This window comes from Pseudomonas sp. KCJK9058, assembly GCF_046230975.1.
In the GTDB taxonomy this organism is placed as follows: domain Bacteria; phylum Pseudomonadota; class Gammaproteobacteria; order Pseudomonadales; family Pseudomonadaceae; genus Aquipseudomonas; species Aquipseudomonas alloputida.
The window spans coordinates 55491-111369 of record NZ_JBJJLR010000005.1; the positions used below are offsets into that span (position 1 = coordinate 55491).

Here is a 55879-nt window from a genome sequence, read left to right on the forward strand (position 1 = left end):
ACCATCGAGCGCGGCAGCATGGCAATCATCGGTGCCGATTGCAGCAACTGCAGGAACATGGGCATGGAGATGGTCTCCACGCAGTCGGCAGGCGTGGCGATTCCGGCCACTCGGAACGCCTGCTCCAGGCGGTTGCGGATCGGCGTACCCACCGGGTACAGCACCCACGGCCAATCGCCTAGCGCCTCAAGCGGTGTGTTGTCGAGCCGGTTGAGCGGGTGCTCGCTGTTCACCACCAGGCTGAAGGGTTCAGGCTCCAGCGGCTGGAAGTCGAACAGCTGACCGAAGCGTTCCTCGGTGAAGCGGCCAATCATGATGTCCAGCTTGTTCTGCTCGAGCATGGTCAGCAGGTGATCGCTGGAATGCTCCACCACTTCAATCGACAGTAACGGGCTTCGCGCCTTGATGGCGGCGATGGCCTGCGGCAATACCAATGCGGTCGCGGCAAAGATCCCGCCAACCCGAATGAAACCGTGCCCGCCGTTGCGCAGGCGGTTGACCTGGTCGACGAACTGTTGCGACTCGGCCAGGGCACCCTGGGCGTACCGCACCACGTATTCACCCAACTCGGTGGGTGGCATGCTGCGAGGCAGGCGCTCGAACAGGGCAAAGCCGAACTGCTCCTCCAGGTCACGCAGCATTTTGCTGAGCGCCGGCTGGCTGAGGTTCATGCGCGTGGCGGTGGCGTGCATGTTGCGCGTGCGCGCCAGCGTGTCGATCAACACCAGGTGCTTGTAGCGGATCCAGTTGCAAAAACTGGAATGGGTCATGTCCGGCGGCATAGACGCAGGGCCTCATGCAGGTGAAAGTTATTGTGCCCGCAGGTAGCGCAGCAAGGTATCAAGGGCAACCGAGTTGGGCCGCGAGCGCAGGGTCAGCACGCCGAGGTTGGCCATCGCCAGTGGCAACTCCACCGGCAGGATGGCGACCATCCCATAGCGGGCATAATGCTGGGCCACGTCATTGGGCACCACCGCAATCATTTCGGACGCTTCGAGCATGGCAGTGGTCGCCAGGATCGAAGCGGTTTCGACGATATCCAGCGACTGCACCATGCCACCGGCCTGCAATGCGCTTTCGACGCGACGGCGCATCGGGCTGCCGATGGGGTGCAAGATCCACGTCAAGCTCACCAGGTCGGCCAGCTGCAGCCCTGTGGCTGTCGCCAAGGGATGACCTGCGCGAGCAATTACGCGCATCTGCTCACCGCCGTCGAACAGCTCGATATTCAGTTCCTGGCTGTCGCTCTGATCCGGCAGGCGCCCCACCACCATATCGAAATCACCGCGTAGCAAGGCCGGCAGCAAGGTGTCGCTGGTGCCCACCTCCAGCGAGATACGCACCTTGGGCTGGTCGCGCTTGTAGGCCAGCACCGCCTTGGTCAGCACGCCCGGTACCGGGCCCATGACGCTGCCCACCCGCACCAGGCCCAACGCCCCGCGCGCCAGTTCGGCGATTTGCGCCTGGGCATGATCGAACTCATGCAATGCGTTTTGCGCATAGCGAATCATCACCTCACCATACAGCGTCGCTTGCATCCCCCGGGGCAGGCGCTCGAACAAACGTACCCCCAAGCGCTCCTCAAGCTGCTGTAGCAACAGGCTGGCGGCCGGTTGCGTGGTGTGCATCGCGGCGGCGGCGCGGCGCAAGTTGCCGAATTCGCCCAGGGCATTGAGCAACGTGATCTGACGGCTGGAAATCTTCAAGGCACCGAGGCCGGCAGGCGCCTGGGCCTTGTCAGGTGGCAAGCGAGACATATCGAATCCGGTATCACTGATTAAGATTTGGCGATTATGCCTGTATCGCTCGACAACCTACAGTCAGCTCTCCCTGTGCCTGAACACAACAAGAGTCGACCATGAGCATACGCATTACCCACCTGAGCGTTCGCGATATCCGTTTCCCCACTTCGCTGTCGCTGGATGGCTCCGACGCCATGAACAGTGCCCCCGACTATTCGGCGGCCTACGTGGTGCTGCACACCGACGCTGCAGCCCTCGAAGGCCACGGCCTGACCTTCACCATTGGCCGTGGCAACGAGATATGCGCGGCAGCGGTGCAGTCGCTGGCCCCCTTGATCGTCGGCCTTACGCTCGAAGAAATCAGCGCCGACATGGGCGCTTTCTGGCATCGCTTTACCGTCAGCGACAGCCAGTTGCGCTGGCTGGGCCCGGAAAAGGGCGTGATCCACCTGGCCACCGCCGCCATCATCAACGCGGTGTGGGACCTGTGGGCCAAGCACGAGGGCAAGCCCGTGTGGAAACTGCTGGCCGACATGACGCCAGAGCAGCTGGTGCGCTGCCTGGACTTCAGCTACGTCACCGACGTGCTCACCCCCGAAGAGGCCATCGCCCTGCTGCGCCGCCAGGCGCCGGGCAAAGCCCAGCGCGAGGCACACATGCTGCGTGAAGGCTACCCCGGGTACACCACTGCCCCGGGCTGGCTGGGCTACAGCGAAGAGAAAATGCGCAAACTGGCCCGCGAGGCCGTGGCAGACGGCTGGACCCACATCAAACAGAAGATCGGGGCCGACCTGGAAGAAGACATCCGCCGCGCCAGCATCCTGCGTGACGAAATCGGCTGGGAACGCACCCTGATGATGGATGCCAACCAAGTGTGGGGCGTCGAAGAGTCGGTGGCCAACATGCGCCGCCTGGCCGCCTTCGAACCGCTTTGGATCGAAGAACCGACCAGCCCCGATGACATTCTCGGCCACGCCACCATTCGCCAGCGCATTGCGCCAATCGGTGTCGCCACCGGTGAGCACTGCCACAACCGGGTGATGTTCAAGCAGATGTTCCAGGCCGGTGCACTGGACTTCTGCCAGCTGGACGCAGCCCGCCTGGGCGGCCTTAACGAGGTCCTGATCGTGCTGCTGATGGCCGCCAAGTACGACGTGCCGGTCTGCCCGCACGGCGGTGGCGTCGGGCTGTGCGAGTATGTGCAGAACATCGCGCTTTTCGACTACATCGCGGTTTCTGCCTCGCTGCACAACCGGGTGCTGGAGTATGTCGACCACCTGCACGAGCACTTCATCGACCCGGTGGTGATCCATCGCGGGCGCTACATGCCGCCACAACGCCCTGGCTACAGCATCGAGATGCACGCTGAGACCCTGGAACGTTATCAGTACCCCAACGGCGCCGTGTGGCTCGACATCAACCGTTCCTGACCCACAGACCTGAGTGTGCCGCTGCTGCGCGGCACACCACCAGCACTTTTCACGGGGAAAAAAACAATGACAACCCTCACCCGCGCAGCGGCTTGCGCCCCTGCCACCACCCATGAGCAGCGCTTGAACGGCCTGCTGCTACGCAAATTGATGCCACTGCTCATCATCGTCTACGTGATGAGTTTTCTTGACCGCACCAACATCGCCCTGGCGAAAGCCAGCATGGGCATCGACCTGGGCCTTTCGGCAGCCGCCTATGGCCTGGGCGCGGGCTTGTTCTTCCTCACCTATGCCTTGGCCGAAGTGCCCAGCAACCTGATCATGCACCGGGTGGGCGCGCGCTTCTGGATCACCCGTATCATGATTACCTGGGGTTTGCTCTCGGCAGGCATGGCCTTCGTTCAGGGTGAAACCTCGTTCTACATCATGCGCCTGTTGCTGGGGGTAGCCGAAGCTGGCCTGTTCCCCGGGGTAATGCTGTACCTGACCTACTGGTTCGACCGCGAACAACGCGCCCGTGCCACGGGGTACTTCCTGCTGGGTGTGTGCCTGGCCAACATCCTTAGCGGCCCGCTGGGCGGTGCCCTGCTGGAGCTGGACGGTGTACTGGGCTGGCATGGCTGGCAATGGCTGTTCGTGCTCGAAGGCCTGCCCGCCGTAGCCCTGGCCTATGTGGTGTGGAAGAAGCTGCCGGACGGTCCAACCTCGGCGCCTTGGCTGACGGCTGCCGACGCCCAGGACATCGAGCGCCGCCTGGCCGCAGAGCAGGCGGCCGCACCGCAGCAGAGCAAGCTGGGTCAGATGTTCCGCGACCGGCAGATCTGGCTGGCGATCGTGGTCTACTTCGTGCACCAGATCACCATCTACACGGTGATTTTCTTCCTGCCGGGCATTATCGGCACCTACGCTGCGCTTTCGCCCTTCCAGGTCGGCCTGCTTACAGCGGTGCCGTGGATTGCAGCAGCCATTGGCGCAGCGACCTTCCCACGCCTGGCCACCTCGCCACGCCGCTGCCGCACGCTGCTGTTCTTTGGCCTGCTGACCATGGCGGCCGGATTGCTGCTGGCATCGCTGGCCAACTCGTTCATCGGCCTGCTCGGGTTTTCCCTGACCGCGCTGATGCTGTTCGTGGTGCAGTCGATCATCTTCGTCTTTCCCTCCAGCCGACTGAGCGGCAGTGCGTTGGCGGCGGGCCTGGCCTTTGTCACCACTTGCGGTCTGTTTGGCGGTTTCGTCGGGCCGTCGGTGATGGGCTTGATCGAGCAGACCACCGGCAGCACCCGCAACGGGTTGTGGATCATTGCCGCGTTGCTGGTATGTGCGGCGCTGGTCAGTACCCGTTTGCGTCAGGGGCAAGAGCAACCCTGAGGCGTACTCAATTTACGCCGCCTGCAGGTGGCTCTTTGTGCTGCGGAGCCTTGAGGTTTTCAGGCCGTCATTTCACTTGTCGGCCCTCTCGCAGCACTTGGCAGCACCTGCAAGCGTCTTGATTTCAACTTGTGATGCGGGTGTTTCGCCCGCAGCGCACCTCAAGCGCCTGCGCCAGTCGCCTTACCGCCAGTTGCAGTTCATCCGGGCGTCCACCCAGCCAGATCAGAGCAAGGTGTTGAGGGTAATGCCCCGGCAGGCCGAACTGCTCGCCCGGTAGTGCGTGCAGTGCAGAACCTGCCAACGCTGCGGCAATACCGTCCCACGCCAGCGGCTGGCAAAAGCTCACCCACAGCATTTGCCCACCTTGCGGCATCTCGAAGACCACCCGTTGGCCGAATTGCGACTGCAGTACATGCGCCAGGTATTGCGTACGCCTTTGCAAGTCTGTGCGTTGCTGTACCAGCTGCGTTTCGATTTCCCCCTTGCCGAGCATGTGAGCAAGCGCCTGCAAACGTAGCGGCGCAAGCCGAAACGCCCGTTCAGCGAATGCCTTGGCCAACACGGTGTCACGGCTCAGTAAATAGGCATACGGCGCCTCTGCCCCCACTGCGGCCTCGAACGTGCCCATCACCAGAAGCCAGCGCGGGTCGATCCAGTCACGCAGGCGTGTGCTCGGCGGCCCGTCGTAACAGAGCTCGCTGTCCAGGTCGTTTTCCAGCAGCCATACAGGGTGCTGGCCAAGCAAAAGACCAAGCTGCTGCTGGTAATACGGTGAAACCAGCCGACCTTGTGGCATGCCCAGGCAAGACGGCATGACCAGCAGGCTTACCGGCTCGCTACCCAGCAGCTTGGCCAACGCGTGCAGCTCGGGGTTGCCACGGGCATCCAGTGGTGTTTCCAGTACGCGCATGCCGGCACGCGCCAGGGCGCGCAACACTTGCCAGCAACAGGGCGAATGCACCAATGCGGTACCACCTTGCAGGGCCAGCGCCGCAAGCAGCGTCTCCAGCACCGCCAGCACATCGGGAGCTAGCTGGACATCATCGGCATGCCAGTACTGATTAGAGCAGCGGGTGTATCGCTCAGCCACAGCATTGCGCAAACGGGCGCTACCCAGCGCTTCCCAGGACGCAACGCTGCGATCACGCTGACGGGCCAAACGCCGTTCGTGACCAAGCAGCATGCGCTCCAACAGTGGCTGCGTCGGCAAGGGAGGCTGCCGGGCCACGGCCACGGCCTGATCTTTGCCACCGCTCTGTACGTAATAGCCCGACCTCGGCAGGCAGTGTACACGGCCCTCCTCTTCCAGCAGGCTGTAGGCACTTTGTACCGTGGCCAACGACACCCGCAGCCGCCGGGACAGCTCACGCAATGATGGCAACCGGCATGTGCCAACGCCTGCAGCTTGTTCGATCAACGCTTCCAGGTAGCGATACACCTTGCGATACGCGAACTCGCCTGGGGCCGCTCGCCCCATCAAGGCAGCCCCGCAACACCACGCCGCCGCCCCAACGCCAGCTGCGGCAGCAGCCTCAGGTGTACATCGCGGCGGGCCAGGTTGTTAAGCAGGCGCCATCCCGCCAGCGGCAACTGCCCATCATAAATTTGCCGCAGTTGCCCCAACGGCAAGCCACTGGTATTCACCAGCCAGGCTTTGACTGCATCGGGGCAGGGTTTGCCTTGCAAGGCCCTGTGCAGGTACGGCAACGCCACCACCATGTCGGCGTGCCGACACTGCAAGAACCGCTCGAGGTTTTTCCCCTGCCTGGCAAACGGGCTGAACAGCAGGCACACCAGTTGGGCCTGGTTGATGCCGTAGGCTTTGCCCAATAGCAACGGCGCGGCGTCACGCTGCTTGCTGCCGCCCGCCTGCCCTGCCAGCCTCAGCGCTGGGCGCCCGGCCAGCGGCTCCAGACTGCGGGCGCGCAGTTCATGCAGCTGGGCCGTGGCTAGCGAGTCAACGAATTCGGACAGCGGCAAAGCATCTGCAGCCGTCTCGAAGTGACAACCCAGCATCGCGTCAAGCTGTTGCTCTTCAAGCAAGTGCGGCAACAGGTCATCAATAGCGATCAGCCGCACCGGCGCGCGCTCCGGTACGGCGCCTGGAACCGGCTCGTGCTGACCACCCGGTTCGCCCCCAACAGCACCGTGCAATCGGCTCAGCCCTTGGGCCAGCGCCGCCAGGCACTGGTGCACTGCATGCGAGCCACGCACGCCGGCCAGGCGCAGGCTACGCCGGGCCCACGCCAGGTATCGGCGCCGCTGCAGCCCGGGCATGGCGGTGACCAACGCATCGGGAGGCACCGCTGCCTGCAGCGCCTGACCCACGGCCCCGGCCAGCTCCAGGTGCAGGCGGCAGCCCAGCAGGGCTTCAGGCCTGGCATCGATCATGTGGCCGAACATCAACATCGCGTCCCTCGCCAGCAGCCAGCGCTCAGGCATTACCGAAAGCCGACGACTGAACGGCACCACTGCGCGCCCCTCGATCATCTGCAATTGCACCCGCGGGTCATCCTGCATGAACAACGCGCTAAAACTGCGCTCGTGAGCTTCCAGCGTGGCGCTATCGGCAACCGGCAGGCTGACCACCAATACCCGCAGCTGGAAGGTTACCGGCGAACGCAGGGCAATGCTCAGTTGCGCGGCACGCAACATGGCCAGCAGCCGGCTGCTATGGCGGTCGCTCCCTTGCAATACCTGCAAGCTGAAAGTACCGATGTACTCCGGGCCGCCTGCAGCGACCAACAGGCGTTGTATCAGCAACTGCAAGGAAGCGCGCTGGGCCTGGGACATGTGGTTCAACAAGCGCTCGAGTACTTGCTGGTAGATATAATGCATCGCCTGGTCGTGAATAGCAGTCACGCAATCACCTCATCAACTTCATGCAGCCAGCGCATGCGGTATCCAACATTTGAACGTGAACATGCGCCGAACTTACCTAGAAGAAATTTCTTACAACAAAATGAAAGTAATGACGTAACCCTTCACTGTCGCCAAGCCATCGAGAAGAAACCACCCCTGCGATGGCCTGTCGCTGTCACATGCTGCTCTATATCAGGCATAGCCATGCTCATCCCACGTTCCTTGCACAAACTATCATTGGGCCATTATCGAGAGGGAGGCAGCATGAATTGAAGATACAGTTCAGGGTAAAAAAACCATTCACCATCCGTGTCAGTTCACAGTGACTCGCAAGGCAAAAGCGTTCAAGACTGATTATTTGGCGGGATATTTCTGACAGCCCGAAAGCTACGGATTTATATGTAGGCCATATCGGGTTTTATTGTAGGAACAGTCCTACTTTAAGTGTTGAAACACGTTACTCCGCGCATAAAAAACCCGGGACATTGCCCGGGTTTTCTGCTTGCGCCATCCACCGTCAGTGTTGCGCCATGTCCAGCACGACGCGCCCGCCGCACGGGCATTGGTCCATGTAGCGATGCGCCTCGACCACCTGCTCGAACGGGTACACCTTGATGATCTGCGGTGTCAGCAGCTGATCGGCGGTGAACTGGTTGATATCGCGCAAGGCACGCTGCAGTGCCACCTGGTCCTGGCTGATGCCAAGCTCTGGCTTGCCGGTGAAATTACCGATGCAGTGCACATAGAACTGAATGTTCTTCTGGAATGCCGCGCAGGCCGGGAACGGCGTCTGGTTGCCGCCTTGCAGACCGTACAGCACCAGGCTGCCACGCGGCGCCAGCACATCACCCAACAGCGACATCTGCGGGCCGCCCATGCCGTCGAGCACCATGTCCACACCACGGCCATCGGTGTACTTGCCAATCTGCAACAGCAGGTCCTGCTCTTCAGTGACAATCACTTTGTCTGCGCCCAGACCCAGCAGGTACTCTCGCTGCGCCGCATCCTTGGTGGCGGCGAACACTTTCAGCCCCAGGGCCCTGCCCAGCTGCACGAAGGCAGGCCCGGCGCAATGGCTGGCATCGGTGACCAGTGCTGTCTGCCCGGCCTTGGCCCGTGCCAGGTCGACGTAGGCGAAGTAGGCGATCAGCAGCGGGGTGTAGTGCACGCTGGCCTCGATCGGGGTAAGCACATTCGGGTAGCGCGTAATGGCTGTACGGGGCAGTACGATGACATCGCCGTACACCGGGTGGTCGTTGGCACTGGTGGCCGGGAAGCTGGCGACCCGATCACCGACGGCAATGTCATCGACCCCTTCCCCGACCGCAGTCACCACCCCGGCCATTTCGTGACCGATCCCCGCTGGCAGACGCGCCTGGGACGGTGCCAGATTCTGGCGCCAAAGCACGTCATACCAGCTGACGCCAACCGCTTCGACGCGGATCTGCACCTCGTCGGCAGCGGGTGACGGTTCGGCCTGCTCTTCGCAACGGAGCACGTCGGCAGCACCGAACTTGTGGAAACGGATCATGCGGGACATCGCATACCTCGCCTTTGTGAACCTCTAATTACCACTGACTCTATCCGGGCTTTGCCCGTTAGACCATCAGTGGGCATTAATAGTCGACATGCTTGTCATCGATTGGGCACCTGACTTTCCCTGCGATTGGTCCCCCTAAACCCGTGCAGGGTAACAGCCTTTGGCCTTAAGATTCACCTCTGCCCCACATTAGGCGAAGCGCACCGATGAATCGAAACGACCTGCGTCGTGTAGACCTCAACCTGCTGATCGTGTTCGAAACGCTGATGCACGAGCGCAGCGTGACCCGTGCCGCAGAAAAACTGTTTCTCGGCCAACCGGCCATCAGCGCGGCGCTGTCGCGCCTGCGCAACCTGTTCGATGACCCGCTGTTCGTGCGCACAGGGCGCAGCATGGAGCCGTCGGCACGGGCCCACGAGATCTTCGCCCTGCTGTCACCGGCACTGGATTCGATTTCCACGGCAGTCAGCCGCGCCGCCGAATTCGACCCGGCCACCAGCAATGCGGTGTTCCGCATCGGCCTGTCGGACGACGCCGAGTTCGCCTTGCTGCCGCAACTGCTCAAGCGCATTCGCGCCGAGGCACCCGGTATCGTGCTGGTGGTGCGACGGGTCAACTACTTGCTGATGCCAACCCTGCTGGCCTCGGGCGAGATTTCGGTGGGGGTCAGCTACACCAGCGAACTGCCGGCCAACGCCAAGCGCAAGGTGTTGCGCCGCAGCATGCCGAAACTGCTGCGCGCCGACAGCGTACCCGGCAGCATCACCCTGGATGACTTCTGCGCCCGGCCCCATGCGCTGGTGTCGTTTGCCGGGGACTTGTCCGGGTTCATCGACGAAGCCCTGGAAGAAATCGGCCGCAAGCGCCACGTGGTGCTGGCGGTACCGCAGTTCAACGGGCTGGGGAGCTTGCTGGCAGGCACCGATATCGTGGCGACGGTACCGGACTACACGGCGGATGCACTGACGGCCGCCGGCGGCCTGCGGGCCGAGGATCTGCCGATACCCGTGCGCAGTTTCGAACTGCACATGGCCTGGCGCGGGGCACAGGACAATGACCCGGCGGAGCGGTGGCTGCGGTCGCGGATACAGATGTTTTTTGGCGACCCCGACAGTCTTTAGGCGGATCGTGTCCCTGTAAGTGGTGTAACTCACCCTGCGGCGCTATTAAGCGTCCTCCCCGCCCATGCTTGATCAGCAGAAAACCAGGATTGACCACGTAAGGATTATTCCTTACCATTCAATCAATACATCCGGGAGAACGCTCATGCCTGCCATCCACGAAATCGCCACGTTGACCTCGAAGGGGCAAGTCACACTGCCAAAATCCGTTCGCCAGCTACTGGGCATCGACACAGGTGGCAAGATTGCATTCGACGTCCGCGGGGGTGAAATCGTGGTCAGCCGCGTAGAAACCACCCACGAAGACCCTGCCATCGGTGCGTTCCTGGGTTTGCTGGAGGCTGATATCCGAGGCGGCCGCAACCTCACCACCCTGCCGGAAGACTTGGCGCAAACCATGCTCGCCAACGCAAATCACTCCGTAAACCTGGACGAAGAGATCGACGGTGAGGTCGCGATCTGATGGTGCGACATGGCTGGACACTGTTGTTCCATGAAGGTGTGACTTTACAGCTTCGCAAATTACAAGAGGCCGCCGCCCGAGCCGAGCAGAACGATCCGCAAGGCTTTGAGAGCAACGCCAACGTGAAGCTATTTCGGGCATTGAGCCATCTGATCATGGAGGCTGTGCCTGCCGACCCGGGCCGTGATGAGTTCCGCCAAGGCAACACGCTGGGCACCGCCTACCGACATTGGCGGCGGGCAAAAATCGGCAGGCGCTTTCGGCTGTTCTTTCGCTACGATTCAAGGTCCAAGGTCATCGTCTACGCATGGGTCAACGACGAAAATACCCTACGGTCCGCAGGCAGTAAATCCGATCCCTACGCCGTATTCGAGAAGATGCTGGGCCGCGGCAACCCTCCTGATGACTGGGATGCGCTGACTGCTGCGACGCGTAGCGACTGGGACGAGCCCAAAGCATAAATTGCGCGAGTGGGTGAGGGATTGCACCTTTGAAACCGCCCCCTCCTCGTTGCGTCCACTGGAATCCACTCGTAGCGGCTGTTGAAAGGGGTACATCTGGGGGTACAAATCTAATTTCCCGTTCATAACCTTTTGATTTATATGGATGCCCAAATGTTCTTCGGGGACCCTGAGAGTCTTTAGAGGATCGTGTCCCTGGAAGGGATGTAACTCATCCTGCGGTGCTATTGAGCGTCCTCCCCGCCTATGCTTGATCAGCAGAAAACCAAGACTGACCACGTAAGGATTATTCATTACCACTCAATCGATACATCCAGGAGAACGCTCATGCCTGCCATCCACGAAATCGCCACGTTGACCTCGAAGGGGCAGGTCACAGTGCCCAAGTCCGTTCGCCAGCTTTTAGACCTCGACACGGGTGGCAAGATCGCATTCGGCGTACGCGCCGGGGAAGTCGTGGTGAGCCGCGTAGAAGCCATCCATGAGGACCCTGCCATCGGTGCGTTCCTGGGTTTGCTGGAGGCTGACATCCGCAGCGGGCGCAACCTCACCCCCTGCCGGAAGACCTGGCGCAAACCATGCTCGCCAATGCGGGCCACGCTGTAAATCTGGACGAAGATATCGACGGTGAGGTCGCGATCTGATGCTGCGACATGGCTGGACACTGTTGTTCCATGAAGGTGTGACTTTACAGCTACGCAAATTGCAAGAAGCCGCCGCCCGGGCCGAGCAGAACGACCTGCAAGGTTTTGAAAGCAACGCCAACGTCAAGCTGTTTTGGGCATTGAGCCATCTGATCATGGAGGCTGCGCCTACCGACCCGGGCAGTCATGAGTTCCGCCAAGGCAACACGCGGGGCACCGCCTACCGACATTAACGGCGGGCAACAATCGGCAGGTGCTTTCGGCTGTTCTTTCGCACGGCCGATCTAGAACGCCAGATACTAGACTCGCCGCATATGGCCGGGGGGCACATCATGGCGCTGGCCTGCAACCTGCCCTGGACAGCCATGGAAACCATAGATGCCTTCCTCGCAGAACAAGCCCAGTACGCCGCACGCCACCCTGTACAGCTGGCACCGGGAGCCGTTGCCTTGCTCGCCCGGCTCAAAGAAACAGGCGCTCGTATCACCGCATATGGGGGAAGCACCAAGGCAGCGATCTTCGACCGCTACCTGGCGTCGGTAAGTGAGTACTTCGATGCCGACCTGCCTTACATCGACATGGGCCACGCACGCCCGGGCATGGCTGAAATCCACCGTCAAACAGCTACCAGTGCCGGCGAGCTGGTGTTCATCGATGACCTGAACCGGGTCGCCCAAGTGAGCAAAACGCTCGGTTGTGGCTTTATCGGCAAACCCGCAACCCTGTACCAGAAACAGCAGATGCAGGCATCGGGTGTGCGGTTCATCTGCAAGGATCTGGACGAGATCGACCAGACACTCTTGCAAGCGCTGGACCAATCCATGCGACTAGAGCACCACTAGCCCGCATCGCACTCACGCTCAACTCACTGCCAAGCCAAGCACCGCCTGCATGGAATATACCCCGGCAGGCTGATGCCAAGCCCAGCGTGCCGCCCGCAGCGCCCCTCGGGTGAATACCTGCCGATCTAGTGCCTGGTGGCTGAGGGTAAACACTTCTCCTTCGCCCGCAAAGATGAGTGAGTGATCCCCCACCACTGAGCCCCCCCGAAGGGTGGCGAAACCAATGGTGCCCACTTCACGGGGGCCGGTCAGCCCATCCCGCACGCGCACCGCCTGGCTGCCTAGGTCCACCTGCCGGCCCTTGGCGACCGCTTCCCCCATCATCAACGCCGTGCCGGACGGTGCATCTACCTTATGACGGTGATGCATTTCCAGCACCTCAGCATCCCAATCCTCCGCAGGTAGCACTCGACCGGCAATTTCAGCGAGGGCACTGAGCAACTGCACCCCTACGCTCATGTTGCCAGACTTGACAATGCGCGCCCCTTGGCTGCCAGCAATCGCCGCTTCCTGCTCGGGGTTGAAACCAGTCGTACCAATAATGTGAACCAACCCTCGGGCCGAGGTGTACGCCAAGCATTGCAACGTGACTTCGGGCTGGGTGAAATCAAGCACGCCATCAGCACCGTCGAGCGATCGCAACATATCGTCAGTGAAATGCACCCCAGTCGGGCCGCTCCCTACGACTTCAGCGCAGTCCTTGCCAACCAAGCTGGAACCAGGCCTTACCACCGCAGCATGCAGGCACGCACCCTGGGCATGAAGCAAGCTTCGCACCAGTCTCTGACCCATGCGCCCCGACGCGCCCAATACCACCAGTCTTATTGGTCTATCCATAGGTATCAAAACGTCTCCTTTAAAAAAAGCGGCCGCCGTCATGCTTATGGCAACCGCGATAACCGCGAATTGAAAGCTGCCGACCACGTTGGTATTGAGAATCTGTTCCACGGTTGCCAGTGCCGGCTATCACTTTGAAAACACTGTTCACGCGGCAAGATCGAGCGGTGACAACGTAGAGGGTTGTGCGCAAACGCCTGGCAGGCACTTTCACGCTATGAATGCCATTGAGCCGGGCCCACCTGATCCAGCAACAGCCGCACGCACTCGACCCTCTGTATAGACAGCGGTTCGAGTAAGCCCATCGATGTTTCCGAAAGAGCCATGGTGACCTCCTGAACCTGCCAGAAGCCAAATGCTCATCTGTCCACGATCCCGCTCCATCGAAAAACCGAACTGGGGTCTATCCCATTCTGGTCTCAAATCTGGCCTTGAATGACTTTCCCGGCAATCCGTGAAGAACCCAAAAAAACGGTCTGCACGACCGGTATGAGGTACGAGACCTCTAAACGCACACCCTCAACGGAACCTGTGCGGCCGGCTCATCTCGCGCCGGTAAGGCTTCATAGACGCTTTGGCTGTAGGGCGGCATGCCCCCAGCGCGATCGCGACCCCTCAGCCACGCTTATGTCGCCCTCAACGCCAACAGTACCCTCGCCGTCTTTCTGGAGGCGCAAGCCCTTCAAGCCGGTTGGCGCTTGCAAGTGCGAGTGCTGGCTCAACGCACATTGCGTTTCTGCGCCCGCTCATTCGACGGTTTGCCGGGCTCCAGCCGAGCGCTGCTGGACTGTTTGTCTCTACCGCTAACCGGCAAGGCTTGACTCTACCGTAAGGGGCAGACTTTACCCTTGGCACTTCATTACCTGGAGTTTGTCATGAAGCGCAAACGCATGCTCGTAATCCTCGGCCACCCTTCGAACGACAGCTTTTGCGGCGCTGTGTCCGAACGTTATGTCGAGGCTGCCACGCAAGCAGGCCATGAGGTGCGCCTGCTGCGCCTGGACACCCTGGATTTCGATCCGGTCTTGCACGATGGCTATAACCAGATCCAGTTGCTTGAGCCCGACTTGATCAACGCACAGAACGACATTACCTGGGCCGAACACCTGACATTGGTGTACCCGATCTGGTGGGGCGGCATTCCGGCGTTGCTCAAGGGGTTCTTCGACCGCGTGTTTCTGCCCGGTTTTGCCTTCAAGTACCGCAAGGGCTCGCCCTTCCCGGATAAGCTGCTCAAGGGCCGCACGGCTCACCTTTTGGTGACCATGGACACGCCGCCGTGGTACTACCGGTGGGTGTATCGCATGCCGGGCCTGCACCAGATGCGCAAGACCACCCTGGAGTTCTGCGGCATAAAACCCCTGAAAACCCTGACCTTCGGTCCGGTATTGGGCTCCAAGCCGGAACAGCGTGAAGCCTGGCTCAAACAAGTCCAGGCAGTCGCCAGCCGCTGATCGGCCCCGGTCGGGCCGTGCCCCTGCGCTGCCCAGCCGGGCCTCCCTGCTGTGACACCTCGTCCAACTTGGCTTCCCACACACTGACGCTTGTGCAAAGATGTCGCGCGCCTGTACGAGCACGCGACATCTTTTCGCTTCTGATGCGTCATAAAAAGGGATTTTCATGTACATCGGCAAAGCTGCCCAGCTGTCGGGCACCACCGTCAAAAGCATTCGACATTACGAAGAAATCGGCCTGTTGCCCCCCCCGCAACGCGAAGGCAAGTACCGCATCTACAGCCAGCAAAGCGTAGAGCTGCTGACCTTCATCAAATGCGCTCAGCAACTCGGTTTCAAGCTCAAGGAAATGCAGGCCATTCTGCAGGATCATCGCGGCCAGGAGCTGCCCTGGGATCTGGCCATGCAGGCCATCGATAACAAAAAGCAGGAATTGATGGGGCAGATCCAGGCCTTGCAGCAAGTGCATGACGGCTTGGTTGAGTTTGAGCTGAGCCTCAAAGATGCTCAGATGCAATGCCAGTTCGAACACCTGGAAAAAACCCGCTGAATCCGCTCCGCCGCCCCTGAACGGCCATGGCGCCCGGTGCCGTTTTCAGCACGCAGGCGCCCCGGCGATTTAGCCTGGCACAGCCCCACCCCCCGGCTGCTCGCCCTCTTGCACGGCTGGCTGCGGCACAATCGAGGCAAAGAACCACGGCGAAATCAGCGTGACCAACAAAATGGTCATGAAGCCGCTGGATGACAGCGCCAGTATCACCAATACACCCAGGTCAATGACGGGTTTGTAGGCGGAGAACAGCAGCGCGACAAAGCCCATCGAGAAGATCACGACGTTGACCACCGTCGAGCGCCCGACGCCCTGCATGGCCGCCAGGATGGCCTCGTCGATCTCGATGCCCTTCTGCACCAGCATCTTGATCCGTGACAGCAGGTGAACGGCGTAATCCACGACGCCCACCACCAGGAACGTCACCAGTGTGGTACCGATGTTCAACTCGATATCCAACAGGTACATGCTGCCGTAAACCGTCACCGACGTGGTCAGCAACGTCAGCATGCCGAGGACGCCCAGGCGTACTGACTTGAGCCAGAACATCATCATCAAGGTCACGGCCAGCAACGCCAGCGAGAAGCTCAGCACCTGACCCTGGGTGATTTCCTGCAACACCCCGGTCCATATGTACGGCGTACCGGCATGGGTGACCTGCAGGTTGGCCGGTTTGTTGATGGCCAGCCAGGCGTCCAGTTTATCGAGCATCGCCTGGTAATCGCCCGCCACAGAGGAGGTCATGGTGAACAGCGTCACCGCCTTCGAGTAATCGGCATTGAGCACGTTCTGCAAGTCAGTGCCGCCACCGTTCTCGAACATCATGATGTGTTGTTCGATGAGCGAGTTGCCATCGACATCGAAGGTCTCCGGTTTGCCGTCATCATCGACCACCATCACCTGCTCCACCGCCTGCGGCACCCGCAGGAACGCAGGGTTCATGTCGTTGAGCACAAGGTTCATGCGCTTGACGTAGGTCGCCACCGAATAGGTGTAACTCACGTTCGGCTGGGCCTTGATGAACTGGTCCAGACGGTCGAGGAACTGCACGGTTTCAGTGGTCAGCGCGCCACGCGGAGTCTTGGTGTCGAAAGCGATCCAGCCCGGCGATGTGCCGGCGACTCCAGCCCGGTTGATGAATTCGTCGGACATCCGCACCGGGCTGTCCTTCTTGAAGTAGGCAATGCCCGAGTCTTCGATATCCACCTTGAACGTGAACACCGTCATCATCGCCAACAACGGCAGGGTCACCAGCAATACCGGCTTGCGCCAGCGAATCAGCCAAGCACAGAACACCACCAGATAGTGGGAGATCAGCGACGCTTTCAGTTGCACTTTGCGCGGGACGGCATCTTTGCCCCAGATCGAAATCCACGCCGGAATCAGTAGCAACGAGATGATCAGCGCCGCCGTCAGGCCGATGGACATGAACACGCCAAAGTTGCGGATGCTGACAATGTTGTTGGTGGTGGAAATCAGGAACGTCGCAATAGTCGTGACCGTTGTCAACACTACCGGCGTGACCATCAGGCGCTGGGTTTCACGGTTGGCTTCGCGGAAAGACTTACCCGAATTGAGCTGTTCGTAATATTCGGCCATGACGTGGATCGCGTCGGCACAACAGATGGTGAACAGGAACACCGGCAAGACACTGGTGAGCAAGTCCATCGGCACCCGCAGCAGCGCCATCAGGCCAAGGGTCCAGATGGTGCAGAACAGGATATTGAACAGCGGCAGCACCACGCCAAGTGGTTTGCGAAAGAAGAAAACCAGCAGAGAGGTCACCAACAGGAACACGATCGGGAACAGCATCGCCAGGTCGTGATCAATGATTTCCTGCTGGGCCGCAATGAAGATCGGCATGCCGGCGATGAACACCTCATCGGTGAACTCCGGGTGAGCGGCCTGGTACTTCGCGATGATCTCGCGGACCTGGTGATAGGCACGCAACTGGGCCTGAGCGTCGTCCTGTTTGGTGCCCAGTTCGGCGACGACCATGGCGACTTTCTTGTCCGCCGAGACGACGCCACCGACCATCTGCTCGTTGCCCATGATCTGCGCTTCGACCTTGATCGGGTCCATATCCAGGGCGTGCAGGGTCTTGTGGATCCACAACTCGCCATCGGCACTCAAGCTGATGTTTTCCAGGTCAGCCATCGAGGCCATTTCCTGGATCGGGTTGATCCGCTCGGCAAGAAAGCTCAAAAACTGCAGGTCATGGCTGTCCCAGTGCCGGGCAATCCCATGGTCGCGCAGCGCTTTGGCGGCAGCGTAATCGTTCTGCGAAAAACCCTCGGCGAGGATCTGCACCAGCAAACCCTGGGCATCAGGGTCGTCACTGTGCAGGCCGACGATGCGCTGCAGTTCGACACGGTCCTCATCGTTCGCCAGCATCAACCGGCGTATGGCCTGGGACAGCTCGAACTGGGCGTTCAGCGACGTGGTGTTGAAGACACTCACGGGGTTGTTCAGCGCCACCATGACCGAGTCATACGTGCCGGTGAACTCGCGCTGCAGATCAATGATCGTCTTGCGCGCCGGGTGAGTGTCCTTGAGCAGATACGGATTGGTGTCCGACATCAGCGCGCCGAGGGTGTAGGTGAAGTAGGCGGTGATCGCCACCAACACAAACACAATTGCCCGCGCATAGCGCTCGACGAAGTTCAGGTATCTTTCCATGAATGAGGGTTCCAGATGAATCGAGAGCGGCGCTTAGCGGGCAGACACGGCGTATTCCGGCAAGTCACCGGCTTTCAGCCCGCGCTTGATCGCGGTCTGCGTGAACAGGCGGTCGTCCAGCGCGACGTTGTACTGCAACTGGTTGAAGCGCAGCTGAGAGCGCGTACCGGCGATGAAGTCCTCGGTTTCGCTGAAGGTAATGCTGTCGATCTGGTCGATGGTTTCAGTCTTCAGGGTGCGCATCTGCTTGAACATCACACCTTTTACATCGAAGAAGTCCTGGCGCAGCACCAGTGAGTTCTTCTTGTCAACCCAGACCTTGAGCTTGTTGTAGCCGGTCTTGGCCAGCACGGCAGGCGTCGCCGGCTCACGCTCGATCACGTAGCAATCACGGCCCTGCAACTGCTCTTCGCCAACCAGCGTTTGGCGATAGTCTTCGGCGCGAATCTTGTCGAGGTCGGCATAGGAGTAGTCGCTCCCCATGAACGCCCCGCGTTTGTCGGTGGTGGAAATCCTTCGGGTCTGTCGGCTGACCGGCAAATACATCCATTGGCTGTCTTCGAGGCCCAGGGCCTCGCGCGGGTTTTCGATGTGGAAGGCGACGTCACGCACATCACTCGGCGCGGAGAAATACATGGTGAATTTGTCGCTGTCCGGGTAATCCTTTTGCAGGTAGCTGAACTCGCGGATGCGGCTGTTACCTTGCTTGTCGATCAGGATCAGGGACACCTGGGACATGAAGCTCTTGCCGTCATCGCGGTCCCGGGCCTGGCGAATGATGTCGTCGGCCGTGCGTGTTTCAGCTGCCATGGCGGCAGCGGCGCTCAGCAGCAGTGCGCTTACAGCCAGGGTCTTGAAGATGGGCAACATGGCGATTTCCTTTTCATTGTTTGAGTGGTTCGCACACCGCACCGGTGTGGTCAGAACAGATAACCGGCGGACAAGCGCATCTGGTCGCGGTTGTCGTACGCACCGAACTGGCGGTCGGGCTTGCCGAAGAACACATCGACTTCGAGCCCCAACTTGAGCCAGTCCACCGGTTTGTAGGTGAAGATCCCCTGAACGAAACTGTCGTCCTGCGCTGGCGGCGACATGCCGAATACCAGACGGGTCTTGAGGCGATCCTGGAACTGCGAGCCTTCGGCAGACACGGTGAACAGGTCGTCGCGTTTGTCCTGGACCATGCCGGGCTGCCAGTCGAGCAGCCGCTGATGTTGCCACTGCGTCGAGATCAGCCAGTCCCGCAAGAGGTAATCGACGCCCAGCAGCGACTTGGTCATCGCCGTCTGGTCGCTGCCGTAAGCGCGGTAAGGATTGGTGACGCGCCAATTGTCGAAGTAGGCGACTTCACTGCGTACCACGATGCTGTGGCCGGCATCGATGGCCACACCGGCGCCGCCCATGGAATAGCGCGGGAATTGCCGCTCGAGGCGAATCAGGCCCTCTTCGGTCTGGCTTTCGACGGCGTAAACCGGGTCCTGTTGGCGGGCGTTGAGGGCAACGAAGCTGACATCCACCGTGCCGATCCGGCCGTTGGCACTGGCGCCGTAACCGAAGCCACTGTGACCGTCATAACCGGGCCGCGAATCGACCACGAACATCTGCGGATCGGGTGTGGCAAAGATCGGTGCATCGAACTCGCTGCCGACGGCCGGCGCCTGGTTTTTCACAAACTCAGTGATCACCAGCGCTTCCAGCTCCCACTCGGCGACCGGCTGCACCAGGCGAATCATCGGCACGGCGATGCGGCTGTCTTCCAACAGACCGATCACACCCTCGCGATAATCCAGCGGGTTGATCTGATCGAGCACCCGTAATTCATCTGCACGTCCCCACACCACCTGCTGCCAGCCCACCGTCAGCTCGCCGTCACCGACGTAGAGCCCCCAGTAAAGGTGCCGCCAATCGGCAGTCGCCCGGTAATCGTCCCGGGCTTGCGCGCTGTATGGGTTGTTGCCGTCATAACGGAAGTCGTAACGGGCTCGGCCCTTGGCCTTGTAGTAGCCGCTGTCCCAGGCATCCTCCAGGCTGAACTTGAGGTACACGGCCTTTTGCGTGACCCGGTCGTCACCGTGCAGACGCACGGCCGTGGCAACGCCGATCTCCGCTTCATGATGCTCCGGCAACCACTCGGCGATCGCCACTGGCGAGCCGAGGCTGACCAGCGCGGCCAAAAGGCCGCGGTTCAATCCCAGTCGAGCCATGGCTACATTCCCAACCCGGCACCGCCGTCGATCATCAGGCTTTGCGCCGTGACACCACTCGCCTGCGGGCTCGCCAGATAACGAACCATGGCCGCCACTTCGTCGCCTTGAATGAAGCGCCGCAGCGGCAACTTCTTCTTGGCATTGCGCAGGATTTGCTCGTGGGTGATCCCGGCGATGCGCGCTTGAGCCGCCAATTCGCCTTGCAGCATCGGTGTGTCGATCCAGGCGGGCAGGATGGCATTGACGGTGATTCGCCGTGGCGCCAGGTCCAGCGCCAAGGCTTTGGTCATGCCGATGATGCCGTGCTTGGAGGCGCAGTAAGCGGTGTTGCGAACCTTGCCCGCTCGGCCGAGGATCGACGACATGTTGACGATCCGCCCACCCTCCGCCATCAGTGGCAGGCACAACGAGGTGACGTGAAAGGTGCCGTTGAGGTTGATCGAAATCACCTTGTGCCAGTTGTCGAGGTCTTCGGGTTCGTTCTCGTCGCAGACCCCGGCGCTGTTGACCAGCACATCGACAAAGCCGACCCGGTTGGCCAGGCCCTTGAACAGAAGTTGCAGGCTGGCGAGATCGGCGATGTCCGCTTGATGGGTTTCGATGCGAGCGGCAAATTCGCCCTCGGTGACCCAGCTCTGCAAGGTTGCCAGATCCCGATCAAGCAAGATCAAAAGGTGCTCGGCCTGGGCTGCAAAACTTTCCGCGACGGCGCGGCCAATACCATTGGCCGCGCCGGTAATCACAATCGTGCGTACCTGGCTCATGGCATTTTCAATCCGCCGTTGACGGACAAGACTTCGCCCGTGACGTACAGGCCGCGCTCGGCCAGATACAGCACCGCGTCGGCAATTTCTTCAGGGCGGGCGAACCGTTTGATCAACAGCCGCGACTGGATTTCCTGCTCATGGGCGCCGACCAGGGCTTGGCTCATGTCGGTGCTGACGATGCCGGGCGCCACCGCGTTGACCCGGATGTTGCGCGGCGCCAACTCCACCGCCAGTGCGCGTGTCAATGCTTCTACCCCGCCTTTGGCGGCGGCGTAGTTGCTCTGGCCCTTGCCGGGCTTTTGCGCGGCCACCGAACTGAGGTTGACGATGCACCCGCTGCGTTGGCGCATCATGCAGGGCAGCACCTGCTGACAGCACAACAACGTGCCGACCAGGTTGGTCTGGATGACCTCGGTGATGTCGCTCAACGATTGCGTGGCGAGCAAACCGTCACGGGTAATACCGGCGTTGTTGACCAACAAGTCGATACGCTCGAAACGTTGCTCGACCCGTTCAAAAAACGCCTGAATGCTCTGCGCATCCTTGACATCACACTGCACGGCCAGGCAGTCCCGGCCGAGCCCTTCGACCTGCGCCTGCAAGGCAGCGGCTGACGCCTCGTCACGGACATAACTGAAGGCAACCTGATAACCCGCGCCGGCCAGGGCCAGCACGATGGACTTGCCAATGCCGCGACTGCCGCCGGTCACGACAGCTATTTTCTGAGTCATGACCGCTCCTTAAAGTGAGTTTTGAGTTTTGAATTGCGCGAGGGTGAAACCGTGGGTCGCGGCCAGTGCGCGGACCTGCTGAACTTGCTCACGGCTGATATCGCCGTAGGAGCCGTGCTGGCTCATGCCAGACAAGCCCATCAACACCGACTCGGCCATGCACGCATACAGCTGACCTTTTTTCAGATAGGCCCGCACGTTGGGCGCCAGGCCATCGTCGAACGGCGTCTGGACGATGCCGCCGTGCATATAGAGCACGTCTTCGCGTTGGCTCGGCAGGTCTTGATGGACGTTCAGCGGCACGGCGATATCGCAAATCACGCTGCGCTCGGCGAAATGTTCGGCACCGAGGAACGGCTGAGGCGCATTGGCAGCGCACAGGACAATCCGTGCGCCCTTGATGGCGTCGAGATCGTTGGTGACCGTGATGAAGGCGTTCGCGCCAAGGCGCTCATCCACCAGACGGGCGATGTGCAAACCGAGGTCGGCTTTTTGGCCATGTGAGTGCAACACGCCACGAAAACCATCAAGGGTCAGCAGTCGCTGCGCCAACCGGTCGTGTTCGGCCGTGCCTTTGAGGATCGAACGGGCCGCGTCGGCGTAGATCTGTTGCGCGGTTTTCTCCAGGCGCCGAACCGAGCCGTCACGACCGCTGCCAATCAGAATCAGGTGATCGACGGTGGCGGACAGCACCGAGGCATAGGTCGACGCAACGTTACCGGCGGCGCCGACAACGGCAGCGGTTTGCTCGCAAAGTGCCAGACCTTGCTGTACACAGCCTTGCTCGATGGCTTCGAGCCCCATGCCGATGGTCAGGGCGTTGCCGGACGTCAGCGCCATGTCGGCAATCTTCAGCGCCTGACAATTGTTGGTGACGATCGAGGTGTACATCCCGAGGCCGGCGATGCTGCAGCCATCGGCGCGGGCATCGGTGACACGCCTGCCGACTTCTTCGCGAATGCTGTCCAGGTCACCGCTGCGGATGTACTCGGCCATGGCATCCGAGTCCATGCACAGCGGGTATAACGTGAACTCCACCGCCATGCCGAGGCGCGACCGAATGATCACCGGGCCGACTGGCACAGCGCGGCGTTCAGGCTTGGTGCGATTGATGAACGTGCGTTTTTGTTCCGGGCTCAGGGCTGCCAGCGAGGGATCGACGTCACCGAGGATATCGGCATCGATCAGGTGGTTGATGAACGCTACCCGAGCGACGACTTCGACCTTGGCATCCCTGTTTTCAACGGGCTCGGCCACCCGAAAATCGTCCTGACGGGCTGGCACGGCGGGCATCGAGTCCGCGCAGATACCCGCCGCCAACGGCAAGGCATCGCCACGGCGCAGCATGTCGCAGACCCGTTGCAGGGCAGCGATCAGCTTGTCGATTTCGCCCAGGGTGATACAGGCTGGCGGCTCCAGGCGAATCACGTTGGAGTTGCTGCCCGACGGTGCCACCCGCAACGCTTCGAATTGCAACAGGTAACCGGCGATCAAGTAACCCAAGGCATCATTGTACTGGGCCGACGCCTGTACCAGCGAGCTGCTGACACTCAAATCGTGCAATTCCAGCCCCACCAGCAAGCCACGCCCGCGCACATCGGCGATCACATCCGGATAGGCCATCTTCAGTTCATTGAGCGAGGCTTTGAGGTAGGCGCCCTTGGTGCATATGTCTTTGAGCATCGCGTCGTCATCGGCGAACAACCGGCGCAATGCCGACAGCGCGATATGGCAGGACGGGTCGTCCTCGGCGAAGGTCGAGCTGTGGATGTAGCTGAACTCGCCTTCGTAGTGGCTGCTGCGGATCACCGTCGCGGCGATTTTCATCAAGCCGCCGCCGAGGGCCTTGGACAGGCAATAATAGTCGCCTTGCAGGTTGAACTGGCTGCTGGCAAGAAACGTCCCGGCGCGACCAAAACCCGACTGCACTTCATCGACCACCAGCGGGCATTGTTGCTCGTTACACAGCTTGCGCAGCCCCAGATAGAACTCGGCCGCGAACTCGTTGATACCGCCTTCGCCCTGAATCGGTTCCATCAACACAGCGGTAATCGCACTGAACGGCAGTTGCAGCACGTGCAGGTGTTCGCCGTCCCATTGCAGGCTCAACCAATGGTGCGTGTGCCGGGCCGGCAATGCCTGCAACTGATGGGGCTGCTGTGGGTCGATGAACTCGACGTTCAGACCAAAACGGGAAAACGGCGCGCGGTACTGACGGCCATAGGTCAGTTGCACGGTATTGACCAATTTGCCGTGGAAGCTGCCGCGCAGGGCGACGAATACCGGTTCGATGTGCAACTGCGCCAGGTTGTGTTGGCGAACGGCTTCAACCACCTGACGCAAGGTCACGCTGTTAAGGGTGGCCGGCAGGACACCTGCAGGCAGGTCGAGGTCGGCCACATCCAGTTCGCGGTAAGCGTGTTCGCTGGCGGTCAGGCTGGCCAGGGTGAAATCGATGTCGTCGAACTGCTTTTGCAGGCTCTTCTGGCGACGGAACTCCGCGTGCTTGACGGCGATCTCCACCGCCTCCGCGCCGCTGTTGGAGAAAGTCGAAATATAACGTTCGGTGTTCTTCAGTTCGCGATTGAAGGCGTCGCTGAGCGCTCGCCCCAATTGCCCGGCCGCACCGCGGATCGACATTTGTGCGTTGAACGGCACGTCGCTGCGCAGCAGCGCACATAGCTGATCGACAAACTGAGGGTCGTTGTGGCCGAACAGTGCCGCACCGTAACCGCCGAGAAAGTCGGTGACCGTGACCATATCGCCCTTGGGGTTGCGGTAGAACAACTGGCTACCGAGGGCGCGCTCAAATTCACACTCCAGGCCCAGTGCCTGGAGCAGGCCGACGAATTTGGGCCGAACGAAATCGCGATAATCCATGACAGTCATATCCCTTGAAAGTAAAAAAGAGGCGGCAGTCAGCGGCAGTCCTGAGTGACCTTTGCGCTGTAGAGCACTTGATAGGCGGCGCTGAATCCGTTGTCGTCGCGGTTCAGCACCAGGCAGTGCGCAAGGCTCGCGCTGTGGGGCGCGCCCTGAATGAACGGCAGGTTCGCCACTGGTTGCTGCAAACCGGCAATCGGCGGCACGCTTTGGGCCAGCAATGCGCAACGCGCAAGAGTCAGATCCACCAGGCTCGGCGCCGCGCTGAGAATGCCGTTGATCGCCAACCCGCTGGTGATGTGCGAGGCGCGCGCAAGGGCCAGCGTCTGGCACAACACGCGGTCTTTGTGCGCATCGCCGGTGCCGCTGCACACCAACACATCGGTTGGGCTGTCGGGCAGGCTCAAGCGACCGAGGGAGGCATGGGCCGTCATGTCGGCGAGGCACGCCTGAGGACCGGCCGGCAGGTCTTCGCGCCGGCGCAGCACCAGCGCTGCCGCGCCCTCCCCGGCAATGCCGCCAGTGCCCCGAAGGTCAAACGGCAGCAGCGTGTTCGAGCCGTTGGCGCTGATGACACCCGCCTGGACCAACCCGGACAGCGCCAGGGCATCCAGCTCGCTGCCCGCACCGACAACGATTGCCGCGTCAATTCGGCCATCCTGCAAAGCGGCCGTAGCCTCACGCAAGGCTGCCAAGTTGCCGGCGACACCTTGCATATAGGCGTTGCACTCGCCCACCAGTTTCAGCGCCAGGCTGGTGACACCCAGCAAGCAGTTGCTCAAGCCTTTGAGCACCAGAAAAGGGTCCTGCGCACGGTCTTGCAGGATCCGTTTGGCGAACGCCGCCATGTCGGCGACGCCGTCCTGCCGACAGCCGAGCAACAACTCGGCATAGGATTCCAGAGACGGATGGGTGTAGCCGCCCTGACAGCAATACAAACCGAAACGGACATCCGGCGGCTCATCGGCCAGGCCGGCTTCTTCCAACGCCTGACGTACCGCGCTGACACCCCAGATCACTGCCGGCGTGCAGTAACGCTGAAGGTTTTGCGCAAGGTCTTGTCGGCTGCGTTGGTGGTCCTGATCCTGAATTTGCCCGAACGCCACCACGCGTTCGCTGCTGAACCGTCGGGCGTTCAGCGCCGTAATTGCACTGCGCCCTTCGGTTGCGGCCGCCCAGAAAGGCTCGACACCCCAACCGCTGGGCAACACGCAACCCGCACCGGCAATCGCGACCGCCTGTTTCATCGCGGCGCCTCCCGGTACTTGCCCAGCGCCAGTGAAGTGTTGAGGCCGCCGAAACCGAAGGAGTTGCTCAGGGCAACGTCAACCTTGCGCTTGACCGCTTGATGGGCGCAGTAGTCAAGGTCGCATTGTTCGTCGGCATCCTGCAGGTTCAGGGTCGGCGTGACCCGATCATCCCGGCAGGCCAGGGCCGTGAGCATGAACTCCGGTGCTCCGGCGGCCGCAATCAGGTGGCCGAACTGGGATTTGTTGGCCGTCACCAGCAACCGCCGATAATGTTCGCGCTCGGCGAACAGGGTCTTGATCGCCAGGGTTTCGGCGGCATCGTTGAGGGGTGTCGAGGTACCGTGGGCATTGATCAGGTCGACCTGTTGTGGCGCCAGCCCGGCATCCGTCAGGGCCGCCTGCATCGCCAGCACCGCGCCACGGCCCTGCGGGTCGGGGGCGGTGATTTTGTAGGCATCCAGGCTGCTGCCGAAACCCAGCACTTCGGCGTACGGCGTGGCCCCTCGGGCGAGCGCCCGTTCGAGGGTTTCGAGCACGACAAAACCACCGCCTTCACCCGCAATCAAGCCACTGCGATGGCGGTCGAACGGCCGACACAGTTCGGTGCCCCAGCGCTGTTCGCTGCTGGCGGCGCCGAGCAGATACAGCGCGGTCATGGTGTCCAGGCTCAGCACCGAATCGGCGCCCCCGGCAATGGCCAGCTCGACCTCGCCGCGACGGATCATCTGGAATGCATTGCCGATGGCCTGGGACGCTCCCGCGCAGGCGCTGCTGATATTGATCACCGGGCCTTCACTGCCGATGCCATCGGCAATCACCCGCGCAAGGCGGTCGTTGCTCTGACACAGTGAACTGTCAGGATCGACCTGCGCCTGTCGCGCCATCAATTGAGCCCAGGACGGCGCCTGCGCCGGGTTATCCGCCAGGCTGAGCAGCATGTCCTGCAAACGATGAGCAGGTGCGCCGGACGCTGACAATACCGCCGCGCCACGCAACTGTTCGGGGCTCAGACCACTATCGGCAATGGCTTGGGTGGCCGCGACCCAACCCAAGCGGGTGCGTTTTTCCAGCGACAATCCCCAGGCCGGATGGTCTTTCAAGTGTGCCGGCATCAAGCCCATATCCACGGGCGCTGCGTAACGCACGGGGAACGCACCCGCCTCGACGCCTTCCGGTTGCCATGGCCGAATGCAATGCTCGCCGGCCAACATGCTTTGCCACATGGACTGCCACTCGAAACCGAAGCCGGTGACGGCGCCCATGCCCGTGATCACGATCCGTGTGGGGCTCATGGGTAACTCTCCATTGTCTCTGTGTCCGACGACGTTCTGGCCAGCAGCACCGCGCCCCAATGCCCGCCTCGGCTATGGTCGAGCAACAGCGTGTAACGGCTGCAATCCAGTGCCCAGGTCACAGCAATTTCGCTGAGCAAGGCGCTGGCGCCCAAGTCACCTAGCAACGCCTTGGAGTGTTCGAGGGTGTGCCCCGATAGGGTAAACAACGCGGCAATCTGCGGATCCTGTGCATCGGCGACGACTTGCCCGACATCGCTGAGGCACAGTTTTTCGTTGCTCAAAGCACGCTCGATGACGTCGCGACCAACCGCCAGTCCACGCTCGGGTTGCGCGCTGTAACCCCGTGCAAACCCGGCAATACGCAACGCAGATTGAGCACCGCTGCCCGGGTTGGTCGTCAGCAACAGTGCCGCAGCACCTTCGCCGAAAACCCACGGGCCGGGGTTCACAGGTGGGTGAGTAGCGTCACGCAGGTACAACGCGGGGGTGATGTTCGGACTGCTGCTGACGACGACGGCAGCATCGGCACGGCTTTCGCTCAGATGGGCAGCGGCCTCCATCAAAGCATCCAGCCCCGCATTGCCCTGGGAGCAAAAACCGCCCATGGGCCCCTTGCAGCGCAAGGCCTCAGCCGCGTGGGCCATGACGCTGCTGTTGAGCATCATCAGCGCATGCAGCGGCGGTGTGTGGGCAAAGAATTGCGCCAACAGATCTGCCGGTTGTGCACCAATGGCCTGCACTGCATCCCAGCACGAGCTGGGGCCATCCACTTCCGGAATGGCAGCGGTCAATGCGATCCGCTCGTCGGGCAGTCCCAGCCCACGCAAGGTCTCGGCGAGACGGCCGGCGCAATACAGCAGGCGCGCGCCCTGAGGCTCGAGGCTGCGGGACAGTTTGCGGTCGTACACACCCGCCGGCAAGGCGGGCGCTGCCACACAATGGGCCAGACGTGCCGGGTCGAAATCCAGCGGTTGCGCGGCCTGAGGTTGACTGTCACGAGGCGCACACTCAGTACCGGCGGCGTTGAGTACCGACGCAGCAGTGATATAAACAGCGGTTGAATTGGATCTGGTCATGTCATGCCCTGCCCAGCACCAACGAACTGTTCACGCCACCAAACCCGAAGGAGTTGGAAAGCACGACATTGATCGGTTGCTGCAACGGTTCACAAAGGAATTTCAACGCCGGAAATTCGGATTTTTCCGGCTGAAAATTGAGGGTCGGCAAGGCCACGCCCAACTGAATGCTCATCAACGACAGCACTGCCTCAATGGCACCGCTGCCGGCCAACGAATGCCCTACGGCAGACTTGTTGGCAGTGAACGTCATCTGCTCCAGGGTTTCGCCGAAGACCTGCACCAGGCCCAGGGCCTCGCAACGGTCATTGGCCTGTGTCGACGTACCGTGAACATTCACATGGTCCACAGCCGCACTGGTCAGTTCGGCATCGGCCAGGGCCGCCGTCATGCAGGCGGCATACTTGCTGCCGTCGCGGCTGCTGGAGGTGATTTTCTCTGCCTCGCACAGATTCGCGTAACCCAGCACCCGGCCCAGCGAACAGGCCTGACGACGCTCGGCATGCTCGCGGGATTCCAGCACCAACAGCGCCGCCCCTTCACTCAGCACAAAGCCGCAGCGGTCCGGCATGAACGGCCGGCTCTGTTCTTGTGGGGAAAAGTCCACGCGCTGGCAGAGTGCGCCCAGCCCATCAAAGCTGTAGTAGGACAATTCATGGGCCATCAACTCCACAGCGCCACACAACGCCAGGTCGATCTCGCCACGGGCGATCGCCCGATAGGCGCTGCCGATGGCCATGGTGCCGGCGGCACAGGCATCGGAATGCGTGGAGATATGGTCACGGACGCCCAGCCATTCGGCGAGATGGCAGGTTTGCTGATCAACCCGCCGGGCAAACGCCCCACCGCTGAGGGTGTGGTTATCCAGGAACTGGTCGAGATCGACCCGCCCCTGATCGTCCATGTAACGGCTGGCGTCCCGCAAATCACCGCTCACGCAATGTTTGTTGGCCCCGACGAAAATACCGCTGGCGACTCGGGCAAAAGCGCCGTCGGCCAACCCGGCATGGGCCAGCGCCTGACGGGCCACGTAATGCGCCAGCCATTCCTGGCGGGAGGTGGTCTGCAAGTCGCCCGGAAAGGCCGCCGCGATGACCTGCCATTGTTGCTCATCGATAAATCCGGCCGCCGGGTTCGCAAACCCCAGTTCGACAAACGCCGGGTGCTGGCCAATGCAGGAACGGTTTTCGCTGATCGTCGTGAACAGCGAGGCCGCATCCAGTGCCGTGGGAGCCACCAGTCCATAGCCGGTGACCAGAACCTCTCGGGCCTGCATCAAGGCACCCCCTACGCCGAAGCCTTCAACTGGGTGGCCGCGTACTGCTCAACCAACAGACGGGAGATCGAGTCACCGTCCAGAGGGGTCAGGCGAGCACTGCAACCGCCACACACCACTTGTTGGCGTTCATTGAGTTGGGCATGAGCCGCGCCACACTCAGGGCAGGTTTCGGGGAGGTGGTTGAACACGTTATGGCATTGCTGCGCCCAGTTCCGCACGGTGGTGGCTGAGAAGACATCGCCCGGCTGCATGCCCACGTGCAACTGGCCCGGCGCATAAGCGCTGAGGCTCTGCTCCAGCAAGGCCACGCCGTCCTGCGTGATTCGGCCTTTTTCGATAAACCGGGTGGCGTCGCCAAACACCGCTACCGCGTGATCCAGCACGCTGGTTTTCGGCAAGGTGCAACCGTACTGACGGCCCAGCTGGAAGCTCAGGTCGACGATGTCCAGCGAGTCGGCGCTGAGGTCGTCAACGATACTGCTGTGCTCTGTCACGTCGCCCCTGTCCAACACCAGCAACTGCGCAAGAATCTCCTGTGTACTGCTGATAACGCTGTCCAGTTCCAACGGATTATTCATTGATTGTTTCCCTACAAAAGCCGCATTGAATGAATAAAGTCATCGGGCCAAAAAAGCTGTTTTCAGGCCAGATCTATCGAGGGCCGGGAGTCTAAAGTCTCCCCCTAAGGGGAGAGTCAACGTGCCATCAGTGCTTTTTGTGGGAAATCCCGACGCACCCTGAAACCTTTGATTTATGCAGCTCAATGGGGCTTGGAGAGGAATCGTAAGATGACAAAATCGAAGGCTTGAAACAGTACGATAGTTCCAGAAATGGGGTGTCACCGTACCCGCAAGCGGCGCCCTGAGTGCTTCAAACCATGAAAGGCAAGGCGCCCGTCAGCAGTGCCAGCGCCGTGATCACCAGAGAAGTGAGCACGGCCCACTTGAAGGTGGCTTTCTGGAAATCACCGATATCCCTGTCGACCATGCCCACCAGCAACAAGGTGGAAGCCACCAGCGGGCTCATCAGGTGCACAGGCTGCCCCAGCACCGAGGCGCGGGCAATTTCCACCGGGTCGATGCCATACGCGGCCGCGGCATTGGCCAGGATCGGCACAACGCCGAAGTAGTACGCGTCGTTGGACAGCACGAAGGTCAGCGGCATGCTGGTCAGCGCCACCACCAGCGGGAACCAGTGGCTCCACGCATCCGGAATCCAGTCCACCAGCGTCTGGGCCAATGCATCGACCATCTTGGTACCCGAGAAAATACCGGCAAAGATGCCCGCGGCGAACACCAGCAACACCACGGTCATGGCGTTGCCCGAATGGGCGAGGATGCGTTCTTTCTGCACCTTCAGCTGCGGGTAGTTGATCATCAGCGCGGCGACGAAACCGATCATGAACAGGATGGCCGCATGCATCAGCCCCAGCACCAGCGCAGTCATGACGACAATCACCAGCACCAGGTTCACATAGGCAAGGCGCGGGCGCTTGTGCGGGCTGTCGCCAAGGATTTCCTTGATATAGCAGTTGCCGCCACCGGACTCCAGGGCAATATTGCCGATACGCCGGCGCTCGGCACGGCCCAGCAGGTAGGCGGTGAACACGACCCATGCCGCCCCACCGATGACGGTGGGCAACATCGGAATGAAGTACTCGGTCGCATCCAGACCGAGCGCGGCAATGGCGCGGGTGGCGGGACCACCCCACGGGCTCATGCCGCTCATGATGCTCAATGACAGCATCGATACGGTCGCCAGGATCATCGGGTTCATGCCGATGCGCTTGTACAGCGGCAGCATGGCCGCGCAGGTAATCATGTAAGTCGTGGTGCCATCACCGTCCAGCGCCACCAGCAGCGACAGCAGAGCGGTGCCGATAGCGATCTTGATCGGGTCGCCATTCACCCGCTTGAGAATCTTGCGGATCAGCGGGTCGAACAGGCCGGCGTCGATCATCAGGCCGAAGAACAGGATGGCGAACAGCAGCAGCGCGGCAGACGGTGCGACCATTTTCAGCCCATCGAGCATCATCTTGCCCAGGTCTGGCGCGAAACCGCCAACAAGGGCGAAAACAATCGGCACGATGGTCAGTGCGACGATCGGGGACAGGCGTTTACTCATGATCAGGTAGGTGAAGGTCACCACCATGATCAGGCCCAGAAGTGCGAGCATGGTTTGTTCTCTTGTTTTTATTGTGCGTGGCTGGCCGACGGGAAGACGGCCCCCTTCCCCACCCGGCATCACTTGATGCCAGGTGGGCGTTTGTGTCAATGCGGGGTGTACAGTTAGGTCAGCCGTGGCGATGAGGTTCGGCGGACCAGTCGGCCTGGGCTGCGTCTGCTTCGGCCGCAGGTGCCGCTACCGGCGCACCATTCAGGCGGCGCAGCAGGGGTTCGCGCTCACAGGCACCCTCGCAAAGCAAGATCACCACGGTGGCCACTGCGTTGCTCGCCAGGCTGAACACACGGTGTCGCATCGCATCCCGGGCATGGTTCAGTCCCCGCCCAAGCCGTGAGGGTCGGGCCGGCGCTTTTCGATCGCAAACTTCAGCAGCGCGGCACTGCGGAACAGGCCATGGGCGAACTTGCCATAGGGCAAGGTCACGAACAGTGCCATGACGGTGCCCAGGTGCACGGCCAGCAGGATCGCCATCACCTCGGTGTCACGCAGGGCCAGCAACGCCATACCGGTCGTGCTGACCAACAGCAGAAGCAGGATGAACGCACGGTCCATGGGGCGCTGCGCGGCGTCGCCATGCTCTGGCGCGCGGCGCAGGTTCAACGCCAGCAGGCCCGCTGGCCCGACGATCAGGCCGATGCCGCCGAGGGTGCCGAGGACCACCGGCAGGCTGAGCAGCGGGTATGGCGCATGCAGGCCCAGCAGGTAGTGATAACCGGTGGCGACCACGGTGGCGGCAAAGCACAGCATGAAGCCGTAGAAGGTCAAATGATGATAGCGTCGACGCCACAGCGTGTAGCGATCGTCGGCGTTGTTGCAGCCTTGGCCATGGCCGCCATCCAAGTACTTGAGCGTCAGCACTGCGCTCGCTGCCTCCTGCAATGCACCGTTGGCCGGTTGCCGCGCTTGGGCGGGCGACACCGTGCGCCAGAAGCGCCTCAACGCCACGCCCAGGGCCACCCCGGCTGCGCTGAACACGCCACCGAACAGGAGCGCCAAGGTGTTGTGCGGGAACACAGCGTAGAAGTCTCCGGCCAGCCGCCCAGGCAGCAAAGTGCCGCTGACCTGCAAGGCCAGCAGCAAGAACAGCGACAGCGCCAGCGCCAACGCCACGGCGACGAAGGTGCCATTGCGCCGGTACAGCTGACCGAAACGGGCCGGCCAAGCGTACTCGGCGTAGGTCTGCCCGCGTACCTTGGCCATGGCCTGCGGCACGTTCACCGCGAACGCATGCGGTGCGGCGTACTGACAAGCGTGCAAGCAGGCGCCACAGTTGTGGCAGAGGTTGGCCAGATAGTGGATGTCGGCCTTGCCGAAGTCGAGTCGACGGGTCATCGCCGGGAACACGGCACAGAACCCCTCGCAATAACGGCAGGCGTTGCAGATGCGCATCTGCCGGTCCACCTCCTGCTCGTCCAGGTTCAGCAGCGGGATCAGTCCGGCCTGTGGCGGGGTGGGGTCGAACACGCGGGGGTCAGGCATTTGCACAGTCATGCTGGGCCTCCAAGGGGGAAACACAATGGCCGGCGGCAGCAGCCGCCTGGGTGCCGGCGATGCGGCCAAACGCGGTACCGATGGACATGCCGACACCGGCGGTGTAGCCCTTGCCCAGCACGTTGCCGGCCATCATCTCGCCGGCGACGAACAGGTTGGGGCTGGGCCGTCCAGCGAAATGCACGGCGGCCGTAGCATCGGTGCGCAGGCCGAGGTAAGTGAACGTCACCCCCGGACGCAGCGGGTAACCGAAGAACGGCGGCTTATCGATTGGCAAGGCCCAATGGCTCTTGACCGGTTGCACGCCGTCGGTGCGGCAATCGTCCAGCCGGGTGTGGTCGAACGTGCCGGGGCGGCATGCCTGGTTGTAGGCGCGCAGGGTCTCGAGAAACGCAGGCACCGGTAGCTCGAGGGCTACGGCCAAGGCCTCGAGACTGTCGGCGCGGGTGCCAGGGAACACCGGCGGCATGAAACGGCCCAGGGCCTTCTGGTCGATGATCGAGAACCCCACCTGGCCAGGCTGCTGGGCGACCAGGCGCCCCCAGATGGCATAGCGCTTGGGCCAGAAATCCTCGCCTTCGTCGTAGAAACGCTGGCCGTCGCGATTCACCACCACGCCCAGCGACACGCAGTCGATGCGCGTGCAGATACCGCCGTCGTACAGCGGTGCGCGGGCATCGATGGCGACCATGTGGGCCTGGGTCGGGTCGCCGATGGTGTCGGCACCCAGGTCGATCATGCGCCGCAGCAGCGCGCCATCGTTGAAGCGCGTGCCCCGCACCAGGAAGTTGTCCGCCGGCCACTCGCCGCGATCATTCTGCCCCCAGGCCTCGCGCAGCCATTGTCGATTGGACTCGAAGCCGCCGGCCGCCAGCACGCAACTGCGCGCCTCGATGCGCTCGGCGGGCAGGCGCCGCCCGTTGACGTCGCGGGCCGCCAGGTGGGCAGCGATGAAACGTCCATCGCGCACCTCCAGGTCGCACACCGGGCTGTCGTAGCGCACCTGCACACCTAGCCGCTCGGCGCTGCGGTAATAAGCATTGACCAGGGCTTTGCCCCCGCCCATGAAGAAAGCGTTGGTCCGCGCAGTGTGCAGCGCACCCGACAACGAGGGCTGGAAGTGCACGCCGTGGCGGCGCATCCAGCCGCGGCAGTCGGACGAGGCACGAATCACCAGACGCGCCAGGGCCTCGTTGGTCTGCCCATCAGTAACCTTCAGCAGATCCTGCCAGAACTCTTCTTCAGGGTAAGCCTCCACCAGCACGTCCTGCGGGGCATCGTGCATGCACCGAAGGTTACGGGTGTGTTGGGAGTTGCCGCCTCGCCAGGCGCGGGGCGCGGCTTCCACCAGCATCACGCTGGCGCCGGCCTCGCGCGCCATCAGCGCGGCGCAGAGGGCAGCATTGCCGCCGCCAATGACAAGTACATCGATCATGTCGCCTCCAGGGAGCGAGAAGCCAGGGTTGGGCAGCTCCTCGCGGACCCCGGACTCTAGGGGTTCGCGTACCTTGGGCGAAACACGATTGCAGTGGGGAGGTCTTCAGTTTTTCTAAAGGGACGGTCGTTCGCAGGCGGTCACAGCAAACGCGCCCCTGGCCAGCGATCCTGCTGCACCAATTCGCGGGACACTTCATGCAGCACGATTCGCGTGGCAAGTGCAGCAGGCGAGAGTTCATCATCGACCAGGCTCACCACCAAGTTACGACGCTGAGCTTGCGGATCGTCGATCGAAAACACCCGCAAGCCTGCCTGCATGGCCCGCGCTACAGTGGCGCCGGGTTGGATCGTCGCGGCGTGACCTGCGCTGACGCAATCCATGAGAAGCGACAGGCCATCAACCTCCATGACGATATTCGCGTCCAATCCGACGCGCTCAAGGATGACGCGTAACGTGGCGCGAAGACCGTGCTGGGCACTGGGCATGACCAAGGGCAGCGAGGCGATCTGCTGCAACGTCAGCGACGTCCCCCAGTCAGCCTTGACCAAGGCTACCGGAACCAATGCGAACAGCCGCTCCTCCAGCAGCGGCCGCGCATCCAGCCGAATGCCAGCCTCCAGCTGGAACAACACCGCCAAATCCAGGTGCCGAGTATTGAGCTGGTTCACCAGGTAACCCGACAGCATTTCCACCAAATGAAGACGGATATCAGGGTAGCGCTCGCGCATCCTGGCGATCAGCGCCAGGCCCAATACCGAAGCCGTGGTGGGTGCCATACCGACGCTGGCGTACCCACTCATACGCCCACTGCGTGCGGCCAACATGGCGTAATCGGCCTGGCGCAGCGTCAGGCGCGCATGGTATTCGAATGCCAAGCCTGCCGCGGTGGGCGTGACGCCAACGCTAGAGCGTGTCAGCAGGCGGGTACTCAACTCACTTTCGAGCTTCGTGAGTTGCTGGCTCAACGCAGATACCCCAACGCCCGCTTCGAGTGCGGCTCTGCCGAGGCTGCCACACTCCAGCACACTCAGAAAGTAACGAAGCTGGCGTAACTCCATCAAAGGCATCTCCCATTCAGCAAGGTCGGCGGCTCATTGAGTATCAAGCTTTTGCGCAGATAAATGTTAGCGACCGGTGAACACACCTTTAGAATTTCAGAATCAAGGGCGATGGTGTCTGCCTGATTGTTGGCGGCGGCGCTGCTGAGCGTCCGACGTACGCGCCGGGGAAGTCGTGGTCAGCCGTGTAGAAACCATCCATGAAGACCCTGCCATCGGTGCATTCCTGGGATTGCTGGAGGCTGATATCCGAAGCGGGCACAACATCACCACGCTACCGGACGACCTGACGCATAGCCAACGTCTGGCTGTTTCGGGCATTGAGCCATCTGATCATGGAGGCTGTGACTGCTGACCCGGGCTGTCCGGGCCTTCACTTTTGCGCGCTGCGCCCCAGCAGACGAGCACCTGGTGCGGCGCTGACGCCGTGCAATACCACGCTGAGCACGACGCAAGCGATGGTCGTGGCGATGATCGTGCGGCCCTCTTGCAACGGCGCATCGAGTACCAGCACAGCGAAAACGATAGACGCCAGACCACGAGGGCCGAACCAGCCAATGAACAGACGACTCTCGGCAGCCAGTTCGCTGCCGGCCAGGCTGACCCAGACAGGCACCATACGCACCAGCGAAAGACTCAGCAGCGCGTAGAACCAAACCGCGGGTGACAAGATTTGCGAGGCCTTGGGCGCCACATAGGCACCGAACACCACCCACGTCAACAGCGAAAGCGCTTCACCGCAGGATTCGCCGGTCTTGAGCAGCGGCTGTGTTTCCCGTTTGAACAGGTAACCCGTCAGCAGACCTGCGCAGAACGCGGCGATAAACCCGCTACCGCCCATTGCCTGGGCAGTGGCGAAGCTCAACAAAGCCAGGGCGGGCATCACCAGTTGTTGCCATGAGTCCATCTGCAGGCAGTGGCGCTGGGAAAGACGCAGCAGCCCTCCCACCATCAGTGCCAGGACCGCCCCCGTCAGGGCACCAATACCCAGTTCCTCCAACAAGAAGTACCCCGCCAGGGCAAAGGGCATCGTCGAGCGGCTCTCCACCAGCAATGCCAACAGCAAGAGCAGAACCGGCACGCAGATGCCATCGTTCAACCCGCTTTCGACATTCAGGCTCTCACGCACATTGGCCGACACGAGGGGGTTGGTCACCACCGCCCTGCCAAGGGCGGCGTCGGTGGGTGCCAGGATCGTCGACAACAGGGCCATTTCCAACCATGGCATGCGTGGAAATATCAGCCACGCAGCTAGCCAGCCGGCGACCAAGGTCAGCGGCAGGCCAATCGTCAGCAGGCGTAGCGGCAGGCTACGGTGAAGGCGCAATTGGCCCAGATCAGCCTGGGCGGCATCGCTGAACAACACGATCGCCAGGGTGAGTTCGGCCAGTAGCCGAAGATCATGGCGGTCCAAGGCAAGGTTCAGCAACCCGAACCCGGCCGGGCCGGTGACCAGGCCCGCCAGCAGGAACAGCAGAGGGCCGTTGATAGGTTTGGATTCGAGCGCGCCGGCCAGGTTGGCGTACAGCACCAGTAAAGCAGCCAGAACAGCCAGATTCTGATACATGACGAACCACCGTGATCGACACGACTGTATAAAATCGCTACCACTGCGTTATGGTGCGGCGGTCCGAAAGGCGGCAGACGTTATCCCAGGTCTATCTCGATAATGTGCCGCGTGCCCTGGCCCATCAGGCCCTGGCGTTCATGACTGCACAGGCCGTGATGCGGGTGGAAATTCTGCGCCGTCGCAAGCCTTTGCCGCCTTTCGAAGCGGATGTCTGCATGGAGGTGATTCACCACGGCCCATCAACCACCTCCTGGCGCAGACGTGGAGCGCCGCACCGCTGCCATTATCGAAGCTGACATTCAGCCAATCTTGATAAATATCAAGGTCATCGAGCCCCACTGCGTCACGCTTGGCCTGAACCGGTGGGCCTTCATCGAGGCTGCCACCGCGGTGGAGGCCATCATGAATACTTACTCAAGACTGCTGCTGATCTGCCATCCAGACCTGCACCCTTCGCCTGCCCTGACGCGTGCTCAAGCGCTGAGCAGTGCGACAGGTGCTACCTTGCACCTGGTGGCGCTCAGTCAATTGCCCTCGCGCCTGGCAACCCTGGACCAGGTGCTACGCAAAAACGCCCGCAAGCAGGACGCCGAGCATCGCAAGGCTTGGCTCGCTGAGCAGGTGAAGGCGCTGGGCGAGCTGGGCATTACCGCCTACGCCGAGACACTGGACGATCAAGACCCGCTCAAGGACTTGATCCGGCTGGCCCAACTGCACCGGGTCGGGATGGTGATCAAGGACATCCAGCACGAAACCGCCTTAAGCCGTGCCCTGCTCACGCCATTGGACTGGCAATTACTACGCCGCTGCCCGATCCCGCTGCACCTGGTAGCCCAGGCTGAAACGAAGCTGCCAACGCGCATACTGGTCGCCGTTGATCTGGTCGAGCACGACCCGGTGATCGACAAGCTCAACGACCACATCCTGCAATCGGCACAGGCACTGGCACAACGCTGCAAGGCGCAGCTGCATTTGCTGCAGGCCTACGAACCCAGCGCCAGTTTCGTCGCCTATGCCGCCGCACCCGTGGCCTGGACCGACAAACTGGTCGAGGAAATGTCAGGTCGTGCGCGCGAGCGCATGGCGACGTTCGGCGGCCACTATGGCATCAAGCCAGACCACCTGCACCTGGTGCGGGGCGCTGCCCGTAACGTGGTCAGCGAATACGCGAACCAGCAAGGCTTCGATGTGGTGGTGATGGGCACGCTCTACCACGAGGGGGTGAGCAAGGTCGTCGGCAGTACTACCGAGCAAACCCTGTACAAGGTTCACTCCAGTATCCTGGCGATTCACGGTTGAACGGTCGCCCACTGGCTGTGCTCGACTAGACACTCACCAAACCGCACAGTGCCATGCAGCTCATGTCGCTGTGAACGACCTCTGGAGCGCAGGGCATGAATGACACCTCGCCGTTGCTGTTCGCCCTGCAAGGCAGCCAGGCCTATGGGAATGCCGTGGCGCAACGCCTGGGCAGGACACTGTCTGCACATGAAGAGCGCGACTACGAGGACGGAGAGCACAAGTGCTGGCCTGGCGAATCGGTGGACGGTCGATCGGTCATCGTCTTCCACTCGCTGTATGGTGACGCGCACCACAGCGCGCATGACAAGCTATGCCGGTTGTTGTTCTTCTGTGGCGCGCTCAAGGACGCTGCTGCCCGCCAGGTGACGGCAGTCACGCCTTACCTCTGTTATGGTCGCAAGGACCGCAAGGTGGAGTTTCAGGACGCTATCATCACTCGCCATGTGGCTCGGCTGATGGAAAGCTGCGGCGTGGACCGCATTGTGGCGCTGGACGTGCACAACCCCAGCGCCTTCGACAACGCCTACCGAATCCCGAGCTGGAACCTGCAATGTACCCCACTGTTCGCCCAACGCCTGGCCCCGCTCCTCGGTGAGCAGGCGGTCACGGTGGTGTCGCCGGATATCGGTGGCGTCAAACGCGCGGAGCAGTTTCGCCAGGTCCTGGCGCACCTGCTGGCGCGCCCGGTCTCGGTGGCCATGATGGAAAAACACCGCCGGCAGGCAGGCCTGAGCGGCGAACACCTGGTCGGTAACGTGGCAGGCAGCACCGTCATCGTGTTCGATGACCTGATCAGCACGGGGCAGACGCTGCTACGCGCTGCCCAGGCCTGCCGGCAGGCCGGAGCCAGCCGCCTACTGGCTGCGGCCACCCACGGCCTGTTCACCACCGGTGGCGAGCTGTTCGACAGCGGCGCGTTCGAACGGGTACTGGTGGCCGACAGCATCGCCCCCTTTCGCCTGCCCGTGCGATGCCTGGCGCAACTGGATATCGTCGATACCAGCGCCTTGGTCGCCGAGTTGCTTGCCAACCGCCCGGGCACTGGCGCATGACCCCGGCGCAGGTGGCGACGGCGGAGCGTCCCTGTTCCTGAAATCGGTCGGGCCATGTGGCCACGAGGCGTGTCGCAGGCCATGCTGATGGTGTTCGCGCAGAGCATCATGGGAACCGCTATAACCGTCTACCCTGCCTCCCTGCCAAAGGCGTAGCCCTTGAAAACTGACCCCCGGCACCATGGGAGCACTGTGCATGCCTATCGACTTCAGACCCGCTCGAGTCTCGGACGCGCATGATATTGCGCGCTTCTTTCAACTGACATCGGAGGGCATGGCCGATTACATATGGAGCAAGCTCGCCGCACCTGGAGAAGCCTTGCTGAGTGTCGGTGCGTCTCGCTATGCCAGAGAACAGGGCGACTTTTCATACAAGAACTGCCTGATGGCCACTTTTGAAGGGCGCGTCATCGGCATGATGCATAGCTATGCCTTGCGCGCAGCGCCTGACAGCCCAGTCGAGACCGACCCCGTCCTCGCGCCTTATTCCGACATGGAAATACCCGATACCTTGTACATATCCAGCCTGGCGCTGGATGAAGCCTGGCGGAGCCAGGGGCTGGGCGCCCAGTTTCTTCGCCACGCCCAGCAGCGCGCTGACGACGCGGGCCTTGATGGGTTGTGCCTGATCGATTACGCAGAAAACCACGGTGCACGCCGCTTCTACGAACGTCATGGTTTTCAAATTGTTAAAACCTGCCAGATCGTTCCGCACCCGATGCTGGGCGTCACCGGTGAAGCCTATTTAATGTATCGCCCTACTCACAACGTGCTCGAGAAACAGCCATGAACCAGAAACTGACCGTGTTCCGCGAACTGGATATCCAACCGCTGCGCGACCTTCCGTTCTTTGAAGAAGTCCTGGAAGGCACCCCTCACACGCTGACGTCCAAGTACTATCACGATGAACAGCAAGGTCGCATTTCCGGAGAATGGGAAGCCAGCACCGGGGCGTGGCGCATCGACTACAAAGTCTGGGAGTTCTGCCATGTCCTGAGTGGATGCTGCGTCATCGAGCTTGAGGGTTGCGCCCCGGTCACACTGGCCGCTGGCGACACGTTCATTATCGAACCGGGCGCCAAGGGCAAATGGACCGTAGTGGAAGACATGAAGAAGAACTTCGTGATCCTCGTGCCCGCGAACTAAGCCACTGAATGCTGGCTGAAGCCGACTATGCTGGTAGCAATCCACACGCCGGCACAGGGGCTGTTAAATGGGCAACAAGCGCAGGTTCGGGCGGGCTGCTGGGCTGATGCTACTGATCCACTTGCTGTTCTCGCCCCTGCTCCATGCGGACACCCCTCAGCCTGGACCAGAGATAGAGGGTGTGATTGCCGAACCCGCGCCGCTGACCGTCATCAACCGCACGGTGCTGGTCTTTCGTGCGACGCTGCTGGGCGAAACACCCACGGTGCGTGCCCAGCGCGCCAAGAAGGTCATCGAGGATACGCTTCAGGAAACAAACGATCTGGAGGTTCGCGTCGACCCTATCCTGCACAGCTACCTGGTGCTGCTGGGCGGGCGCCGGGCATTCATCGTGACGCCACTGGATGCTGCGGCCGATACCATTACAACAGGCGAAGCCGCCGAGCAGGCCGCCGAGAACCTGCGCCTTGTCGTCGAGGAAACCCGCCAGGCGCGAAGCCTGCGGTTCTTGCTCACCGCGGTAGGCTACAGCGCTGCGGCAACCTTGATCTTTTTCATGCTGGTAAAGGCCGCAGGCTACTGTCGACGCAAGCTCCTGGGACTGCTGCCTAAACTGATGGGCAAACACTCCGAGCGCCTCAAGGTCGGCCACACGCAACTGTTCGACCTGCAGAACCTGTACTACCTTATCGACCGCTCTCTCTGGCTGCTGTACTGGTTGCTCGTGTTGTTGTTCTGCTACCAGTGGCTGGGCTTCGTGCTGTCTCAGTTCCCCTACACAAGGTCTTGGGGGGAAAGCCTCAATATCCACCTGATGGCGCTGCTCAACTACCTGATCAGCGGTATTTTGCGTGCCATGCCCGGCCTGGCCGTTGCACTGTCGATCTTCTTCATCGCCCGGGGCATCAGCGCTTTCTCCAAACGTGTGCTAAGGCGCATGGCACGCCCAGGCACATTGAAATGGCTGACCGCCGAAACCTTGCAACCGACCATGCGCCTGACGTCGCTGGCGATCTGGCTATTTGCCCTGGTGATGGCCTACCCCTATCTACCCGGCTCGGGTACCGATGCCTTCAAGGGGTTGTCAGTGTTGCTCGGTCTGATGGTTTCACTGGGGGCGACCAGTGTCATCGGCCAAGGCGCCGCCGGACTGATTCTCACCTACACGCGCACGCTGCGCGTCGGTGAATTTGTACGTGTGGGTGATTACGAGGGCACGGTGACCGAGGTGGGCATGTTCACCACGACCATTCGCACCGGGCTTGGCGAAGTGCTGACACTTCCCAACTCGATGATTACCGGCTCGGTGACCAAGAACTACTCACGAATCGTGCAAGGGCCAGGCTATGTGGTCGACACCGTGGTGACCATTGGCTACGACACCCCGTGGCGTCAGGTCGAGGCGATGTTGCTGGAAGCGGCTCGGCGCACCGACGGCGTGCTGCAAACGCCCATGCCCCAGGTATTCCAGACGGCGCTGTCGGACTTCTACCCCGAGTATCGATTAGTGGCCCAGGCCATTCCGTCAGAGCCCAGGCCACGCGCGCAGCTTTTGAGCCTGTTGCACGCCAATATCCAGGACGTGTTCAACGAGTATGGGGTGCAAATCATGTCGCCTCACTACCTGGGCGATCCCGAGCAACCCAAATGGGTGCCCAAGGAGCAGTGGCACACGGCCCCGTCCAAACCTGAAAACACCGCGTGAGCAATGAGGCCTCAGGTGCCGGTCAGCGCAATGATCACCGGCCCGCAGACTGCCAACAGGACATTGGAAACGGCGTAGCAGACGGAAGCCGATGACCGGCGTGTTGCTCCCCGACTGCTTGAGGATCTTGTTCATCGACGCCGATAAGGGCCAAAAGCATGCCGAGCAACGACCCAACCACCCTGAGCATCGCGCAGGGCCAGGCTCAAACGTCCAGCGCCCCCCTGAGCAAGGCATCAAGCACACGCGCGACGTCAGCACCCTGCTCGTCCAGCAGGCACACCGGCAGCCCGTGCAAGGCCGCTTGCACACCGGCCAGCCCCTCGCCCGTCAAGGCCAGCGGACAAGCAATGTCCATCTGCAGCGAGCGCAGGCGCTTGGCCAAGGCAGGGCTCACCGGCGGCTGCAGCGCGATCACCAGTGCCGCAGGCTGCATCGCCGCACACAGCAGCGGGAGCTCTTCCAGCGGCTGCCCGCAGCCGAGCACTTCGATGCGTTGTTGCTCGCTGCTCAACAGCAGCCCGGCGCACAATACCTGGCACTCGGCTTGCCCCTCGGTACCCGCCAGCAGCACCCGTGGCGCATCGGCCTGGTTCATCTGCAAGCGCAGCAACAGCCGGGCGCGCAAGAACGTATCGAGAAACAACCATTGGCTACGCTGGCCTGGCGCAGTGCCTGAAGCCAGCTCGTGCCAAACCGGCATCAGCACTTCCCGCAGCACCGTGGCCTTTGGCAAGAGTGTGAACAGCTGCCCATGGATAGCTTCCAGCGCCTGCGCATCGAATGCCCTGGAGGCGCGTGCAACGGCGGCGCGCCAATCGTCAAAGGCCGAGGGCTGCTGCACAGGCGCCTCAGGCTGGCCGGCGAGCCTGTCGCTAACCTTGCTGATGGGCAGGCCGTTGGCGGTCCAGCGCAAGATGTCGCGTATGCGCTGCACATCCTGGGCCGTGTACAAGCGATGGCCGCCCTCGGTGCGCTGCGGGCGTATCAACCCATGACGCCGCTCCCAGGCACGCAAGGTCACCGGATTGATGCCGGTCAGGCTGACCACATCGCGCATGGGTAGCAATTCGGGTGGGGTGGCGTCGGTCATAACGAGGTGTCATTCAAGGGGTGATACATTCTAAACCCAGATGCACCTTCTGCGGCGAGCCTCCTTGGTTCATCATGCAACAAACGGCGCCAAAAGCTTCTGCACGGAAGCCTTCGGCGCACATCGCATACGAAGTGTCTGTAGGTGAGCCCCATGATCAACGCAAAACTCCTGCAACTGATGGTCGAACATTCAAACGATGGCATCGTCGTCGCCGAGCAGGAAGGCAATGAAAGCATCCTTATCTACGTCAACCCGGCCTTCGAGCGCCTGACCGGCTATTGCGCCGACGATATCCTCTATCAGGACTGCCGTTTTCTTCAGGGCGAGGATCACGACCAGCCGGGCATCGCAACCATCCGCGAAGCGATCCGCGAAGGCCGCCCCTGCTGCCAGGTGCTGCGCAACTACCGCAAAGACGGCAGCCTGTTCTGGAACGAGTTGTCCATCACACCCGTGCACAACGAGGCGGACCAGCTAACCTACTACATCGGCATCCAGCGCGATGTCACAGCGCAGATATTCGCCGAGGAAAGGGTTCGCGAGCTGGAGGCTGAAGTGGCAGAACTGCGCCGGCAGCAGGGCCAGGCCAAGCGCTGACAAAAAACCTATACAAGAACGTTGACTTGTATAGATAAAAGCTTAGGCTTCAGTTATACCTGTACAACAATTCAATGTTGTACAGGATTGCCTGGAGCCCAGTATGTCAGCGTACCTACAGCAGTTCGCCGAGCGCTTCGCCCGCCTTGATGGGGCGAGCCTCGACACGCTGGATAAACTGTACAGCGACGATGTCACCTTCCGTGATCCCCTGCACCAGATACAGGGGCTGCAGGCCCTGCGCGCCTACTTCGAGCAGTTGTACGCCAACGCCACCGATATCCGCTACGCCTTCACCAGCGCCGACGAGATAAAGCCCGGGCAAGGTTACCTGCGTTGGACACTGCAGTTTTGCCACCCGCGCCTGGCGGGGGGCCAGCCGATCACGTTGCAAGGATGCAGCTGCCTGCATTGGCGCGACCGTGTGCATTTTCACCAGGACTATTTCGACGCCGGTGCCCTGCTTTATGAGCACCTTCCCCTCATGGGCACTGCGATCCGCTGGCTCAAAGGCAGGCTGGCATGAGCCGCTGTTGGCTGACCGGCGCCAGCAGCGGTATCGGTGCCGCGCTCGCGCAAATCCTCCTGGAACAAGGCCACCAGGTCGCCTTGGGCGGGCGCCACGCCGACCGCCTTGCCCCGCTGGCCGAACGGTTTCCTGGGCAGGTATTGCTGGCCATTGGCGATCTTGACAACCCGGAGCAGGTCGCCGGCATCGCTGCGCATATCGAGCAGGCCTGGGGGGGCCTGGACATGGCCATTTTCAATGCCGGCACCTGCGAATATCTGGAGCCGGGGCATTTCGATCCGGCGTTGGTCGAGCGCGTCATGCGCACCAACCTGCTGGGCGTCAGCTACTGCCTGGCGGCGGCACTGCCCTTGCTTCGCGCAGGCCAACACCCCCACCTGGTGGTCATGGGCAGTTCGGTGACCTGGCTGGCCCTGCCCCGCGCTGGCGCCTATGGCGCGTCCAAGGCTGCAGTGCGCTATCTGGTGGAATCACAGCGAATCGACCTGGCTCGCGAAGGCATCGCGGTCACCCTGGTGAGCCCAGGTTTCGTGGACACGCCACTGACCCGTCGCAACGATTTCCCCATGCCACAGCTGTGGTCTGCGCAGCGTGCCGCCCGGCATATCGCCAGGCGCCTGCCCGGCCGCCCCCTGGAAATCAACTTCCCCGGTCTTTTCACCTGGGTGTTGCGCCTGCTCGGGGCGCTGCCCGCGCGCTTGCGCCTGGCGCTGGGCCAACGCCTCGCCCGTCATGAACAGGAATGATGATCCATGCGTATAGCAATCATCGGCAGTGGCATCGCGGGGCTGACCTGCGCCCATTTGCTGTCACGCAAGCACGAAGTCACGGTTTTCGAGGCCGAGCAATGGGTCGGGGGCCACACCCACACCCTTGATGTGGTCTGGAAAGGCCAGCGGCATGCGATAGATACCGGTTTTATCGTCTTCAACGACTGGACGTACCCGAACTTCATCCGCTTGCTCGACCAGCTCAAGGTCCCTTCACAGCCGACCGAGATGAGTTTTTCCGTGCATGACCCGATGACGGGCCTGGAATATAACGGCCACGACCTGAACACCCTGTTCGCCCAACGCAGCAACCTGGTGTCCCCAGGGTTCTGGGGGATGATCCGGGACATTCTGCGTTTCAACCGTCAGGCACTGGCCGACCTGGACAACCAGCGTATCGATGCCAGCACCACGCTGGGCGACTACCTTCACGCGAACCGCTATGGGCAACGCTTCATCGATCATTACATCGTGCCAATGGGGTCGGCGATCTGGTCGATGTCTCGCGCAGACATGCTCCACTTCCCGCTTGAGTTCTTTGTGCGCTTCTGCCGCAACCACGGCTTGCTGTCGGTCAACCAACGTCCACAGTGGCGGGTGATCAAAGGCGGCTCGCGCAGCTATGTCGCACCGCTGTGCCGACCGTTCGCTGAGCGCATCCGCCTCAACTGCAAGGTTTACCGGGTCAGCCGCGACGAAGGTGGCGTGACCCTCGTGAGCGCGGCCGGCACCGAGCGCTTCGACAATGTGGTGTTCGCTTGCCACAGCGATCAGGCCCTGGCACTGCTGGAAAACCCCAGCAACCAGGAGCGCGCCGTACTCAGCGCCATCGATTACGCCAGCAACGACGTGGTGCTGCATACCGATACCCGTCTGCTGCCACGCCGCCAGCGCGCCTGGGCCAGTTGGAACTACCGCCTGGGCGGCCCTGAGCGGGCTCCCGCCGCGCTGACCTACAACATGAACTTTCTGCAGGGTATCCAGGCACCGACAACCTTCTGCGTGAGCCTCAACCAGACCGCACTGATAGACCCGGCGCAGGTCATCGCCCGTTTCCAGTACGCCCATCCCCAGTACAGCGTTGCAGCATCAGCTGCCCAAGCATGCCAAGGGCAACTGCAGGGTCAGCAGCACAGTTACTTTTGTGGCGCCTACTGGGGCAATGGCTTTCATGAAGACGGGGTGGTCAGCGCACTGAAGGTGGCCGCGCACTTCGGAGAGCAACTGTGAACAGCAGCCTCTGCCTGGGCTGGATCAGCCACCGACGGCTGACGCCGCGGGTCCACGCGTTCCGCTACCGGATCGGCATGTTCTACCTGGACCTGGACGAACAATCCTGGCTGATGGGCCTGTCACGCTGGCTGGGACGCTGGCGTCTGGCGCCGTTGTGCTGGCGCGAGACCGACTACCTGCCCGCCCAAACCCGCCAAGGCGAATCGCTGGCCCAGGCTGCACGCTTGCTGGTCGGGCAGGCGACGGGGCACCTGCCCGAAGGCCGGGTTCAGCTGCTCACGCAACTGCGGTGCTGGGGGCTGTCGTTCAACCCGGTGAGCTTCTATTTCTGCCATGACCGCGACGGGCGCCTGAGCGCGATCCTGATGGAAGTGCGCAACACACCCTGGCGTGAACGCTTTCATTACGTGCTACCGGTGCAAGGCAACCTTGCCAGGCCCTTCAGCGTCGGCAAGGCCTTCCATGTGTCACCGTTCATGCCGCTGGACATGGACTATCGCCTGCGCTTCTTCCTGGACACGGACCATGTACGCATTCAGATGCAGAACTGGCAAGACGGCACAAAGGTGTTCGAGGCCGACCTCGCCCTGCGCCGCACGCCACTGGATGGAGCAGCGCTGCGTCGGTATGTCCTGAACTTCCCATGGATGAGCCTGCGCACTGTCTCGGCCATCTACTGGCAAGCGCTTCGCCTGTTACTCAAACGCACCCCCGTGCATGACCACACCACCTGCCAGGGTGACCTGGCACTCGGCCAACCTTGCGAGGACCTTGATGATGTCAAATCCCACCCTGAGCGTTAGCAAGTTCGCAGGCCTTGCGCCCCTGCTCGGCGGGCTGGCACGAAGCGCCGTGCTCGCCCAGTTGGGCAAGCTGCGTCACGGCCACCTGCGCCTGCTCAGCCACGGGCAGCAGTGGAGTTTCGGTGATGCCGACAGCCCGTTGCAGGCCGAGGTGGAGATCCTCGATGACGCCACCTGGAGCCTGATCGCCGGCAATGGCTCGATCGGTGCTGGCGAAGCCTACATTCACGGCTATTGGCGCAGCGCCGACCTGGCGCTGGTGACCCGCCTGTTCGTCGCCAACCTTGAAGTGCTCGACGCGCTCGAGGGCGGCCTGGCCCGCCTGGGCCGCCCTGCCCTGCGCCTGCTGCACCGGCTCAACCGCAACGACAAGCGCGGCGCCCGGCGCAACATTCTGGCCCACTACGACCTGGGCAATGCCCTGTTCGAGCGGCTGCTGGACCCCACCATGATGTATTCGGCTGCGCAATTCGAACACCCGGGGCAAACACTGGAGCAGGCCCAGTTGCACAAGCTGGAGCGCATCTGCCAGAAGCTCGAACTGAGCCCTGACGATCACCTGCTGGAAATTGGCAGCGGCTGGGGCAGCCTCGCTATCCACGCAGCCACCCGTTACGGCTGCAGGGTCACCACCACGACGCTCTCCGAGGCGCAGTACAGCCATACCCTGGAGCGCGTCAAGGCCTTGGGGCTGGGGCAGCGCGTGCAAGTGCTCCGCGAAGACTACCGCGACCTTCAAGGCACGTTCGACAAACTGGTTTCGATCGAGATGATCGAAGCGGTTGGCCATCGCTACCTGCCGGTGTACTTCCGCCAGTGTGCTTCGCTCATCAAACCTGAAGGCCTGATGCTATTGCAGGCAATCACCATCCGCGACCAGCGCTATGCCCAGGCGCAGCGCTCGGTCGACTTTATCCAGCGGTACATCTTCCCCGGTGGCGCCCTGCCTTCGCTGAGCGTGTTGCTCGACACCGCCAGCCGGCACACTGGCCTGAACCTTGTGCACATGGAAGATTTTGGCCTGGACTACGCCCACACCCTGCGACACTGGCGCGAAAACCTGCGTCAGGCACGCACTGCGCTGACGGACCTTGGCTACGACGACATGTTCCAGCGCTTGTGGGAGTTTTACCTCTGCTACTGCCAAGGCGGTTTCGAGGAACGCGCCATCGGTGTTGCGCACCTGCTCTGGGCAGCACCCCAGGCACGCCGCGCGCCCTTGCCTGGCAGTGCCTGATGCGCAGCCGCTGGCTGATCGCCAATGCCCTCTGGCTGCAAGCCGGCTGGTGGATCTGCGTGCTGGGGGCCGAGCGGCCCTTGTTGTTGCTGCTGGTGATTCCGGGCGTGGCAGTGCACCTGCGCCTGTGCCCGGACATCCATGCCGAGGTCAAGGCGCTGGTGCGCGTCACCTTTATCGGCTGTGTGCTCGACAGCGTGCTGGGAGCACTGGGGGTGTTCGGTTTCGACGCCTGGCCCCTGCCGCTGTGGCTAGCGCTGCTGTGGTTGGTGCTGGCCAGCGGGATGCGTCACAGCCTGGCATGGGCCGGCAGGCACTGGCGAATCGGCGCACTGCTGGGGGCGATTGGCGGCCCTCTGGCCTACGTAGGCGGCGCCAGGCTGGCAGGTGTCTCCTTGCCCTTGGGCGCGCTGGAAACCGGCCTGCTACTGATGCCGATTTGGGCGTTGGCCCTGCCCCTGCTGGCGCGCATCGCGGCGCGGCGCTGACCGGCGACATCGCTCGGAGCAGTAACGCACCTGCTCCCAACAGCGTGCCCAGCGCTTGCGCCAGGTGAACGGCCGGCCACACACCACGCAAACCTTGCTGGGCAGAAGGCTCTTTTTCATAACGCCTGCCCCGCATCGAGCCGCGCCAGCAATGACTGGCCACGTTGCCACACGGCATCGCGACGGCCAGCGGGCATGCCATCGAGGCTACGATAAACCAGGGCCAGGCGCGGGTTAGCCGAGAGCTGGGGGCGATGGCGAATGAGAAAATGCCAATACAAGGCATTGAACGGGCAGGCCTCCTCTTCGGTCACCTGGTCGACACTGTAACTGCAAGACTTGCAATGATCGGACATGCGCTGGATATAACGACCACTGGCGCAGTACGGCTTGGACCCCAGGTAGCCGCCATCGGCGTGCATCACCATGCCAAGCGTGTTGGGCAGTTCGACCCACTCGAAGGCATCCATGTAGACCGCCAGGTACCACTCACAAATCGCGGTCGGCACGATACCGGCCAGCAAGGCGAAGTTGCCGGTAACCATCAACCGCTGGATATGGTGAGCGTAGCCCAACCGCAGGGTCTGCCCGATGGCTTGGGCCATGCAGCGCATGCGGGTGTGCCCGGTCCAGTAGAATTCTGGCAGCGCCCGGTCGTTGTTCAGGTGATTGAGCCCGGCATACGCCGGCATGCGCTGCCAATAGATGCCACGCACATACTCACGCCAGCCGATCAACTGGCGAATGAAGCCTTCGGCTGCATTGAGCGGCACCCGCCCCTCGCGCCAGGCTTTGTCGACGTCGTCGCACAAACGACGCACATCCAGAAGCCCGATGTTGAGCGCCGCACTGATGCGCGCATGAAACAGGTACGGCTCGCCTTCGGCCATCGCATCCTGGTAGTCACCGAAAGCCGCCAGGCCGAAATCCAGAAAATGCTGCCACAGCTGTTGTGCCTCGGCGTGGGTCACGGGGTAGTCGAAACCGTCGACGCCACCGTAATGGTCGCTGAAGCGCTGACGCACCAAGGCCACCACCGCTGCGGTGATGTCGTCTTGCGCGAAATGCGCAGCGAACGGGCCACGCAGCTGCCGTGGCAACGGTTTGCGATTGTCGCCATCGAAATTCCAGGCCCCACCTGCCGGGCTGCCGTCAGGCTCCATGAGCAGGCCGGTTCGCTTGCGCATGCCACGGTAGAAGTGCTCCATACGAAGCTGGCGACGTTCTGTGGCCCAGCGCCCGAAGGCTTCACGGGAGCACAGAAAACGCGTGTCGCGAAACCATACAAGCGGCAGTTCGGCATCACGCAAGGCCTGCTCCAGGCGCCACTCACCGCACTCGGTCAAGTGAATGTGGGTGGCGCCCAAGGCTTGTTGCCATCGACGCAACTCCCCCACGATGCTGCCGCTGTTACCCTCGGCATCCAGCTCGACATAGTGCACCTGCCAACCCCGTTCACGCAGGGCCTGGGCAAAATGCCGCATGGCGCTGAAGATGAGAATGATCTTCAGCGGATGATGCGGTACGTATCGGGCCTCCCCCTCCACTTCCGCCATCAGGACCGCATCGCGAGCAGGGTCAAGGGACGCCAGACTTGCCAGGTCGAACGACAGCTGGTCACCCAGCACCAGGCCCAGGCGCATCGTCCGGGCTACCACTGGCTGGTGAGCGTTACCGGTACGCGCAGCGGCGCGATGGGGCCGTCGCGTTGCCCGCACATCTCATCGTGCACCACCTGCTGCACCAGCATGCAGGGCACCGGCGGCAGGTCGGCCAGCAACTGCCGCAGTTCGGTCGTGGAGCGCACGCGCACGGGCTGCCCCTGGGCATCGCTCAATGTCACAGGGCCGGCGTCGGTCAGGGCGCGCAGGAGGTAGAAGCCCCCCTCTAGCGACAGCAGTTCAAGTTCCTTGGCTTCGCCGGTCGAAACCAGCTGGGTCAGCGCGATCAGGTTCATGGTGTGCCCTCTGGCAGGCGGCGGAAGAACAAGGTGATCTGGCCAATCTCAACGCCCAGCTTGCTCATGCTCGAGCGGTTGATCAGGGTGTCGTCATCCATGAGGTACATCCAGTCGTCCAGGTCTACCTGCCAGTGCCGCCCATCGACCGGCAGGTCCAGTTGGTAACGCCATCGCAGCGCGTTGCCCGCCACTTCGCCACGCGCCTCGCCGATCACGTCCCCCGCGGTTCCCCGCCAGCGCCCGGGGCCGTCCGGCACCAGCGTCCAGGTACGTTGCTGGCGTGTGCCATCGCTATAAAGAAAATGTTCGTCGAGGATCAGCCGCTCACCCTCGCGGCGGCTGTCGATGCGCACGTGGAAGCGCTTGACCACCTCCCCGGAACGCTTCTGGAACATCCCCCACGCCTGAACCGGGCGCGAGAAGAACGCCGCCAGGTCCAGCTTCGGTTGCTCCTGGGCATAGTGCTCGACACCGACATTGCCACAACTGCCCAGAAGCAGGCAGGCAGCCAGCAACAGCGCTTTGTACATGTTCAGGCTCCTCGGTCATCGCCAGCCAGCCCAAGCAGCCGCTGACGCAATTGGGGGTCTCTGGCCCGCGGGTCAAGCCAGATGGCGAAGAAGGCCCGGGCGAACACCGGATCGTCGATCGCGTGGCTCAGTTTGCCGTCGACGTAAAAGCGGCAACCCTGCCCCGGCAGGTACAAGCCCGTGATGCGCATGCCAGGGCTAACGTCCACGAATGCCTGCTCAATCGCCCTGGTCCATGCCGCGCGTTGCTGTGCCGTCATGCTGCCGCCACCCAGGCGTTGCATTTCCTCGAGGCTGGCCTTGACCAGCGTGTCCCTGGACAATGAACGGTGATAGAGCAGCTCAAGGGCGAACGGCTGGTTCCAGTCCTGAACCGGGCCAACTGCCCATAACCGGGCGGTATACAGCCGCAGGCCGAACCAGGTGAAATCACCGGCGCCCAGCCGTTGCGCCGCAGGCAGCTCCGCTCGCCAGTCTGCCGCCGACGACATGGCGGCTAGCAACAGGCACAGACAGGTCCAACGTGCAGGGTGCGCCATTCTGACCTCGAGCACTTTGCTAAATACTATACAATAGTAGACGCTTGTACAGATATTTGACGAGCCATGTATAGTTTTTAATGCCCAGCATGCATATTTCTGCAAGCCTCGCGCCCCGTTATCGAACACCCATGAAAGTCGAGATAGAAGGAATTGCTCATGCTGTACGTCGTCATGCTCGGTGGACGCCACCCACGGGCCAATATCGAGGTCCACGATGTGTTGTTCGCCCAGGCGGACTCACTTGAACAGGCCTACCCACATTTGCGCCAAGCCTGGTTCGGGAGCCGAACGGGCTTGCACATCGACGCATGGATGGAAGTCGACGGTATTGACCACTACCGCCTCGAATTCAGTCAGGTAGCGCCTGGCCCACACGATCCCAGGTTGTTCTTCATCAACCTGGGCGGCTACGAGCCCGGGGTGTTTGGCGAGGCACACCGCTACCTGCTGGTGGTGGCCAGGGACAAGGCCGAGGCCAAGCAACTGGCCAAGCAGCGCCTGCAGGCAGACTGGCTCAAGCCGCATACCGATGCGGTACTGGACGTCGACGATTGCCTGCCGATCGACTGGGTGAACGGCCGTTACGTGCACTTGATCGAAGGGCCCCATGACGGCTTACGGCAGTACAGCGACTATATCCTGCTGTGAGCTCACCCCTGCCATGTGCAAGAACGTTGGCAGGCATCACAGGACGAGGCGCCAGCGCCCGGCCAAGAGGACACGCCAATGAGCCTGATAAACGACCTTCACACACCCGCCAACGTGCTGGTCTGCGGGGCCAGCCAAGGGATTGGCCTGGCATTGTGCACGCAGTTGCTGGCGCGTGATGACATCGGGCTGGTGTTCGCCGTTTCGCGACGCGCCACCACCAGCCCTGCGCTGGATACCTTGTTCACAGAGCACGGGCGACGGTTGGTTCGCCTCGACTGCGACGCCCGATCCGAGCAGGCACTGCAAACACTGGCCGCGCAGGTGGGCGCCTGCTGCGACCAGCTGAACCTGGTCTTCAGCACGCTTGGCGTGCTGCAAGAAGGCCCGGCGAGGGCTGAAAAAGCACTGACCCAGCTAGACATGGCGGGGTTGCTGAGCACTTTCACAACCAACTGTTTCGCCCCTGTTCTGCTGCTCAAGCATTTGCTGCCGCTGCTGCGTCGGCAACCGATGGCCTTCGTCGCCTTGTCGGCGCGGGTTGGGTCGATCGGCGACAATCACCTGGGTGGGTGGTACAGCTACCGTGCCAGCAAAGCCGCGCTCAATCAGCTTCTGCGCACTGCAAGCATCGAGCTGAAGCGACTGAACCCCGCGTCAACGGTACTTGCATTGCATCCCGGCACCACCGACACCCAGCTTTCCCGCCCCTTTCAGGGCAATGTGCCGCCGGGCAAACTGTTCTCGCCCGCGTTTGCCGCCACCTGCATCCTGGCACTTGTGAGCCGTCACGGCCCGGCGCAGAGCGGAACGTTCTGGGCGTGGGATGGCACGCCGATTCCCTGGTGACGCGGGCGGAGAGCTCCAGGCCAAGTCGATGAACCAGCCCTGAGCGAGAACGGTCAACCCTTTATCTGACAACGGCAGAAGGAAGGGTGGAGCGAATGGTTTCGTTTGATCTGCAACGGATGCTGATAGGCGACTTTCCTTTTACCTTTCTGCTGGAAGTTGCTGTGCGTGTTTCAGCGGCCTTCCTGGCCGTGTTCTTCTTTCTGAAATTCAGTGGCCGGCGCGGTATCAGACAGCTGTCCCGGTTCGAGCTCGTGGTCATTCTCACCCTGGGCTCAGCGGCCGGCGATGTAACCTTTTATGAAGATGTACCGCTGCTGCCGGTGGCCTTGGTTTTCCTCACGCTGTTCATGCTTTACCGAGGAACGGTCTACCTCATGAGGCGAAACAGAACCTGCGAGGCCTGGATCGACGGGCTGCCGGTCACGGTAGTGAAAGAGGGCATGTACGAAATCCATTCGCTGCGTCACATGAACATTTCACCGAATGAGCTGTTCATGGAGCTACGCCAACAAGGTATCGAGCACCTGGGCCAGGTTCGACTGGGCCTTCTGGAAACCGATGGCGATCTCAGTTTGTATTTCTACGATCAGCAAGACACACGCCCAGGCTTGTCAGTGCTGCCGGTCGAGCATCGCCCGGAGTACACATCGCCGCCCGGCGCCGGGTTGCATTGCTGCGTGAGCTGTGGTTTCCCGGCCTACCATGAGCCTCATGACACCCTGGCGTGTTCACGTTGCGGTCATACGGTCTGGTCGCCTGCATTGGATACCGTGCGCAACCGTTAGCAGGTTCTCCCCATACCGCCAGGCATCGAGCAGGAACTTTGCTCGCTGTTTGCAGGCCCTTATGAAAGGCCTATCAGCACGAGGAGAAAATGATGAGTGCACAATTGAACGGCAAGCGCGTGGCCTTTCTGGTCACCGATGGCTTTGAACAGGTGGAACTGACCGGCCCGCGTGAAGCCTTGGAAAACAGCGGCGCGGTGGTCGATATCCTGAGCGAAAAAGAAGGCACGGTACGTGGCTGGAACCATGACAAACCCGCCGACGCGTTCAGCGTGGATGCGACTTTCGACAGTGCGCAGCTTGACCTCTACGATGCCCTGGTGCTGCCCGGCGGTGTGCAGAATTCGGACACGATTCGCTTGATTCCCGGCGCGCAGAAGCTGGTTAAAAGCCACGATGCGGCCGGCAAGCCGCTGGCGGTCATCTGCCATGGCGCATGGTTGCTGATATCGAGCGGGTTGGCCAAAGGCAAGCGAATGACCAGCTACAAAACCTTGCAAGATGACATTCGTAATGCGGGCGGTACGTGGCTGGATGAACAAGTGGTGGTCGATGGCAACCTCATCACCAGCCGCCAGCCGGATGACATCCCCGCCTTCAATGAGCAGTTGATCAAGGCATTGGCAGGCTGAGCGTGATTCTCTTCAGCGCGTGCTGGTCGCCCATGGCACCGACCAGCGCGCGCTGATCACGCCAACTGGATGAAAACCGAATAGCTGCCCAGCAACACCCAGAAGCACAGGAAAATCCAGGGCGTGCGCAAGGAAAACAGCAGCGATTTGCGGTGCCCCGCCTGAGAGGTTTCGGCCTCGCAGAACAGCGGCGACTCGTCATAGGCCAGGCCCATCATCGGCTCGCTGCGCAGCAGGTGGCTCTGCTTCATCTGCCAGTGCTCGATAATCCGGAAGGCCGCGCGGATGCCAGGCCAGGCATTCAGTGTACTGAGCACGCCGAGCAGTGCGAGAAAAGCCGGGACCATCAGGGTGAACATTTCGCCCCAGCTTTGGTTCAGGTTACCCATCGATGACACGTAGGCGATCACCAGGAACGACTGGGCCGCAAGATAAGCGTCGGTACGGTTGGCCAGGATGGTGGTCTCATACTGAATTTCGCGTTGATAGAAATCCAGCCGCTTCTTGGGCGTACCGAACATCCTCTCGTTCGTCTGATCGATCTCATGTTCCGGCGTGGAAGGCGTGATGATTCGAGGCACTGCAGACTCCTTGATAACGTGGGCCTCACCCATGCCAGCAGGCCCCGTCAGCGGTAGAGCTAGGCGGAGGGTAAAAATTCACTGGGAATGGGTGCATCAACCGCTCGTCGCTCAGCACGAAGATCCACTTCAACACTGGCCTGGTGCGCCTTTCGAACGGGAATGA

The 55879-nt window shown here is 61.7% G+C and carries 53 protein-coding genes and 4 pseudogenes (1 of these 57 running past the window's edge); 27 read left to right on the plus strand and 30 right to left on the minus strand.

Annotation, left to right across the window (positions count from 1 at the left end; genetic code table 11):
- Positions 1-782: the 5' portion of a LysR family transcriptional regulator gene (locus ACK59Z_RS05075; protein ID WP_014861306.1), read on the minus strand. It extends 190 nt beyond the left edge of the window; 782 of the gene's 972 nt are visible here — the first part of the coding sequence; the start codon lies at positions 780-782; the stop codon falls past the left edge of the window.
- Positions 783-809: 27 nt separating this feature from the next.
- Entirely contained in the window at positions 810-1757 is a 948-nt protein-coding gene (locus tag ACK59Z_RS05080; protein ID WP_003253940.1) for a LysR family transcriptional regulator, read from the minus strand.
- A 101-nt stretch (positions 1758-1858) separates the two neighbouring features.
- Here ACK59Z_RS05080 and ACK59Z_RS05085 point away from each other — a divergent pair, with 101 nt between their 5' ends.
- Both ACK59Z_RS05085 and ACK59Z_RS05090 read left to right on the plus strand, forming a co-directional pair.
- Positions 1859-3172, plus strand: a complete 1314-nt coding sequence (locus ACK59Z_RS05085) for an L-fuconate dehydratase (RefSeq protein ID WP_003253941.1) — start codon at positions 1859-1861, stop codon at positions 3170-3172.
- Positions 3173-3238: 66 nt separating this feature from the next.
- Positions 3239-4540, plus strand: coding sequence for an MFS transporter (locus ACK59Z_RS05090; protein WP_409292523.1), 1302 nt, complete (start codon positions 3239-3241; stop codon positions 4538-4540).
- A gap of 124 nt (positions 4541-4664) precedes the next feature.
- On the opposite strand, the gene ACK59Z_RS05095 is transcribed toward ACK59Z_RS05090, so the two are convergent.
- The 3 genes from ACK59Z_RS05095 to ACK59Z_RS05105 all read right to left on the minus strand — a co-directional run bounded on the left by ACK59Z_RS05095 (position 4665) and on the right by ACK59Z_RS05105 (position 8945).
- The gene (locus ACK59Z_RS05095) at positions 4665-6020 is read right to left on the minus strand and encodes a GntR family transcriptional regulator (protein ID WP_409292525.1); all 1356 of its coding nucleotides are present in this window, start codon (positions 6018-6020) and stop codon (positions 4665-4667) included.
- The gene (locus ACK59Z_RS05100; RefSeq protein WP_108191580.1) at positions 6020-7405 is read right to left on the minus strand and encodes a hypothetical protein; all 1386 of its coding nucleotides are present in this window, start codon (positions 7403-7405) and stop codon (positions 6020-6022) included. Before ACK59Z_RS05100 ends, ACK59Z_RS05095 begins: the two co-directional genes overlap by 1 nt.
- A gap of 517 nt (positions 7406-7922) precedes the next feature.
- Positions 7923-8945 carry a zinc-dependent alcohol dehydrogenase family protein gene (locus tag ACK59Z_RS05105; RefSeq protein WP_103444521.1) on the minus strand — a complete coding sequence of 341 codons (1023 nt, stop codon included), beginning with the start codon at positions 8943-8945 and terminating at the stop codon, positions 7923-7925.
- Positions 8946-9151: 206 nt separating this feature from the next.
- On the opposite strand from ACK59Z_RS05105, the gene ACK59Z_RS05110 reads away from it, so the two are divergent.
- From ACK59Z_RS05110 to ACK59Z_RS05135, 6 genes and pseudogenes are all read left to right on the plus strand, one after another.
- Positions 9152-10066: a LysR family transcriptional regulator gene (locus ACK59Z_RS05110; RefSeq protein ID WP_003253946.1), complete on the plus strand. Its 915-nt coding sequence runs from the start codon at positions 9152-9154 to the stop codon at positions 10064-10066.
- A 145-nt stretch (positions 10067-10211) separates the two neighbouring features.
- A complete protein-coding gene (locus ACK59Z_RS05115; protein WP_019751291.1) occupies positions 10212-10529 on the plus strand; it encodes a type II toxin-antitoxin system PrlF family antitoxin in 318 nt (105 codons plus the stop codon).
- Entirely contained in the window at positions 10529-10990 is a 462-nt protein-coding gene (locus ACK59Z_RS05120; protein ID WP_019751290.1) for a type II toxin-antitoxin system YhaV family toxin, read from the plus strand. Before ACK59Z_RS05115 ends, ACK59Z_RS05120 begins: the two co-directional genes overlap by 1 nt.
- Before the next feature lie 327 nt (positions 10991-11317).
- Positions 11318-11634, plus strand: a pseudogene (locus ACK59Z_RS05125) (type II toxin-antitoxin system PrlF family antitoxin).
- A pseudogene (locus ACK59Z_RS05130) lies at positions 11634-11864 on the plus strand (type II toxin-antitoxin system YhaV family toxin); the annotation flags it as partial. The pseudogenes ACK59Z_RS05125 and ACK59Z_RS05130, both read left to right, overlap by 1 nt.
- Before the next feature lie 102 nt (positions 11865-11966).
- Entirely contained in the window at positions 11967-12476 is a 510-nt protein-coding gene (locus tag ACK59Z_RS05135; protein WP_181318784.1) for a hypothetical protein, read from the plus strand.
- A gap of 18 nt (positions 12477-12494) precedes the next feature.
- On the opposite strand, the gene dapB is transcribed toward ACK59Z_RS05135, so the two are convergent.
- Positions 12495-13424, minus strand: coding sequence for a 4-hydroxy-tetrahydrodipicolinate reductase (gene dapB / locus ACK59Z_RS05140; protein ID WP_409292529.1), 930 nt, complete (start codon positions 13422-13424; stop codon positions 12495-12497).
- A 764-nt stretch (positions 13425-14188) separates the two neighbouring features.
- On the opposite strand from dapB, the gene ACK59Z_RS05145 reads away from it, so the two are divergent.
- A complete protein-coding gene (locus ACK59Z_RS05145; protein ID WP_003253953.1) occupies positions 14189-14767 on the plus strand; it encodes an NAD(P)H-dependent oxidoreductase in 579 nt (192 codons plus the stop codon).
- Between the two features lie 166 nt (positions 14768-14933).
- On the plus strand, positions 14934-15317 hold the full coding sequence (locus tag ACK59Z_RS05150; RefSeq protein WP_020192853.1) for a MerR family transcriptional regulator: 384 nt from the start codon (positions 14934-14936) through the stop codon (positions 15315-15317).
- A gap of 69 nt (positions 15318-15386) precedes the next feature.
- Here ACK59Z_RS05150 and ACK59Z_RS05155 read toward each other — a convergent pair whose 3' ends face one another.
- From ACK59Z_RS05155 to ACK59Z_RS05230, 16 genes and pseudogenes are all read right to left on the minus strand, one after another.
- Positions 15387-17996 (minus strand): efflux RND transporter permease subunit, encoded by a 2610-nt coding sequence (locus ACK59Z_RS05155; RefSeq protein ID WP_409292532.1) that lies wholly within the window; start codon positions 17994-17996, stop codon positions 15387-15389.
- Positions 17997-18029: 33 nt separating this feature from the next.
- Positions 18030-18866: an outer membrane lipoprotein-sorting protein gene (locus ACK59Z_RS05160; RefSeq protein WP_409292534.1), complete on the minus strand. Its 837-nt coding sequence runs from the start codon at positions 18864-18866 to the stop codon at positions 18030-18032.
- A gap of 50 nt (positions 18867-18916) precedes the next feature.
- Positions 18917-20200, minus strand: a complete 1284-nt coding sequence (locus ACK59Z_RS05165) for a hypothetical protein (protein ID WP_409292536.1) — start codon at positions 20198-20200, stop codon at positions 18917-18919.
- A gap of 2 nt (positions 20201-20202) precedes the next feature.
- Positions 20203-20967, minus strand: a complete 765-nt coding sequence (locus ACK59Z_RS05170) for an SDR family NAD(P)-dependent oxidoreductase (RefSeq protein ID WP_409292538.1) — start codon at positions 20965-20967, stop codon at positions 20203-20205.
- The gene (locus ACK59Z_RS05175; RefSeq protein ID WP_047602939.1) at positions 20964-21701 is read right to left on the minus strand and encodes a 3-oxoacyl-ACP reductase family protein; all 738 of its coding nucleotides are present in this window, start codon (positions 21699-21701) and stop codon (positions 20964-20966) included. Before ACK59Z_RS05175 ends, ACK59Z_RS05170 begins: the two co-directional genes overlap by 4 nt.
- A gap of 9 nt (positions 21702-21710) precedes the next feature.
- Positions 21711-24581: an aminotransferase class III-fold pyridoxal phosphate-dependent enzyme gene (locus tag ACK59Z_RS05180; protein ID WP_409292540.1), complete on the minus strand. Its 2871-nt coding sequence runs from the start codon at positions 24579-24581 to the stop codon at positions 21711-21713.
- 38 nt (positions 24582-24619) lie between these two features.
- Positions 24620-25831, minus strand: a complete 1212-nt coding sequence (locus ACK59Z_RS05185) for a beta-ketoacyl synthase N-terminal-like domain-containing protein (protein ID WP_409292542.1) — start codon at positions 25829-25831, stop codon at positions 24620-24622.
- The gene (locus ACK59Z_RS05190) at positions 25828-27126 is read right to left on the minus strand and encodes a beta-ketoacyl synthase (RefSeq protein ID WP_003253962.1); all 1299 of its coding nucleotides are present in this window, start codon (positions 27124-27126) and stop codon (positions 25828-25830) included. Before ACK59Z_RS05190 ends, ACK59Z_RS05185 begins: the two co-directional genes overlap by 4 nt.
- Positions 27123-28037, minus strand: coding sequence for a beta-ketoacyl synthase (locus ACK59Z_RS05195; protein WP_409292589.1), 915 nt, complete (start codon positions 28035-28037; stop codon positions 27123-27125). Before ACK59Z_RS05195 ends, ACK59Z_RS05190 begins: the two co-directional genes overlap by 4 nt.
- Positions 28038-28206: 169 nt before the next feature.
- On the minus strand, positions 28207-29481 hold the full coding sequence (locus tag ACK59Z_RS05200; protein ID WP_409292544.1) for a beta-ketoacyl-[acyl-carrier-protein] synthase family protein: 1275 nt from the start codon (positions 29479-29481) through the stop codon (positions 28207-28209).
- 11 nt (positions 29482-29492) lie between these two features.
- On the minus strand, positions 29493-30062 hold the full coding sequence (locus ACK59Z_RS05205) for an acyl carrier protein (protein WP_014756385.1): 570 nt from the start codon (positions 30060-30062) through the stop codon (positions 29493-29495).
- 292 nt (positions 30063-30354) lie between these two features.
- Positions 30355-31659, minus strand: coding sequence for a CitMHS family transporter (locus ACK59Z_RS05210; protein WP_185279421.1), 1305 nt, complete (start codon positions 31657-31659; stop codon positions 30355-30357).
- Between the two features lie 118 nt (positions 31660-31777).
- Positions 31778-31945, minus strand: a pseudogene (locus tag ACK59Z_RS05215) (dicarboxylate/amino acid:cation symporter); the annotation flags it as partial.
- A gap of 35 nt (positions 31946-31980) precedes the next feature.
- Positions 31981-33159, minus strand: coding sequence for a tricarballylate utilization 4Fe-4S protein TcuB (gene tcuB, locus ACK59Z_RS05220; RefSeq protein WP_260441026.1), 1179 nt, complete (start codon positions 33157-33159; stop codon positions 31981-31983).
- On the minus strand, positions 33140-34594 hold the full coding sequence (gene tcuA / locus ACK59Z_RS05225) for an FAD-dependent tricarballylate dehydrogenase TcuA (protein ID WP_409292547.1): 1455 nt from the start codon (positions 34592-34594) through the stop codon (positions 33140-33142). The genes tcuB and tcuA overlap by 20 nt, the downstream gene beginning before the upstream one ends.
- 140 nt (positions 34595-34734) lie before the next feature.
- On the minus strand, positions 34735-35655 hold the full coding sequence (locus tag ACK59Z_RS05230; RefSeq protein WP_185279422.1) for a LysR substrate-binding domain-containing protein: 921 nt from the start codon (positions 35653-35655) through the stop codon (positions 34735-34737).
- A gap of 148 nt (positions 35656-35803) precedes the next feature.
- Here ACK59Z_RS05230 and ACK59Z_RS05235 point away from each other — a divergent pair.
- Positions 35804-35953 (plus strand): annotated as a pseudogene (locus tag ACK59Z_RS05235) (AbrB family transcriptional regulator); the annotation flags it as partial.
- A gap of 75 nt (positions 35954-36028) precedes the next feature.
- On the opposite strand, the gene ACK59Z_RS05240 reads toward ACK59Z_RS05235, so the two are convergent.
- Positions 36029-37222, minus strand: coding sequence for a cation:proton antiporter (locus ACK59Z_RS05240; RefSeq protein ID WP_409292550.1), 1194 nt, complete (start codon positions 37220-37222; stop codon positions 36029-36031).
- 312 nt (positions 37223-37534) lie between these two features.
- On the opposite strand from ACK59Z_RS05240, the gene ACK59Z_RS05245 reads away from it, so the two are divergent.
- The 5 genes from ACK59Z_RS05245 to ACK59Z_RS05265 all read left to right on the plus strand — a co-directional run bounded on the left by ACK59Z_RS05245 (position 37535) and on the right by ACK59Z_RS05265 (position 42430).
- On the plus strand, positions 37535-38524 hold the full coding sequence (locus ACK59Z_RS05245) for a universal stress protein (protein ID WP_019751198.1): 990 nt from the start codon (positions 37535-37537) through the stop codon (positions 38522-38524).
- A 95-nt stretch (positions 38525-38619) separates the two neighbouring features.
- A complete protein-coding gene (locus tag ACK59Z_RS05250) occupies positions 38620-39579 on the plus strand; it encodes a ribose-phosphate diphosphokinase (protein WP_409292552.1) in 960 nt (319 codons plus the stop codon).
- 196 nt (positions 39580-39775) lie between these two features.
- On the plus strand, positions 39776-40369 hold the full coding sequence (locus tag ACK59Z_RS05255) for a GNAT family N-acetyltransferase (RefSeq protein WP_258229848.1): 594 nt from the start codon (positions 39776-39778) through the stop codon (positions 40367-40369).
- Entirely contained in the window at positions 40366-40725 is a 360-nt protein-coding gene (locus ACK59Z_RS05260) for a cupin domain-containing protein (RefSeq protein ID WP_003253997.1), read from the plus strand. Before ACK59Z_RS05255 ends, ACK59Z_RS05260 begins: the two co-directional genes overlap by 4 nt.
- Positions 40726-40792: 67 nt before the next feature.
- Complete coding sequence (locus ACK59Z_RS05265; RefSeq protein ID WP_319903581.1) at positions 40793-42430, plus strand: mechanosensitive ion channel family protein; 1638 nt, start codon at positions 40793-40795, stop codon at positions 42428-42430.
- A gap of 205 nt (positions 42431-42635) precedes the next feature.
- Here ACK59Z_RS05265 and ACK59Z_RS05270 read toward each other — a convergent pair whose 3' ends face one another.
- Complete coding sequence (locus ACK59Z_RS05270; protein ID WP_108191599.1) at positions 42636-43523, minus strand: MerR family transcriptional regulator; 888 nt, start codon at positions 43521-43523, stop codon at positions 42636-42638.
- A 153-nt stretch (positions 43524-43676) separates the two neighbouring features.
- Here ACK59Z_RS05270 and ACK59Z_RS05275 point away from each other — a divergent pair, with 153 nt between their 5' ends.
- The 7 genes from ACK59Z_RS05275 (at position 43677) to ACK59Z_RS05305 (ending at position 49183) form a co-directional block, all read left to right on the plus strand.
- Positions 43677-44123: a PAS domain-containing protein gene (locus tag ACK59Z_RS05275; RefSeq protein WP_003254000.1), complete on the plus strand. Its 447-nt coding sequence runs from the start codon at positions 43677-43679 to the stop codon at positions 44121-44123.
- 103 nt (positions 44124-44226) lie between these two features.
- Complete coding sequence (locus ACK59Z_RS05280; RefSeq protein ID WP_108191600.1) at positions 44227-44649, plus strand: nuclear transport factor 2 family protein; 423 nt, start codon at positions 44227-44229, stop codon at positions 44647-44649.
- A complete protein-coding gene (locus ACK59Z_RS05285) occupies positions 44646-45398 on the plus strand; it encodes an SDR family oxidoreductase (RefSeq protein WP_004576513.1) in 753 nt (250 codons plus the stop codon). The genes ACK59Z_RS05280 and ACK59Z_RS05285 overlap by 4 nt, the downstream gene beginning before the upstream one ends.
- Positions 45399-45404: 6 nt before the next feature.
- Positions 45405-46652: an NAD(P)/FAD-dependent oxidoreductase gene (locus ACK59Z_RS05290; protein ID WP_409292556.1), complete on the plus strand. Its 1248-nt coding sequence runs from the start codon at positions 45405-45407 to the stop codon at positions 46650-46652.
- Positions 46649-47458, plus strand: a complete 810-nt coding sequence (locus ACK59Z_RS05295; protein ID WP_108191602.1) for a DUF1365 domain-containing protein — start codon at positions 46649-46651, stop codon at positions 47456-47458. Before ACK59Z_RS05290 ends, ACK59Z_RS05295 begins: the two co-directional genes overlap by 4 nt.
- The gene (locus ACK59Z_RS05300) at positions 47433-48695 is read left to right on the plus strand and encodes a cyclopropane-fatty-acyl-phospholipid synthase family protein (RefSeq protein ID WP_108191603.1); all 1263 of its coding nucleotides are present in this window, start codon (positions 47433-47435) and stop codon (positions 48693-48695) included. Before ACK59Z_RS05295 ends, ACK59Z_RS05300 begins: the two co-directional genes overlap by 26 nt.
- Complete coding sequence (locus ACK59Z_RS05305) at positions 48695-49183, plus strand: DUF2878 domain-containing protein (protein WP_108191604.1); 489 nt, start codon at positions 48695-48697, stop codon at positions 49181-49183. The genes ACK59Z_RS05300 and ACK59Z_RS05305 overlap by 1 nt, the downstream gene beginning before the upstream one ends.
- On the opposite strand, the gene ACK59Z_RS05310 is transcribed toward ACK59Z_RS05305, so the two are convergent.
- The 5 genes from ACK59Z_RS05310 to ACK59Z_RS05330 are packed head-to-tail and all read right to left on the minus strand — an operon-like array spanning position 49121 to position 52212.
- Entirely contained in the window at positions 49121-49303 is a 183-nt protein-coding gene (locus ACK59Z_RS05310) for a DUF2256 domain-containing protein (RefSeq protein WP_004576510.1), read from the minus strand. The two genes, ACK59Z_RS05305 and ACK59Z_RS05310, sit on opposite strands and share 63 nt — an antisense overlap.
- The gene (locus ACK59Z_RS05315; RefSeq protein ID WP_409292559.1) at positions 49300-50826 is read right to left on the minus strand and encodes a cryptochrome/photolyase family protein; all 1527 of its coding nucleotides are present in this window, start codon (positions 50824-50826) and stop codon (positions 49300-49302) included. The genes ACK59Z_RS05310 and ACK59Z_RS05315 overlap by 4 nt, the downstream gene beginning before the upstream one ends.
- An 8-nt stretch (positions 50827-50834) precedes the next feature.
- Complete coding sequence (locus ACK59Z_RS05320; RefSeq protein WP_003254009.1) at positions 50835-51140, minus strand: DUF6482 family protein; 306 nt, start codon at positions 51138-51140, stop codon at positions 50835-50837.
- The gene (locus tag ACK59Z_RS05325) at positions 51137-51673 is read right to left on the minus strand and encodes a DUF3833 domain-containing protein (RefSeq protein ID WP_019751189.1); all 537 of its coding nucleotides are present in this window, start codon (positions 51671-51673) and stop codon (positions 51137-51139) included. Before ACK59Z_RS05325 ends, ACK59Z_RS05320 begins: the two co-directional genes overlap by 4 nt.
- A 2-nt stretch (positions 51674-51675) precedes the next feature.
- Positions 51676-52212 (minus strand): chalcone isomerase family protein, encoded by a 537-nt coding sequence (locus tag ACK59Z_RS05330; protein WP_003254011.1) that lies wholly within the window; start codon positions 52210-52212, stop codon positions 51676-51678.
- A gap of 159 nt (positions 52213-52371) precedes the next feature.
- Between ACK59Z_RS05330 and ACK59Z_RS05335 the strand changes: the two genes are divergently transcribed.
- From ACK59Z_RS05335 to ACK59Z_RS05350, 4 genes are all read left to right on the plus strand, one after another.
- Complete coding sequence (locus ACK59Z_RS05335) at positions 52372-52863, plus strand: DUF1543 domain-containing protein (protein WP_070095520.1); 492 nt, start codon at positions 52372-52374, stop codon at positions 52861-52863.
- A gap of 78 nt (positions 52864-52941) precedes the next feature.
- Positions 52942-53712 (plus strand): SDR family NAD(P)-dependent oxidoreductase, encoded by a 771-nt coding sequence (locus ACK59Z_RS05340; protein ID WP_070095519.1) that lies wholly within the window; start codon positions 52942-52944, stop codon positions 53710-53712.
- 95 nt (positions 53713-53807) lie between these two features.
- Positions 53808-54500 carry a DUF421 domain-containing protein gene (locus tag ACK59Z_RS05345; RefSeq protein ID WP_409292562.1) on the plus strand — a complete coding sequence of 231 codons (693 nt, stop codon included), beginning with the start codon at positions 53808-53810 and terminating at the stop codon, positions 54498-54500.
- Between the two features lie 92 nt (positions 54501-54592).
- A complete protein-coding gene (locus ACK59Z_RS05350) occupies positions 54593-55132 on the plus strand; it encodes a type 1 glutamine amidotransferase domain-containing protein (RefSeq protein ID WP_029380592.1) in 540 nt (179 codons plus the stop codon).
- A gap of 56 nt (positions 55133-55188) precedes the next feature.
- Here the strand turns inward: ACK59Z_RS05350 and ACK59Z_RS05355 are convergent, their stop codons facing one another.
- On the minus strand, positions 55189-55713 hold the full coding sequence (locus ACK59Z_RS05355; RefSeq protein WP_409292564.1) for a hypothetical protein: 525 nt from the start codon (positions 55711-55713) through the stop codon (positions 55189-55191).
- Positions 55714-55879 lie beyond the last annotated feature (166 nt).

Bases quoted from the DNA above. Each gene is read 5' to 3' on its own strand.
- ACK59Z_RS05080 (WP_003253940.1), bottom strand. From the start codon at position 1,757: ATGTCTCGCTTGCCACCTGACAAGGCCCAGGCGCCTGCCGGCCTCGGT.
- ACK59Z_RS05085 (WP_003253941.1), top strand. From the start codon at position 1,859: ATGAGCATACGCATTACCCACCTGAGCGTTCGCGATATCCGTTTCCCC.
- ACK59Z_RS05090 (WP_409292523.1), top strand. From the start codon at position 3,239: ATGACAACCCTCACCCGCGCAGCGGCTTGCGCCCCTGCCACCACCCAT.
- ACK59Z_RS05095 (WP_409292525.1), bottom strand. From the start codon at position 6,020: ATGGGGCGAGCGGCCCCAGGCGAGTTCGCGTATCGCAAGGTGTATCGC.
- ACK59Z_RS05105 (WP_103444521.1), bottom strand. From the start codon at position 8,945: ATGTCCCGCATGATCCGTTTCCACAAGTTCGGTGCTGCCGACGTGCTC.
- ACK59Z_RS05110 (WP_003253946.1), top strand. From the start codon at position 9,152: ATGAATCGAAACGACCTGCGTCGTGTAGACCTCAACCTGCTGATCGTG.
- ACK59Z_RS05115 (WP_019751291.1), top strand. From the start codon at position 10,212: ATGCCTGCCATCCACGAAATCGCCACGTTGACCTCGAAGGGGCAAGTC.
- ACK59Z_RS05120 (WP_019751290.1), top strand. From the start codon at position 10,529: ATGGTGCGACATGGCTGGACACTGTTGTTCCATGAAGGTGTGACTTTA.
- ACK59Z_RS05135 (WP_181318784.1), top strand. From the start codon at position 11,967: ATGGCGCTGGCCTGCAACCTGCCCTGGACAGCCATGGAAACCATAGAT.
- ACK59Z_RS05145 (WP_003253953.1), top strand. From the start codon at position 14,189: ATGAAGCGCAAACGCATGCTCGTAATCCTCGGCCACCCTTCGAACGAC.
- ACK59Z_RS05150 (WP_020192853.1), top strand. From the start codon at position 14,934: ATGTACATCGGCAAAGCTGCCCAGCTGTCGGGCACCACCGTCAAAAGC.
- ACK59Z_RS05155 (WP_409292532.1), bottom strand. From the start codon at position 17,996: ATGGAAAGATACCTGAACTTCGTCGAGCGCTATGCGCGGGCAATTGTG.
- ACK59Z_RS05160 (WP_409292534.1), bottom strand. From the start codon at position 18,866: ATGTTGCCCATCTTCAAGACCCTGGCTGTAAGCGCACTGCTGCTGAGC.
- ACK59Z_RS05165 (WP_409292536.1), bottom strand. From the start codon at position 20,200: ATGGCTCGACTGGGATTGAACCGCGGCCTTTTGGCCGCGCTGGTCAGC.
- ACK59Z_RS05170 (WP_409292538.1), bottom strand. From the start codon at position 20,967: ATGAGCCAGGTACGCACGATTGTGATTACCGGCGCGGCCAATGGTATT.
- ACK59Z_RS05175 (WP_047602939.1), bottom strand. From the start codon at position 21,701: ATGACTCAGAAAATAGCTGTCGTGACCGGCGGCAGTCGCGGCATTGGC.
- ACK59Z_RS05180 (WP_409292540.1), bottom strand. From the start codon at position 24,581: ATGGATTATCGCGATTTCGTTCGGCCCAAATTCGTCGGCCTGCTCCAG.
- ACK59Z_RS05185 (WP_409292542.1), bottom strand. From the start codon at position 25,831: ATGAAACAGGCGGTCGCGATTGCCGGTGCGGGTTGCGTGTTGCCCAGC.
- ACK59Z_RS05190 (WP_003253962.1), bottom strand. From the start codon at position 27,126: ATGAGCCCCACACGGATCGTGATCACGGGCATGGGCGCCGTCACCGGC.
- ACK59Z_RS05200 (WP_409292544.1), bottom strand. From the start codon at position 29,481: ATGCAGGCCCGAGAGGTTCTGGTCACCGGCTATGGACTGGTGGCTCCC.
- ACK59Z_RS05205 (WP_014756385.1), bottom strand. From the start codon at position 30,062: ATGAATAATCCGTTGGAACTGGACAGCGTTATCAGCAGTACACAGGAG.
- ACK59Z_RS05210 (WP_185279421.1), bottom strand. From the start codon at position 31,659: ATGCTCGCACTTCTGGGCCTGATCATGGTGGTGACCTTCACCTACCTG.
- tcuB (WP_260441026.1), bottom strand. From the start codon at position 33,159: ATGACTGTGCAAATGCCTGACCCCCGCGTGTTCGACCCCACCCCGCCA.
- tcuA (WP_409292547.1), bottom strand. From the start codon at position 34,594: ATGATCGATGTACTTGTCATTGGCGGCGGCAATGCTGCCCTCTGCGCC.
- ACK59Z_RS05230 (WP_185279422.1), bottom strand. From the start codon at position 35,655: ATGGAGTTACGCCAGCTTCGTTACTTTCTGAGTGTGCTGGAGTGTGGC.
- ACK59Z_RS05240 (WP_409292550.1), bottom strand. From the start codon at position 37,222: ATGTATCAGAATCTGGCTGTTCTGGCTGCTTTACTGGTGCTGTACGCC.
- ACK59Z_RS05250 (WP_409292552.1), top strand. From the start codon at position 38,620: ATGAATGACACCTCGCCGTTGCTGTTCGCCCTGCAAGGCAGCCAGGCC.
- ACK59Z_RS05255 (WP_258229848.1), top strand. From the start codon at position 39,776: ATGCCTATCGACTTCAGACCCGCTCGAGTCTCGGACGCGCATGATATT.
- ACK59Z_RS05260 (WP_003253997.1), top strand. From the start codon at position 40,366: ATGAACCAGAAACTGACCGTGTTCCGCGAACTGGATATCCAACCGCTG.
- ACK59Z_RS05265 (WP_319903581.1), top strand. From the start codon at position 40,793: ATGGGCAACAAGCGCAGGTTCGGGCGGGCTGCTGGGCTGATGCTACTG.
- ACK59Z_RS05270 (WP_108191599.1), bottom strand. From the start codon at position 43,523: ATGACCGACGCCACCCCACCCGAATTGCTACCCATGCGCGATGTGGTC.
- ACK59Z_RS05275 (WP_003254000.1), top strand. From the start codon at position 43,677: ATGATCAACGCAAAACTCCTGCAACTGATGGTCGAACATTCAAACGAT.
- ACK59Z_RS05280 (WP_108191600.1), top strand. From the start codon at position 44,227: ATGTCAGCGTACCTACAGCAGTTCGCCGAGCGCTTCGCCCGCCTTGAT.
- ACK59Z_RS05285 (WP_004576513.1), top strand. From the start codon at position 44,646: ATGAGCCGCTGTTGGCTGACCGGCGCCAGCAGCGGTATCGGTGCCGCG.
- ACK59Z_RS05290 (WP_409292556.1), top strand. From the start codon at position 45,405: ATGCGTATAGCAATCATCGGCAGTGGCATCGCGGGGCTGACCTGCGCC.
- ACK59Z_RS05300 (WP_108191603.1), top strand. From the start codon at position 47,433: ATGTCAAATCCCACCCTGAGCGTTAGCAAGTTCGCAGGCCTTGCGCCC.
- ACK59Z_RS05305 (WP_108191604.1), top strand. From the start codon at position 48,695: ATGCGCAGCCGCTGGCTGATCGCCAATGCCCTCTGGCTGCAAGCCGGC.
- ACK59Z_RS05310 (WP_004576510.1), bottom strand. From the start codon at position 49,303: ATGAAAAAGAGCCTTCTGCCCAGCAAGGTTTGCGTGGTGTGTGGCCGG.
- ACK59Z_RS05315 (WP_409292559.1), bottom strand. From the start codon at position 50,826: ATGCGCCTGGGCCTGGTGCTGGGTGACCAGCTGTCGTTCGACCTGGCA.
- ACK59Z_RS05320 (WP_003254009.1), bottom strand. From the start codon at position 51,140: ATGAACCTGATCGCGCTGACCCAGCTGGTTTCGACCGGCGAAGCCAAG.
- ACK59Z_RS05325 (WP_019751189.1), bottom strand. From the start codon at position 51,673: ATGTACAAAGCGCTGTTGCTGGCTGCCTGCCTGCTTCTGGGCAGTTGT.
- ACK59Z_RS05330 (WP_003254011.1), bottom strand. From the start codon at position 52,212: ATGGCGCACCCTGCACGTTGGACCTGTCTGTGCCTGTTGCTAGCCGCC.
- ACK59Z_RS05335 (WP_070095520.1), top strand. From the start codon at position 52,372: ATGCTGTACGTCGTCATGCTCGGTGGACGCCACCCACGGGCCAATATC.
- ACK59Z_RS05340 (WP_070095519.1), top strand. From the start codon at position 52,942: ATGAGCCTGATAAACGACCTTCACACACCCGCCAACGTGCTGGTCTGC.
- ACK59Z_RS05345 (WP_409292562.1), top strand. From the start codon at position 53,808: ATGGTTTCGTTTGATCTGCAACGGATGCTGATAGGCGACTTTCCTTTT.
- ACK59Z_RS05350 (WP_029380592.1), top strand. From the start codon at position 54,593: ATGAGTGCACAATTGAACGGCAAGCGCGTGGCCTTTCTGGTCACCGAT.